This is a genomic window from Anaerolactibacter massiliensis, assembly GCF_900290205.1.
In the GTDB taxonomy this organism is placed as follows: Bacteria; Bacillota_I; Bacilli_A; order Erysipelotrichales; family Erysipelotrichaceae; genus Bulleidia; species Bulleidia intestinalis.
The window spans coordinates 2,029,711-2,086,510 of the sequence record NZ_OLMH01000002.1; the positions used below are offsets into that span (position 1 = coordinate 2,029,711).

At 48.8% G+C, this 56,800-nt stretch carries 59 protein-coding genes (1 of these 59 cut by a window edge); 11 read left to right on the top strand and 48 right to left on the bottom strand.

Annotated elements, in window-relative coordinates; genetic code table 11:
• Positions 1-271: 271 nt before the first annotated feature.
• The 9 genes from C7E00_RS13180 to C7E00_RS16550 all read right to left on the bottom strand — a co-directional run bounded on the left by C7E00_RS13180 (position 272) and on the right by C7E00_RS16550 (position 7,228).
• Positions 272-1,543: a DDE-type integrase/transposase/recombinase gene (locus C7E00_RS13180; RefSeq protein WP_105304697.1), complete on the bottom strand. Its 1,272-nt coding sequence runs from the start codon at positions 1,541-1,543 to the stop codon at positions 272-274.
• 272 nt (positions 1,544-1,815) lie between these two features.
• Positions 1,816-2,385 carry a hypothetical protein gene (locus tag C7E00_RS13185; protein ID WP_105304698.1) on the bottom strand — a complete coding sequence of 190 codons (570 nt, stop codon included), beginning with the start codon at positions 2,383-2,385 and terminating at the stop codon, positions 1,816-1,818.
• A 153-nt stretch (positions 2,386-2,538) separates the two neighbouring features.
• A complete protein-coding gene (locus tag C7E00_RS13190; protein WP_105304699.1) occupies positions 2,539-3,216 on the bottom strand; it encodes a hypothetical protein in 678 nt (225 codons plus the stop codon).
• A 167-nt stretch (positions 3,217-3,383) separates the two neighbouring features.
• On the bottom strand, positions 3,384-4,034 hold the full coding sequence (locus tag C7E00_RS13195; protein WP_105304700.1) for a hypothetical protein: 651 nt from the start codon (positions 4,032-4,034) through the stop codon (positions 3,384-3,386).
• Complete coding sequence (locus tag C7E00_RS13200; RefSeq protein WP_105304701.1) at positions 4,016-4,669, bottom strand: ABC transporter ATP-binding protein; 654 nt, start codon at positions 4,667-4,669, stop codon at positions 4,016-4,018. Before C7E00_RS13200 ends, C7E00_RS13195 begins: the two co-directional genes overlap by 19 nt.
• Positions 4,641-5,276 carry a hypothetical protein gene (locus C7E00_RS13205; RefSeq protein WP_105304702.1) on the bottom strand — a complete coding sequence of 212 codons (636 nt, stop codon included), beginning with the start codon at positions 5,274-5,276 and terminating at the stop codon, positions 4,641-4,643. Before C7E00_RS13205 ends, C7E00_RS13200 begins: the two co-directional genes overlap by 29 nt.
• On the bottom strand, positions 5,267-6,055 hold the full coding sequence (locus tag C7E00_RS13210) for a hypothetical protein (RefSeq protein ID WP_105304703.1): 789 nt from the start codon (positions 6,053-6,055) through the stop codon (positions 5,267-5,269). The genes C7E00_RS13205 and C7E00_RS13210 overlap by 10 nt, the downstream gene beginning before the upstream one ends.
• Positions 6,056-6,097: 42 nt before the next feature.
• The gene (locus C7E00_RS13215) at positions 6,098-6,493 is read right to left on the bottom strand and encodes a hypothetical protein (protein ID WP_105304704.1); all 396 of its coding nucleotides are present in this window, start codon (positions 6,491-6,493) and stop codon (positions 6,098-6,100) included.
• Positions 6,494-6,742: 249 nt separating this feature from the next.
• A complete protein-coding gene (locus tag C7E00_RS16550) occupies positions 6,743-7,228 on the bottom strand; it encodes a transposase (protein WP_235897293.1) in 486 nt (161 codons plus the stop codon).
• A 688-nt stretch (positions 7,229-7,916) separates the two neighbouring features.
• Here C7E00_RS16550 and C7E00_RS13225 point away from each other — a divergent pair.
• The 3 genes from C7E00_RS13225 (at position 7,917) to fucO (ending at position 11,359) form a co-directional block, all read left to right on the top strand.
• Positions 7,917-9,188 carry a DDE-type integrase/transposase/recombinase gene (locus tag C7E00_RS13225; protein WP_105302487.1) on the top strand — a complete coding sequence of 424 codons (1,272 nt, stop codon included), beginning with the start codon at positions 7,917-7,919 and terminating at the stop codon, positions 9,186-9,188.
• A 362-nt stretch (positions 9,189-9,550) separates the two neighbouring features.
• Complete coding sequence (locus C7E00_RS13230; protein ID WP_105304968.1) at positions 9,551-10,108, top strand: TetR/AcrR family transcriptional regulator C-terminal domain-containing protein; 558 nt, start codon at positions 9,551-9,553, stop codon at positions 10,106-10,108.
• Between the two features lie 105 nt (positions 10,109-10,213).
• Positions 10,214-11,359 (top strand): lactaldehyde reductase, encoded by a 1,146-nt coding sequence (fucO, locus tag C7E00_RS13235; RefSeq protein WP_105304705.1) that lies wholly within the window; start codon positions 10,214-10,216, stop codon positions 11,357-11,359.
• 50 nt (positions 11,360-11,409) lie between these two features.
• On the opposite strand, the gene C7E00_RS13240 is transcribed toward fucO, so the two are convergent.
• From C7E00_RS13240 to C7E00_RS13285, 10 genes are all read right to left on the bottom strand, one after another.
• Entirely contained in the window at positions 11,410-11,991 is a 582-nt protein-coding gene (locus C7E00_RS13240; protein ID WP_135358232.1) for a hypothetical protein, read from the bottom strand.
• A 62-nt stretch (positions 11,992-12,053) separates the two neighbouring features.
• The gene (gene dusB, locus C7E00_RS13245; RefSeq protein ID WP_105304707.1) at positions 12,054-13,031 is read right to left on the bottom strand and encodes a tRNA dihydrouridine synthase DusB; all 978 of its coding nucleotides are present in this window, start codon (positions 13,029-13,031) and stop codon (positions 12,054-12,056) included.
• Positions 13,010-13,903: an Hsp33 family molecular chaperone HslO gene (gene hslO, locus C7E00_RS13250; protein ID WP_239928571.1), complete on the bottom strand. Its 894-nt coding sequence runs from the start codon at positions 13,901-13,903 to the stop codon at positions 13,010-13,012. Before hslO ends, dusB begins: the two co-directional genes overlap by 22 nt.
• On the bottom strand, positions 13,900-15,624 hold the full coding sequence (locus C7E00_RS13255) for a glycoside hydrolase family 2 protein (protein WP_105304708.1): 1,725 nt from the start codon (positions 15,622-15,624) through the stop codon (positions 13,900-13,902). Before C7E00_RS13255 ends, hslO begins: the two co-directional genes overlap by 4 nt.
• Complete coding sequence (locus tag C7E00_RS13260) at positions 15,621-16,016, bottom strand: hypothetical protein (RefSeq protein WP_105304709.1); 396 nt, start codon at positions 16,014-16,016, stop codon at positions 15,621-15,623. The genes C7E00_RS13255 and C7E00_RS13260 overlap by 4 nt, the downstream gene beginning before the upstream one ends.
• The gene (locus C7E00_RS13265; protein WP_105304710.1) at positions 16,016-16,363 is read right to left on the bottom strand and encodes a hypothetical protein; all 348 of its coding nucleotides are present in this window, start codon (positions 16,361-16,363) and stop codon (positions 16,016-16,018) included. Before C7E00_RS13265 ends, C7E00_RS13260 begins: the two co-directional genes overlap by 1 nt.
• 74 nt (positions 16,364-16,437) lie before the next feature.
• Positions 16,438-18,057, bottom strand: a complete 1,620-nt coding sequence (locus C7E00_RS13270) for a CoA transferase (protein WP_105304711.1) — start codon at positions 18,055-18,057, stop codon at positions 16,438-16,440.
• A gap of 29 nt (positions 18,058-18,086) precedes the next feature.
• The gene (locus tag C7E00_RS13275) at positions 18,087-18,527 is read right to left on the bottom strand and encodes an aconitase X swivel domain-containing protein (RefSeq protein WP_105304712.1); all 441 of its coding nucleotides are present in this window, start codon (positions 18,525-18,527) and stop codon (positions 18,087-18,089) included.
• A complete protein-coding gene (locus C7E00_RS13280; RefSeq protein WP_105304713.1) occupies positions 18,524-19,801 on the bottom strand; it encodes an aconitase X in 1,278 nt (425 codons plus the stop codon). Before C7E00_RS13280 ends, C7E00_RS13275 begins: the two co-directional genes overlap by 4 nt.
• A gap of 10 nt (positions 19,802-19,811) precedes the next feature.
• A complete protein-coding gene (locus tag C7E00_RS13285; protein WP_105304714.1) occupies positions 19,812-21,866 on the bottom strand; it encodes an oxidoreductase in 2,055 nt (684 codons plus the stop codon).
• A gap of 154 nt (positions 21,867-22,020) precedes the next feature.
• Between C7E00_RS13285 and C7E00_RS13290 the strand changes: the two genes are divergently transcribed.
• The gene (locus C7E00_RS13290) at positions 22,021-22,590 is read left to right on the top strand and encodes a TetR/AcrR family transcriptional regulator (protein WP_105304715.1); all 570 of its coding nucleotides are present in this window, start codon (positions 22,021-22,023) and stop codon (positions 22,588-22,590) included.
• A 67-nt stretch (positions 22,591-22,657) separates the two neighbouring features.
• Here C7E00_RS13290 and C7E00_RS13295 read toward each other — a convergent pair whose 3' ends face one another.
• From C7E00_RS13295 to upp, 10 genes are all read right to left on the bottom strand, one after another.
• Complete coding sequence (locus C7E00_RS13295; protein ID WP_105304716.1) at positions 22,658-23,821, bottom strand: M56 family metallopeptidase; 1,164 nt, start codon at positions 23,819-23,821, stop codon at positions 22,658-22,660.
• A gap of 2 nt (positions 23,822-23,823) precedes the next feature.
• Positions 23,824-24,186 (bottom strand): BlaI/MecI/CopY family transcriptional regulator, encoded by a 363-nt coding sequence (locus C7E00_RS13300; protein ID WP_105304717.1) that lies wholly within the window; start codon positions 24,184-24,186, stop codon positions 23,824-23,826.
• Positions 24,187-24,407: 221 nt separating this feature from the next.
• A complete protein-coding gene (gene ftsH / locus C7E00_RS13305) occupies positions 24,408-26,279 on the bottom strand; it encodes an ATP-dependent zinc metalloprotease FtsH (protein WP_105304718.1) in 1,872 nt (623 codons plus the stop codon).
• A gap of 15 nt (positions 26,280-26,294) precedes the next feature.
• Positions 26,295-26,834: a hypoxanthine phosphoribosyltransferase gene (gene hpt / locus C7E00_RS13310; protein WP_105304719.1), complete on the bottom strand. Its 540-nt coding sequence runs from the start codon at positions 26,832-26,834 to the stop codon at positions 26,295-26,297.
• Positions 26,824-28,059: a tRNA lysidine(34) synthetase TilS gene (gene tilS, locus C7E00_RS13315; protein ID WP_135358233.1), complete on the bottom strand. Its 1,236-nt coding sequence runs from the start codon at positions 28,057-28,059 to the stop codon at positions 26,824-26,826. Before tilS ends, hpt begins: the two co-directional genes overlap by 11 nt.
• A gap of 37 nt (positions 28,060-28,096) precedes the next feature.
• Positions 28,097-28,663, bottom strand: coding sequence for a hypothetical protein (locus C7E00_RS13320; RefSeq protein ID WP_105304721.1), 567 nt, complete (start codon positions 28,661-28,663; stop codon positions 28,097-28,099).
• A gap of 62 nt (positions 28,664-28,725) precedes the next feature.
• Positions 28,726-29,082, bottom strand: a complete 357-nt coding sequence (locus tag C7E00_RS13325) for a hypothetical protein (protein WP_105304722.1) — start codon at positions 29,080-29,082, stop codon at positions 28,726-28,728.
• A 71-nt stretch (positions 29,083-29,153) separates the two neighbouring features.
• Positions 29,154-30,308, bottom strand: coding sequence for an MraY family glycosyltransferase (locus C7E00_RS13330; protein WP_105304723.1), 1,155 nt, complete (start codon positions 30,306-30,308; stop codon positions 29,154-29,156).
• 100 nt (positions 30,309-30,408) lie between these two features.
• Entirely contained in the window at positions 30,409-30,603 is a 195-nt protein-coding gene (locus tag C7E00_RS13335) for a DUF1146 family protein (protein WP_105304724.1), read from the bottom strand.
• Between the two features lie 3 nt (positions 30,604-30,606).
• Positions 30,607-31,227, bottom strand: a complete 621-nt coding sequence (gene upp / locus C7E00_RS13340) for a uracil phosphoribosyltransferase (protein ID WP_105304725.1) — start codon at positions 31,225-31,227, stop codon at positions 30,607-30,609.
• 194 nt (positions 31,228-31,421) lie between these two features.
• Between upp and C7E00_RS13345 the strand changes: the two genes are divergently transcribed.
• Positions 31,422-32,510, top strand: a complete 1,089-nt coding sequence (locus tag C7E00_RS13345; RefSeq protein ID WP_105304726.1) for a hypothetical protein — start codon at positions 31,422-31,424, stop codon at positions 32,508-32,510.
• On the opposite strand, the gene C7E00_RS13350 is transcribed toward C7E00_RS13345, so the two are convergent.
• The 7 genes from C7E00_RS13350 to C7E00_RS13380 form a co-directional block, all read right to left on the bottom strand.
• Entirely contained in the window at positions 32,489-33,091 is a 603-nt protein-coding gene (locus tag C7E00_RS13350; protein WP_105304727.1) for an L-threonylcarbamoyladenylate synthase, read from the bottom strand. The genes C7E00_RS13345 and C7E00_RS13350 overlap by 22 nt on opposite strands.
• A gap of 202 nt (positions 33,092-33,293) precedes the next feature.
• A complete protein-coding gene (srtB, locus tag C7E00_RS13355; RefSeq protein ID WP_105304728.1) occupies positions 33,294-34,085 on the bottom strand; it encodes a class B sortase in 792 nt (263 codons plus the stop codon).
• 4 nt (positions 34,086-34,089) lie between these two features.
• A complete protein-coding gene (gene prmC, locus C7E00_RS13360; RefSeq protein ID WP_105304729.1) occupies positions 34,090-34,947 on the bottom strand; it encodes a peptide chain release factor N(5)-glutamine methyltransferase in 858 nt (285 codons plus the stop codon).
• Positions 34,944-36,023 (bottom strand): peptide chain release factor 1, encoded by a 1,080-nt coding sequence (prfA, locus tag C7E00_RS13365; protein ID WP_420808622.1) that lies wholly within the window; start codon positions 36,021-36,023, stop codon positions 34,944-34,946. Before prfA ends, prmC begins: the two co-directional genes overlap by 4 nt.
• Before the next feature lie 84 nt (positions 36,024-36,107).
• Positions 36,108-37,268, bottom strand: coding sequence for an RNA polymerase sigma factor RpoD (gene rpoD, locus C7E00_RS13370; RefSeq protein WP_105304731.1), 1,161 nt, complete (start codon positions 37,266-37,268; stop codon positions 36,108-36,110).
• Positions 37,269-37,368: 100 nt separating this feature from the next.
• Complete coding sequence (locus C7E00_RS13375; RefSeq protein ID WP_105304732.1) at positions 37,369-37,998, bottom strand: DUF624 domain-containing protein; 630 nt, start codon at positions 37,996-37,998, stop codon at positions 37,369-37,371.
• A complete protein-coding gene (locus C7E00_RS13380) occupies positions 37,982-38,620 on the bottom strand; it encodes a hypothetical protein (RefSeq protein WP_105304733.1) in 639 nt (212 codons plus the stop codon). The genes C7E00_RS13375 and C7E00_RS13380 overlap by 17 nt, the downstream gene beginning before the upstream one ends.
• Positions 38,621-38,972: 352 nt before the next feature.
• Here C7E00_RS13380 and C7E00_RS13385 point away from each other — a divergent pair, with 352 nt between their 5' ends.
• A complete protein-coding gene (locus C7E00_RS13385; protein ID WP_105304513.1) occupies positions 38,973-40,100 on the top strand; it encodes an IS110 family RNA-guided transposase in 1,128 nt (375 codons plus the stop codon).
• Positions 40,101-41,252: 1,152 nt separating this feature from the next.
• Here the strand turns inward: C7E00_RS13385 and C7E00_RS13395 are convergent.
• Both C7E00_RS13395 and C7E00_RS13400 read right to left on the bottom strand, forming a co-directional pair.
• Positions 41,253-41,588: a Cif family virulence factor gene (locus C7E00_RS13395; protein WP_105304735.1), complete on the bottom strand. Its 336-nt coding sequence runs from the start codon at positions 41,586-41,588 to the stop codon at positions 41,253-41,255.
• A gap of 2 nt (positions 41,589-41,590) precedes the next feature.
• Positions 41,591-43,534, bottom strand: coding sequence for an NAD(P)/FAD-dependent oxidoreductase (locus C7E00_RS13400; protein WP_105304736.1), 1,944 nt, complete (start codon positions 43,532-43,534; stop codon positions 41,591-41,593).
• 145 nt (positions 43,535-43,679) lie between these two features.
• On the opposite strand from C7E00_RS13400, the gene C7E00_RS13405 reads away from it, so the two are divergent.
• Positions 43,680-44,900 (top strand): PucR family transcriptional regulator, encoded by a 1,221-nt coding sequence (locus tag C7E00_RS13405; protein ID WP_105304737.1) that lies wholly within the window; start codon positions 43,680-43,682, stop codon positions 44,898-44,900.
• A gap of 254 nt (positions 44,901-45,154) precedes the next feature.
• Positions 45,155-46,258: a Fic family protein gene (locus C7E00_RS13410; protein WP_105304738.1), complete on the top strand. Its 1,104-nt coding sequence runs from the start codon at positions 45,155-45,157 to the stop codon at positions 46,256-46,258.
• Between the two features lie 583 nt (positions 46,259-46,841).
• On the opposite strand, the gene murB is transcribed toward C7E00_RS13410, so the two are convergent.
• Positions 46,842-47,864 (bottom strand): UDP-N-acetylmuramate dehydrogenase, encoded by a 1,023-nt coding sequence (gene murB, locus C7E00_RS13420; protein WP_105304740.1) that lies wholly within the window; start codon positions 47,862-47,864, stop codon positions 46,842-46,844.
• Positions 47,865-48,117: 253 nt separating this feature from the next.
• Here murB and C7E00_RS13425 point away from each other — a divergent pair, with 253 nt between their 5' ends.
• Positions 48,118-48,675, top strand: a complete 558-nt coding sequence (locus C7E00_RS13425; RefSeq protein ID WP_105304741.1) for an NADPH-dependent FMN reductase — start codon at positions 48,118-48,120, stop codon at positions 48,673-48,675.
• A gap of 144 nt (positions 48,676-48,819) precedes the next feature.
• Positions 48,820-49,227 carry an HAD-IIB family hydrolase gene (locus tag C7E00_RS13430; protein WP_105304742.1) on the top strand — a complete coding sequence of 136 codons (408 nt, stop codon included), beginning with the start codon at positions 48,820-48,822 and terminating at the stop codon, positions 49,225-49,227.
• Positions 49,228-49,580: 353 nt separating this feature from the next.
• Here C7E00_RS13430 and C7E00_RS13435 read toward each other — a convergent pair whose 3' ends face one another.
• A complete protein-coding gene (locus C7E00_RS13435) occupies positions 49,581-49,922 on the bottom strand; it encodes a recombinase family protein (RefSeq protein ID WP_135358234.1) in 342 nt (113 codons plus the stop codon).
• A 42-nt stretch (positions 49,923-49,964) separates the two neighbouring features.
• On the opposite strand from C7E00_RS13435, the gene C7E00_RS13440 reads away from it, so the two are divergent.
• Complete coding sequence (locus tag C7E00_RS13440) at positions 49,965-50,672, top strand: transposase (protein WP_105304744.1); 708 nt, start codon at positions 49,965-49,967, stop codon at positions 50,670-50,672.
• A 274-nt stretch (positions 50,673-50,946) separates the two neighbouring features.
• On the opposite strand, the gene rpmE is transcribed toward C7E00_RS13440, so the two are convergent.
• From rpmE to ispF, 8 genes are all read right to left on the bottom strand, one after another.
• On the bottom strand, positions 50,947-51,153 hold the full coding sequence (rpmE, locus tag C7E00_RS13450) for a 50S ribosomal protein L31 (protein WP_105304746.1): 207 nt from the start codon (positions 51,151-51,153) through the stop codon (positions 50,947-50,949).
• 99 nt (positions 51,154-51,252) lie between these two features.
• Positions 51,253-52,512: a UDP-N-acetylglucosamine 1-carboxyvinyltransferase gene (locus C7E00_RS13455; protein ID WP_105304747.1), complete on the bottom strand. Its 1,260-nt coding sequence runs from the start codon at positions 52,510-52,512 to the stop codon at positions 51,253-51,255.
• Positions 52,513-53,160, bottom strand: coding sequence for an HAD family hydrolase (locus C7E00_RS13460; RefSeq protein WP_105304748.1), 648 nt, complete (start codon positions 53,158-53,160; stop codon positions 52,513-52,515).
• A 96-nt stretch (positions 53,161-53,256) separates the two neighbouring features.
• On the bottom strand, positions 53,257-54,126 hold the full coding sequence (gene fba, locus C7E00_RS13465) for a class II fructose-1,6-bisphosphate aldolase (protein WP_105304749.1): 870 nt from the start codon (positions 54,124-54,126) through the stop codon (positions 53,257-53,259).
• Positions 54,127-54,238: 112 nt separating this feature from the next.
• Positions 54,239-54,580, bottom strand: a complete 342-nt coding sequence (rpoE, locus tag C7E00_RS13470) for a DNA-directed RNA polymerase subunit delta (protein ID WP_105304750.1) — start codon at positions 54,578-54,580, stop codon at positions 54,239-54,241.
• 82 nt (positions 54,581-54,662) lie between these two features.
• Positions 54,663-55,076, bottom strand: a complete 414-nt coding sequence (locus C7E00_RS13475) for a DUF1934 family protein (protein WP_167836607.1) — start codon at positions 55,074-55,076, stop codon at positions 54,663-54,665.
• Positions 55,077-55,148: 72 nt separating this feature from the next.
• Complete coding sequence (locus tag C7E00_RS13480; RefSeq protein WP_105304752.1) at positions 55,149-56,366, bottom strand: HD domain-containing protein; 1,218 nt, start codon at positions 56,364-56,366, stop codon at positions 55,149-55,151.
• Positions 56,359-56,800 carry the 3' portion of a 2-C-methyl-D-erythritol 2,4-cyclodiphosphate synthase gene (gene ispF, locus C7E00_RS13485; RefSeq protein ID WP_105304970.1) on the bottom strand. It continues 44 nt past the right edge of the window, so only the last 442 of its 486 coding nucleotides appear in the window; its start codon lies beyond the right edge, outside the window; its stop codon occupies positions 56,359-56,361. Before ispF ends, C7E00_RS13480 begins: the two co-directional genes overlap by 8 nt.

Genomic DNA, 56,800 nt, shown 5'->3' on the forward strand with positions numbered 1-56,800 from the left:
AAAGGATTATCAACCCTTTTCCGCAATAGTTATCAGAGAATGCTGCAATGTCTTCAAAATTGAGCTGAATCATTAATGCCGGACTCAGCAGGAATGCGCAGGCTGCTGAACTATCCGTCCCGCCACTTCGGAAGATCAGCCATTACACTACACAGGCAAAACGGAGAAAGCTGCTTGCTTATGCGGCTTTCTCCGTTTTTGCTTCAAAACTTGAGTTGTTAAGATTTTTTGAAAATGTCCCATCTTGTTATAAAACTTTGATGTATCACAATCATTTAGTTTTTTCTTCCGACATCTCATTGAGAACTTTCTGAAGTTCTTTCTCGTTATTAACTGAATAGATTCTGTCGCGCTTCCGCTCCCCAACCTTCATGCATGTGTAATGCTTTCCATATCTTTCAATGTAGATCTCTTCAGTGATCGCATCTTCATAAACTGTAATACTCTGCTTCTGATTGAAGGGGACTACCTCTCCATCGCTTGTTACTGCTGTATACAGACTGTTTCCCATTGAGAATACGTTGTTCCTGATCTGCCTCGGATACTCAGCTCTGAAGATTTTCGAAGAGTTGAAGTCAGCGGGTATTGGGCGGAACAGATCGTTCGGATCCTTCACCGGATATGAGAATTTCATATTCAGATAGAGCCGATATTTCCTGTTGAACCAGTCATTCAGAAAGTCATAGTTATGAGGAATTTTCCATCGAATCAAATCATTCGGGAGCCTCATCTGCGCGGTGCCGTTGTAGCGTTCCACACGCCCCTTTGCCTGGGAAGAATTCGCAAAGATCATCGTTACTCCCAGCTTATCCATCATTCTGGCAAACTGTGTCGGTGTACCTGCCTTAACGCTGCGAAACACTGAGAATTTATCCGAATACAGCGCTTCCGGAATACCGTAATTCTCCAGAACAAGCTTCATCATACGGGCATATCCGCGTGCACATTCTTCAGGCATGAAGTATCCTGCAAGCACTCTGGTACTGGCATCATCCACAGCAAGATGCAGTACATAGTCTCTTCCGTCATTGAACCAGTCGTAAGGAGTTCCATCAATCTGGACCAGTTCTCCCATATGTGCTCTTGGAGGCCTCGTTGAATGTGTGACGCGGGAGCCATCCATTCTGATCGGTTTATCTGCAGGGGACTTCCATCCTTCTCTGACAAACAGTTCACGGAACCAGGATTTGCTGCGTTCCTTCAGTCCATACTTCACCACGTCAGCTTCCATATCCTTGTTTCTGATGACGTCTTCCAGATAGATATCCCTGAATTGTGCTATGGTGATTGACGGATACGTCTTCTTAAGTTCCTCAAGGTACCCGATCTCTTGGTCAGAGGCAGTGGTTGCCGGCTTTCTTCCGGTATTGCCGTGAGTAAGGATAGCAGACGTATCCTTTTCCTTTCTTTCGGCAGACAATCGTTCAATCTGCTTCCTGCTGTAACCGCATTGATCAGCTATCCATTGACATGTAATCTTAGGGTTTGAATCCCTCTGCTGCAGTAATTCCAGAGCCTTGACTTTGTCTTTGATCTTCTTCATCCGGATCACCTCCAGATGAATGCATTAGTTCGGAAGAGACATGAAATCAATGGGACATTTTCATTTGATCACGTGTGGGACATTTTCATTTAACTATGACACTTCAAAACTTGAGTTCCAGAAAATGTGATATCTGAAATATAGCACGTTGTTTCGATCGCATGCGATGAGTATACAAGCACGATGCAATGCAAGATTCCCTGCACTCTTGATCATAATACCAGCGAGTCTTAGATCCATTTTTTAATAACTAGATCAGAAAATATGATTTATCATTTCTGAATCTGAATCGGATAATTCTCCTTATCGAAAGAAATGGTCTTTCCGGGATGATTGATAATACCGGTAAGCTGAGTAGTATCGGTATCGTCAGCGTCATATAGTTTTACTGCTTCGCTCTGAATCTCTGTAAATGATCCGGAATCCGCAAGCGAGTGCAGATCACCATCGCCATAGTAGAACCATATTTCTGAAATTTCAGGAACTTCTTGATAAGAAGAAGTTGACCAGGCTACTTTCGGATAGCCTTTAATGATCGTGCCGGTTTTCCATGTGGAAGTAAGGTAGATTGTTTTTAATCCATCTTCTCCTATAACGCTGAACGGAGCGAAGTAAGTGGTATTGTCCAGCAGGGAATAGCAGAGAAGATTGTCATATACGGGTGAGATACAGTAATAACCTGGAATATCTGCTTTGACTACTTTATCTCCATCCACATATCCAGCTTCCATCTTCGAGAAAGAGGTATAAGAGCCTTTCGGATGAGTATTGCCGCTGCACCCGGCCAGAGTGAGAATCGATAAGCAGGTGAGCATTTTCAGACCATTGCTGAAGAATTTCATTCCAGTATCCTTCCTTTCTGTTCTACGAAGCTTGTTTTCAGTATGGAACATTCATGCATGATTGATACTCTGATGAGATGAATTCCTCACTTCAGAATAATGAATTCATTCTGATGAAGAACTTCAACTTCCTGTTTCTCTTCATCGGAAACATCAGCAGATCCCATCACGGTGGAATAGTAGCTTGTCATTGCGAATCAGCTGCCAGCCATTGCTTTCCGCAGCGACTTCTCCTCCTTTACCTGGAGCCTCTGAGGTATTGCAAAGCACATAGTTCTGAAAATCCACCCCATCAATCGAAGCAAAGTTCCAGTTGTACCAGTACAAACCATATCTGCTGTCAGATTTCTGGAGCGGGTTGGCAATTTCCTGATTGAAATTCAGCGCAAGGTAGATCCGATCTCCTTCCTCTGCCTTTTCCCCGGTTATCTGCAATTCAAGATCCGGGAGCGGTGACAGAACTCCGACTGATACAGAATCATCAGACTCTGTATCTCGGAAGGCAAACCAGGAATACCCATCTTCCGACGAAAGGTATTCTGCCTGGATCTGATCAGGAAACCTGGTAACTTCTGTTTCCGGTTCAGTATGCTGAATATAAGTCGGTAAGATCGCACTTTCATCGACAGCAGTATAGATGGTTCCAGTATCGGCATCGGTATAAGAAGTCGGTTTAGGAACAGGTGTTTCTGAAGGTTCAGAAGGAACTGCAGTGCTTTCTGGTGCAGCGTTCAGAGATGGAGATGGGCTGCTGGAAACCACTGCTGTTGAAGAACATGCAGTAAGCAATAAAGAACTGAAAACCAGTATGATACTGAAATGATTTCTCATGGCAATGCCTTCCTTCATCACCAACCTAGCAGAAAATCTGATTGGGAACAATGACTGAGTGAACATTTTTCCTTAAGCTTTTCTTAAGTTCCAAAGAAGTTCATCCTTGACCTATCTTCTGAGCACATGATCTTTCCTGGCAGACAGCTAATGATAATTATTGAGTTTCAGTTTCCCAGATAGCCTTCTGCTCTCTGCATGGAATCTTTTCTTGCCTGCCGGTATCCATCTGTTTCTGAAGCAGGGATGACTTCCGAAGCATAGTTCTCCGAAAGTACCAGAACTGTCTCGTACTGGCGATCTGTTCCAAGCGTCATATCCTCACTCAGTTCTATCGTGCTGAAGGCAGATGCAGGATAGCACCCAAGTTCGTTTGCACGGATAGAATAAAGATTCCCGGAAAGCTTGGAAAGATTCAGCAGATACTCCTGGCCAATCATCATCGGAAGATATCCGCAATAAGTGGATTCCATCTCTCCGAGCAGTGAATAGGGTTCAATGACCTGAATCTGCTTTCCCGCTTCCAGCTTTCCTGAAAACGCCTGATTGATCTGCACAGTAGTGATGATGGAACCTCCCGAACACATTCTGGATACAGGAGTTCCTATTATGATCTCTCCTTCCAGAAACGAACTTGCATATTCCTCGATATGATCTCCGTAAGAAAACACAGTTCCGAGCGGACTTACCGTTACCGGATAAACCTGTTCCAGTTGTTCTGAAGGCGTGATCGGATAGCTTCCCCGAAGAAAGAAGCCAGTTCCTGCAGAAAGCAGAGAGAATGCAATCAGTCCGCCAGCTATTTTCTGAAATCCCATGGCATGATCTCTCCTTCCTCAATCGTGATGATGGAATCACTGATCTCCTTCAGTTCATCCAGATCATGATCTACCAGCAGAATCACTTTTTCCTTTGCCCGTTCTTCCCGGATCACATCAAACAGAATCTCTCTTGACTGCAGATCCAGGCTATTCGTAACCTCATCCAGGAGAATCACATCCGGGTCTTCCATGAATGCCTGAATAAGCATCAGCTTCTGCTTCATTCCAAGCGAATAATCTCCGGCTTTCTTGTTTTTCGCTGAACCGAGACCGAATCGATCAAACCAGGAGCGGATCTGTGTATCAGAAACCACCTTCCGGAAAGACGCCAGAAATCGGATATTCGCTAATCCGCTGAGATCATTAATCAGTTCCGGCTTTTCAATCGATACACCGAATCGGAAATCAGAAATCGTATCAGAAGAAACGATCTTTCCGTTATACTTCACGGTTCCTTCTGTAGGCTCCATCAGTCCGCACATGCATTTCAGAAGGACAGACTTTCCGGATCCGTTTCTTCCCTTCAATCCCATTACAGTTCCTCCATTGATGGAGAGATTCACATTCCGGAGAATTTCCTGATTGCCGAATCGCTTGCCGACCTCAGTCAGCTTCAGTTCTCTTTTCGTCATAGTCCCACTTCCTGTTCATCAGAAACAGCAGATACCCGAAGATACCCACTCCCCATCGGATTCTTAATCCGAGAGGCGTATTCAGCACTGGCGTTCCAGCAAGGAATACCCAGTCGTTAATCACTTTCAGCACAATATGAAAAAGAAAGGCCAGAAACGCAGCAGTACTGCAATTCACCCAGCGTAACAGCAGATATCTGATCGCTCCTGCAAACAGGATCACGCACAGGCTGTCTGTCAGAAAGTCAGAAATCATCATTCCATTGAAGCTGGCAATCACAATCGGCAGAACCAGATAGAGCACGCCGAATTCTGCCAGAATCATTAGTTCCGTCAGAAACTGATCATTCTTTCTTCCAGACCGATCTCTTCTGACCTGCACAGACTGCAGATGCAGAATATGATTCGCCTCCATGCATGCAATGAAATACAGTGGAACCATTACCAGCGGAATCACATACTCCCCGCAGGCAGTCAGAAACACATCCCTGCTGTTCCAGCTATAAACGGCATACAGATATACAGAAATCACACAGAGAAGAGAAACTCCGAGGAGAATCTGAACTCTCCGGATTCTCTGAAGAAGCCGGAAACACTCTATTGCCATGGCTTCTCCTTTTCTGCAGCAGACCGGATCATAAACCGGAAGAGCACCAGATAGACCAGTGGACCAATGAAGTTGAAGAAAGACTGAACTGGTTTTGGAACAGTAGCCAGCCAGCTTTTCTGAAGCAGTGATACTGAAGTGAAGTCAAATAACGATCCGAGTCCTCCGGGAACTGCCAGCAGCACAATAGAAAGAACAATCATGACCGCAAACGGACCGATCGCAACTGCCGCCCTGTTTCTGGTAAAGCAGCTGATCAGAAAGCCAGCCATTCCGAAAGCGGCCGCATAACCAGAGATCATGATCACAAAATAGTCAAGGTACAATACCGGGCGGGCAAAATACAGGCTTGGATACATCACTCCGCTGTTCAGATTCAGAGAAACTCCGAACCGGATTTCCGGGCACGCCATTTCTGCAATAATCACATCAAAGAGAAAACAGCAGAGATAGAAAAACAGCACCAGAAGAAACGAACGAGCAGCAGACTCAGCCGCCTTCTGCAGCACGAACTTCTTCCGATCCGTTCTCGTGAAGATTGCTTTTCTGAGCGGATAATATGCATTGAACTGCTTTCCGCAGGCAAATGCCGAAATCAGAGGAATCATCCAGCAGAGGAGGTTCTCAACCAGAGAACTATTCAGCGCATTGAGCACATAAAAATCCAGAACGGAAAGATCCTGAATATTCCGCTGAGACAGAAATCGATAGCACTCTATCCCAAACGCAAATGCCATGATCACCAGCCATTTACTCGAATCAGCTTTTCTATTCTTCATCTGATTATCTGAAGGGGCCCTTTCATAGCAGCCCCTGCCTTTCTAGCAAGTCAATGTGCCGTTAATGGTATATCCACCCAGGTTATAATTTGCGCTCTTGAAATACACTTTGTGGACCGTTCTCTCAGTCCTGCCATCGGTGAAGGTTACAGTTGCTCTTCCTCCTCCCTCTGTTGCCATTCCCCAAGTAGTCAGCTGTGTTTCAGAGCTATCAACCGCCCAGAAATTTACCTTGTCAATTTTATTCCCAGTTTTCATCAGAGTGACAAAGAGATACTGACCATGGCAATATGCATCGAGATAATATTCTGCAAGCTGCTGACGTGCAGGAATATAGAAATTTACCAGATTCACATTTGTATCTCTAGCAAGAACCGGTACACTGAAGATAGAAAGCAAAAGCAATATTGCGGTGAGAACTTTTCTTATTTTCTTCATAATCGTCCCTTTCCTAATCCCAAATCAAACGTCAAAGAAATTGAGAGAATCATTACCGTCCCGGAAATATCCCGGGATTTATTGAATGCCAGGGCTTCTCATCATAACCTCCTTTCGAAATTTGCATTTCTCCAATGACACATCAGTCAATAGCGTATTATTTGGCTTGAAAGCTAAAAGTCCTTTCTGCCTTTCCTAAGAAATTGTCTAATAAGCGTAAATATCATCCCGCTATGAACAAGCTTTCGGTTAGCCTGGTGGTTTTTTCGCAGTTGCCACTTCTAATTTATTCTTTCCACGTATTCTGAGATAAAACTTCAGTATTTTGACTACATTGAAAGTTTCTATCTTGAAGTAGAAGAAGATTTTGGATCGATGAACTTTTGTGAATACTGGAATGTCATCTGCATGGTATCTTCTTTCCATCACAAACATGATTTCGTCGACAGCATTGCATTTGCGGCTGAACGTACGATCGGAAATAGGATAATCAGGAAGATCAACACTATGAAGCGCATACTGAGCACGAACATCAAAGCACACCATTTCTACGGTTTCATCATCCGTAAAGCCAAACAATTCCTTGATGATCAGAGCACCGATAATGTAATTAGCAGGCACAGCAGGACGAGAAGCGCCATTTCCACTATAAAGGACTTTAAAGGCATTACTGTCAATGGCAGGGAACACATACACGGCAAAGTCATGACCCCAGGACTTCTCCAGAATTCTCAAAGATCTTTCCGACAGCTTTCCGAAACTGCTGTCCATTAAATCTGTGTGTTCAGGTTACTCCAATGTGCCCTATCTACCTATCAAGCGTAGCTATTATCATAACTGCATGGTGTTCCGTTAACAGAGATTAATACTTTTTACGTCCAAGCCAAATTTTCATTATCAAAGGACTAATCTTCAATTTGGTCATGGTATCGTTTTAGTTCAACCTTTGAGATCAAATAACGAGATAAGACATTCCCGCAATTCGAACATTTATTAGTTTTATATGTCAATTTGTAATAAACATTATCTTGATGCCCATAATACCCATGCGTGCAGGTCTCCCATTCCCAGGCGTATTCTACAGTAGTGACCGAATTCGCCGTCATTTTTCCGCACGAAGGACAGGGAGCAGATCTGGCAAAACTGGTAATTGTTGAAGTGGAGACTGCAACAAAGAGAGCAAGTGCTGTAATTATTTTTTTCATCTGAATAGTTTCCTTTCATTTAATGGTGAGGATCATCTGTGACTCAGTATATACAATTGCACTTATCGGTTTACCCATCTTGTTTATTTGGCATGATTTTTGTCTATTTGGTAACTATGTCATAGTTAAATGAAAATGTCCCACACGTGATCAAATGAAAATGTCCCATTGATTTCATGTCTCTTCCGAACTAATGCATTCATCTGGAGGTGATCCAGATGAAGAAGATCAAAGACAAAGTCAAGGCTCTGGAATTACTGCAGCAGAGGGATTCAAACCCTAAGATTACATGCCAGTGGATAGCTGATCAATGCGGTTACAGCAGGAAGCAGATTGAACGATTGTCTGCCGAGAGAAAGGAAAAGGATACGTCCGCTATCCTAACTCACGGCAATACCGGAAGAAAGCCGGCAACCACTGCCTCCGACCAAGAGATCAGGTACCTTGAGGAACTTAAGAAGACGTATCCGTCAATCACCATAGCACAATTCAGAGATATCTATCTGGAAGACGTCATCAGAAACAAAGATATGGAAGCTGACGTGGTGAAGTATGGGCTGAAGGAACGCAGCAGATCCTGGTTCCGCGAACTGTTTGTCAGAGAAGGATGGAAGTCCCCTGCAGATAAACCGATCAGAATGGATGGCTCCCGCGTCACGCATTCAACGAGGCCTCCAAGAGCACATATGGGAGAACTGATCCAGATTGATGGAACTCCGTACGACTGGTTCAACGACGGAAGAGACTATGTACTGCATCTGGCTGTGGATGATGCCAGTACCAGAGTGCTTGCAGGATACTTCATGCCTGAAGAATGTGCACGCGGATATGCCCGTATGATGAAGCTTGTTCTGGAGAATTACGGTATTCCGGAAGCGCTGTATTCGGATAAATTCTCAGTGTTTCGCAGCGTTAAGGCAGGTACACCGACACAGTTTGCCAGAATGATGGATAAGCTGGGAGTAACGATGATCTTTGCGAATTCTTCCCAGGCAAAGGAGCGTGTGGAACGCTATAACGGCACCGCGCAGATGAGGCTTCCGAATGATTTGATTCGATGGAAGATTCCTCATAACTACGACTTTCTGAATGACTGGTTCAACAGGAAATATCGGCTCTATCTGAATATGAAATTCTCATATCCGGTGAAGGATCCGAACGATCTGTTCCGCCCAGTACCTGCTGACTTCAACTATTCGAAAATCTTCAGAGCTGAGTATCCGAGGCAGATCAGGAACAACGTATTCTCAATGGGAAACAGTCTGTATACAGCAGTTACAAGCGATGGAGAGGTAGTCCGCTTCAATCAGAAGCAGAGTATTACAGTTTATGAAGATGCGATCACAGAAGAGATCTACATTGAAAGATACGGAAAGCATTACACATGCATGAAGGTTGGGGAGCGGAAGCGCGACAGAATCTATTCAGTAAATAACGAGAAAGAACTTCAGAAAGTTCTCAATGAGATGGCGGAGGAGAAAAACAAATGATTGTGATATATAAAAGCTTTATAACAAGATGGGACATTTTAAAAAAATCTTAACACTATTTGGTAACTATATCTCAATAAGAATCAATTCATCATGCTTGCATGCAATATTATTAAGAATTTCATGCAGGGAAAGCTTTTGACAATTCAAAATGAAAGTCTCCAAAAAGTCACTCTGAGAAACAAGTGAAACGGAAGGATATGTTTCAGCATTGACCCTTGCAGAACTTGTTTATGTTATGAGAAAAGAACAGAATCAAAAAGGTGTTCACGACATTCTGAGTTTTTACGATGCTTCTGACTGGATCAGTTCCTGCAATGATCCATTTACCCAGTCATTCCTTTTCTGCTACCATTAAACCGATGAGAAATGAAGCAACGAAGAATCAGTTAATTGAAGGACTCAAGGAATGCATGCGCCATAAGCAGCTGGAAGACATCACAGTCAGGGAAATCTCTGACGCTGCCGGGGTTTCCAGGCAGACCTTCTACCGCAGCTTCCTGGACAAGTATGATCTTGCCAATCAGTACTTCGATCAGCTGCTTGCATTGTCCTTTGATCAGATGGGCAGCGGAAAGACCCTGCATGAAGGTCTCGTGAAGAAGTTCCGGTACATCCGCCAGGAACAGATCTTTTTCACCAATGCCTTCCGCACTGATACCCAGAACAACCTGAAGAATCATGACTTCGAGCGCATCACGGCATTCTACTGCAATCTGATCCGCGAAAAGACCGGACATGATCCGGATTCAGAAATCCGGGAACTGCTGGAAATGTACTGTCAGGCAAGTGTATACAAGACAAGTCAGTGGGTCCTGTCAGGTATGAAGACTTCTCCGGAAGAGCTGGCTGATCTGATGATCGATGCCATGCCGCCGAAACTGTACCGCCTGTTTACGAAACTCCATGTATTCGAATAAATTTGTGAAAGTGTTACACAAGTCATGAAGTGTAACGCTTTTCTTTTCTCTTTCCCTGCTACACTGATCATGTAACGTGAATTCGTTCACGAGAAGGAGAAAATAATGGCAAATCGTATTTCACTGAATGGCACTTCTTACCATGGCTTCGGCGCGATCAAAGAGATTGTGACTGAAGTCAAAAGCAGAGGCTTCAAAAAAGCATTCGTCGCTTCTGACCCGGATCTCGTCAAGTTCCATGTGACTGACAAAGTAACGAAACTCCTCGACGAAGCAGGTCTTCCGTATGAAGTCTATTCCGATATCAAACCGAACCCGACCATCGAGAATGTCCAGCATGGGGTTCAGGCATTCAAGGATTCCGGTGCAGATTACATTCTCGCAATCGGCGGCGGTTCTTCCATGGATACTTCCAAGGCTATCGGCATCATCATCGCAAACCCGGAGTTCGCAGATGTCCGTTCTCTGGAAGGCGTTGCTCCGACGAAGAACCCGAGCGTTCCGATCATCGCCGTTCCGACCACTGCCGGCACTGCTGCCGAAGTCACGATCAACTACGTCATCACCGATGTCGAGAAGCAGCGCAAGTTTGTCTGCGTCGATACGCATGATATGCCGATCATCGCAGTCGTCGATCCGGATATGATGTCCTCGATGCCGAAGGGACTGACCGCTTCCACCGGCATGGATGCACTGACTCATGCCATCGAAGGCTACACTACGAAGGCTGCCTGGGAGATGACTGACATGTTCCACCTTGAGGCAATCCGTCTGATCTCCGAGAATCTCAGAGCTGCAGTTGCCAATGATCCGAAGGGACGCGAAGGCATGGCCCTCGGCCAGTATATTGCCGGCATGGGATTCTCCAATGTAGGTCTCGGCATTGACCACTCCATGGCACATACGCTCAGTGCTCACTACGACACGCCGCATGGAGTTGCCTGCGCAATGTTCCTGCCGATCACGATGGAATTCAACCGCGACTATACGGGTGAAAAGTATCGTGAAATTGCCCGTGCCATGGGCGTCAAAGGCGTCGATGAGATGAGCCAGGAAGAATACAGAGACGCTGCGATCAATGCAGTCAAGCAGCTCTCCAAGGATGTAGGCATTCCGGAAAAGAACGAGAAGATCCGCGAAGAAGATCTGGATCAGCTCGCCAAAGATGCTCTCAATGATGCATGCTATCCGGGCAACCCTCGTGAAGCAACCAAGGAACAGGTCATCGAAATGTTCCGCAAGCTGATGTAACTGAACAGAAGATCAGACTCGTGACATCTCCGGATGCCGCGAGTCTTTTCTTACTCTGTCACCCGATCGATTTCCTGAATCGATCCTTCAAACCTGGAATCATTATTGAAGTTGCCTTGCAGCACCATGCCATTGCTTGCCACGCCGAAATACGCACCAGCCCGCTCTGCATCAATCACAAACTCCAGCACAGAGCCATTCAGTTCCACCCTGCACCCATCCGGCGCATCTGCCGGATCTTTTTCTTCCACTTTCACGACCGGCAGAATGATTCCGGTATCCAGCACGAAATAAAACCTGGTTCCGATGGATCCGAACGAATAGCCAAGAGCCACGCCGAGAAATCCATCCGCGTCATAAAGAAGACCGGTCTTCCGATCTATCTTCATATACTCCCGGATATAGCGGTACTGATCAGAAGTCTCATCCGTGATCGTCCGGTAGTCCATATAGGTCTTCAGAGGGCTATCCGAACATGGTGCAATCTCCTCATAGCTGAGCCTGCGCACATAGTGACTGTACTGATCCGGATCCGTCGGTGATCTCTGCACGAATATTGCCGTCAGAATCACTGCCAGAACTGCAATCATCCAGAATACCGGAGTAGGCTTTCTGATCCTTCTTCTTCTCATGTCACTCATCATAGCAGATATCAAAACTGCAGGGTTTGTTTCCCTGCAGTCTGCATGCATGATTACTCTTTCTGATTCAGCCTCAGGCGATAGGCAGATATGATCTCTCTCATCTCGGCCAGAGAATTCATGCCGGAAAGCTTTGCCTTGCACTCGGCAGAATACGGCATGCCCGCCACATACCAGGCAGCCATGCCCCGCATCATGCTGATAGCGGTATGCTCTCCTTCATACGCGCACAGCTTCTCTGCATAATCCAGGCACAGATCCAGTCTTGCTTCATACGAAGGTTCTTTGTATGGTTCTCCTCTTAATCCCCGATTCAGTTCTTCGATGAGATATGGCTTTCCGAGCAGTCCTCTTCCAATCATCACCGCATCGCATCTCGTTTCTTCCAGCATGCGCTTTGCATCGCTGACGGAACGGATATCGCCATTGCCGATCACCGGAATCGATACTGCCTCTTTCACCATGCGGATATACGAGAGATCAGCATTGCCGGAATAATACTGGCTCTTGGTGCGGCCATGCACGGCAATCGCCGAAACTCCTGCCTGCTCCAGTCTCATTGCCAGATCTGGGCAATTGATATGATTCTGATCCCAGCCAGCCCGCATCTTCACCGTCACCGGCTTCTTCGTATTGGAAACCACTGCTTTTGCAACTTCCACTGCAAGATCCGGATTTGCCATGAGCCAGCTGCCCGCATGTGCTTTCAGCACTTTCGTCACCGGGCATCCCATATTGATATCAATCACATCGCAGTCTGTGTGCTCATCCAGATACCTGGCAGCTTCTGCCATCGTCTCCGGATCTCCTCCGAATAACTGCAGACTCACCGGATGTTCTCCAGGCACCGTGCGGCACATATCAAACGTCCGCTGATTGCGGAAATGCAGAGCTTTATCGCTGATCATCTCACTGACCACCAGCCCGGCTCCATACGAATGGCAAAGCTGCCGGTAGACTGGGTTCGAAATTCCAGCAAGCGGCGCCGCAACGACCTGGCTCTCAATCTCTACGCTGCCGATTTTCCACACTGCTTCTTCTCCAGGAGCTGCTTCAGTTCTTCTTCACTGTAACGATACTGCTTCTCGCAATACGAACAGGTGATCTCTGCCCCATGATCTTCTTCCATCATGTCCTTCAGATCCTTCTCATGCAGCGTCAGCAGAAGCTCCCCATAATACTCTTTGGAACACCCGCAATGCCACTGCACCGGCTTATGTTCAAGAATCGCCGCATCCGGAAACAGAAGCCGGATCAGATCTTCGACTTCGATTCCTTCATCCATATATTCCGTCATCGGCTTCATGGTCTTTGTTACCTGTTCCACCGCTTCAATCGTCTCTTCCGACGCATCCGGAAGCAGCTGGATGATCATTCCGCCAGCCGTCTTCACCTTCGTATCCGTACCGACCAGAACTCCGACGGCAACCACCGACGGCGTCTGCTCGCTGCGCACCAGATAATATGCAAAATCATCTCCGATCTCGCCCGTCTGCAATGCCACAACGCCGGTAAACGGCTCCTTCAGCCCCATATCTCTGGAAACGGATAAGGTTCCATCGATTCCGACGGCCTTGCCGACATCAAGATGCCCATCCGCTCTGCTCAGGTATACTTCCGGATTCCCGATCATGCCGCGCACATTGCCAGCCCCATCAGCCTGCACGCTGATCTTTCCTGCCGGTCCTTTGCCGTCAATCGTCACGACCACATGTTCCTCAGGGTCTTTGAGATCACTTGCCATCAATGCCGTTACCGTCATCGTCCTGCCCAGTGCTGCCGCACTCGTCGGCCAGCAGTGATGCACTTCGGCTGCCTCTTTTACCATTGCAGTCGTTCTTGCCGCATGTATTCTCACCTGGCCATTCAAAGCCTCAGCAATCACAATTTCATCTTTCATCATTTCACACTCCTGATACACCGCTGATTCATCTTGCGCATTCTCCGCGCATCAATCTTGATCACCCTGCGGTCTGCTGTGAACAAGCCATTGCACTCCTCTTCGACATCAGCCACCTGCGTGAAGACACACCCCGACAGTCCCTTCGGAATATTCCTCAGAACATTCTTCTCATAAAGACGAAATACCGCCTCATTGAGCTTCAGCTTGTTCCGGTACTTCCGATAGAGTCCATGCAGAGAATCCACTTCACTGTGCCCGTATTCCAGATACATCAGACCTCCGAACTCACTCAGAAGCGCAATTCTCCCATCCTCTTTCGGCTCATGGAACCGATAGAAATAGCAATGCCTGCTATTGAAGTCTCCGACTCCCTGATCATGCCAGCCGCTGGCGCTGTCGATCAGCCTCGTCGAATCATAGTCGCGGATATATTCCGATGCCGCGCAGCTGTCAAACTGGCCCCAGCCCTCATTGAACGGAACCCACGCAAAGATGCAGGGGTAATTGTACAGCGTATCAAGCATCTGATCCAGTTCCAGATAATACGCCTTCCGGCTCGCTTCGTCTGCGCGGCCGAACTTCGCATACTGATTGTCATGGATCCTGCGGATTCCAAGCGTCGGCAGAATTCCCGTCAGCCAGAACGAATACGGGCTGCCTCCGCTGGGCATGTCCTGCATGACCAGAAGTCCGAGCTGATCGCACAGCGAATACCACCTGCGGCACTCCACCTTGATATGCTTGCGCACCATATTGAAGCCCATCTCTTTCAGCTTGGTGAGCTCATAGCGCATCATGTCTTCCGAAGGATATGTCATCCATCCATCCGGGGTATATCCCTGATCCAGAACTCCGCTTATAAACGCAGGCTTTCCATTCAGCAGAAACCGGATCTTTCCATGCGAATCTCTGCCGCTGCTGAATTTCCGCATTGCGAAGTAGCTCTTGATCGTCTCATCTTCCGTCTGGATAAAAAGCTGATACAGAAACGGATCCTCTGGCGACCAGGGATGGACGCTTTCCAGCGGAATCGTATAATCCTTGCCTGAGGTGATACCCCGATGCACGAGCTCCCCATCCGCAAACACCGTGATCACAGCCTGCGTGAAGGTTCCCGCCATGCGGAGATATACCCTTGAATGATCAAAATCCGGCGTGATCTTCAGATCTTCTACTGCATGTGCAGGAAGATCCTCGAGCCATACCGTCTGATAGATGCCGCTCATCGGCCGATACCAGATCCCGCCATGAACAAGTTTCTGCTTGCCATATGCATAGATTCCCTGATCACTGTCATCAGTCACCCGGACCAGGATTTCGTTCTTCTCTTTGATCATGCCGCTGATATCAAATGAAAACGGCGCATAGCCGCCTTCATGAGCACCAGCCTCTACTCCATTCACCCATACCCGGCAGCACTGATCCACCGCTTCAAAGTTCAGAATTGTCCGATCCGTCGTCGGCTGGTAGGCAAACGAATGCCGATACCACAATACCTGCCCGGGCTGAAGAATCTCCTTCGTCCCGGATAATTCCGTTCCTAACGCAAACGGAACCAGGATCTTCTTCCAGTTTTTCTCTGAAAACGGATCCTTCTCTGAAGTGATCTGATACTCCCACCAGCCATTCAGGCACGTGAAAGACCCCCTCTGCAGCATTAGTCTGGGATACTCTGCCAAAGGCATATCGGTATTCAGATGTTCTCCCCAGGGCGTTTTCATCGATAATCGCTCCGATCTCTTTCCCGGATATACAGACGGATCCCCGTCACCCCCGCCGAGCCGATATGCAAAATCAGCCCGCACGTAAGAATCATCACTCTTGCCGGGCCATTCGATGCGACCATCAGCCCGTATACAATTGCCAGTACCAGGGATACGCAGATCATCAGGTACTCTGCCACCCGCAGATGAAGCCCCCGGATTCTAAGAAAATCCAGGCACCACGGCAACATGCACCCGGCCACCATCATCACCCAGAACGAAAGCGTCCAGAGCTGATAGCCTTCGCTGCGCATCATCGCGATCAGAACAGCCCCCATCAGAATCCCTCCGGCAAGCCCGGCAAGGATACTGGAAATCATGCTGAAATCAACTGGCCGATCGTCATTCATCACTCTTTCTCCGCTTCATAAACCGCCGGATGATTCTCCAGGTCCCCATCATAATAAACCTTCACCGAATCCCCTGGGTTCAGTTCATCCGCACACGTATACGCATCTGCCTTCGTGAAAATCACTTCCATATCCTGGATTGTGATTCTCAAGGTCCTCGGCAGATCCTCTTCCACTACGCCATCGATGATTTCAAGCTGGTCCGGGACTTCCATCGAAGCAGTACTCACCGCAGAAGGAACTGCAGAAGGAGAAGCAGACACAGAACTCTCTTCGCTTGTTTCCGCAGAGCACCCCGCCAGAAGCCATGTTAATGCTGCAGCAATTGCCAGTATTCTCTTCTTCATAACTTCGTCTGCTTCTATTGTATCTCATTTATCAGAAATCCGGCCGCAAGATACAAGGTCAGAGCTTGCTGTTCTCAAAACCCGGAACACCCATCATGGAAAACCATTCTGGCAAACCGCGGATCTTTCCCGATCCGATCCGTCACCGTCGCAGGCGAAGGAAAATAAACCGTTCCTGCAGAAGTCCCCTTCACCGGATGAAACACCTGATCCCATGCTTCCGCACGAATATCCTCTCTGACCAGACTGCGATCTGCATGCAGATCCGGCCCCTCCTTTTCCCAGAGATCCGTGCATTCATGAAGCCAGCATCCGCCTCTGGTCAGAGAACCAGTTACGGTATAGCTGCCCCCTTCTTTTTTCTGCAGCATCAGTGCCTTCATGATTCCCGCAAACAGAATCATGCCCGGTATATAATCCAGCGGCACTCCATTCAGGTTCACCGGCTTTTCAATCGACCCATTTCGAATACTAAGGCCCGTGATATCTTCCGCACAAGGCGCCCAGCCAGGCCGCTCTCTCCAGACCGTATCTGAAAAGCACACCAGAGAGCCATACACCACGCCAGGATTCAAAGCGTGAATCTCCTGGATAGACAATCCGAACTGATCCAGAGACCCGCTCTGATAAGAAGAAATCACCACATCAGCTTCCTGAATCAGCTGCTTTGCCTTAGCAAGCTGAGAAGGAATATGAAAGTCCAGCTGAATGCTGTTCTTGCCAGCCCAGCCATCCAGCTCAAGCATCGCCTGTTCCTGATGCAGATAATCCTTGCGGCGAATCATCAGGACATCCGCCCCTCCCTCTGCAAGCAATCTGGTGCATGCCGGTCCGGCAATGATATGCGTCAGATCCAGCACTTTGATTCCGGAGAGCGGTCCCCGCTCAGGACGATAAGTGCCAAACGACTTCCGCGGCGCTTCCCCTTCTTTCTCAAGACGGAACAGCGGCATGGAAGTCACTGCCTTTCCGACTTCCGTATTCTCCCACTCCCTGCGCGTCCTGAGCATGCACCCGCAGGCACCATTCCGGAACGCCGCTTCCTCCAGATCCTCGGCATTCCACTTGCGGATCGCATCCGCAGTAAGCTTCCTGTCTTTGCCAAGACTCCGGAACACAAACTCTTCCGGCTTTTTGGGAATCCCAAGTGTTTCCATCATGATCTTCTTCTGGGACTCATAATACACATGCGCCGAAAAATACCGATGATCCTTGGTCTCATACTTGTAAAACGAGCCATTCAATGCGTTATCCACCCGGATCGCAGATTCATACCGGGAACGGATAAATTCCCGATTGCCTTCATACGCACACATATAAAGCCGGATTACCTGAAGTCCTGCAAACGCCACATCACAATAGACGGTGTCAGAATGCTGATCCGGATCCCGCATTTTTCTGAAGTCTTTGGTCATTGCCGCATCCAGCGCAAGAATTGCTGCAGCAGGTCCTGTCTGCAGAACCTTTTCGTCCTGAAACAGACGCCTGACTGCTTTCAGCCGCAGTGAAAGCAGCACCGGCTTCAGCACTCCGGGAAATGGATTATGCGTCCATACCGCCCGTTCAATCTCTTTTCTGCGCTTTTCATCTACGACAAACCGGACCTCCGTCCGCGGCTCAATCCCTGTTCTTTTCTTCAGATCTTCATAGCAAAGCTGCGCCTGCTTGCCTTTCGTTTCCAGAACCGAACTCATGTTTCCCCCTCAATTCCATTTCCGCAGAATTACTCCGCGATGACTTCCCCATTCTCCCGGACAGTAATCTTCATGCCCGTCTTCACATAATCCAGGAATTCACTTCCGAGACTGTCTACAATCGGCATTTTCGCATCGGTCCAGATATCCGACAGCAATGCTCCGGCCGCCCCGATGGAATCAATCGGATTTGCAAACAGTATGCATGCAGGATTCACGCCCCGGGAACAGGCAGTGAACAGAATCATTCCGCCCGTCGTGGAACCGATCGTCTGCGGAATGCATAATGCCGAACCAGCCAGATGCTTCTGATACAGATCCCGGTTGTTCTGATCCGAGCACGTTCCTTTCTTATCCCCGGTTAACATGCTGGTCTGATAGCTTGCCAGCGTATTGAATCCTTCATGACTCACCAGTGCAGCTGCTTCCGCAGTACCCGGAACTACCACTCTTCCATGGAACGTCTTCATGCCAGCTTCCCTCCTGTCACAGCCTTCAGAATCTCTTCATCCTGTCCGAACCGGCAGGTCGTATATGTGCGCAGCTTATTCGAATTCGTGATTACCGGCTTGTTATGACACAGCGGGTTATCCATATACATCAGCGGGCAGATATAGCTCACAACAATGCCCATAGACTCTGCCATGCCCCATTCCGGCAGCGCATGGAACTCTTTCAGCACACCTGGTGCTGTCGTGAAGACCGTCGGAATGGCAACCTTCTTCCGGTTGTTCTTCTTCAGCCCATCAGCGATGTCATGCGTCCACTGCTTCAGCTCCGTCAGGGTCAGATGCGGGCAGCCGATGAAGCAGAGCTTCGGTTTCGCATCCGGATTCTTCCAGACAAGCGGATAATTCTTCTCGACACGCTCCAGTTCCGCATCATCAATCACATACACCTTGGCATCCGGCTTCAGCAGGGCTTCTCCCTGTTTTTTTGCTTCTGGCGTGAGATTGGCAATGTGATACAGCCCGACAGCACCATTGGACGCACACGCTGCTCCGAAATTCTTCAGATAGGAACATACTTCCGGAGTCAGCTCCTTGCCAAGCCACTGATCCAGGCCTGTCACATAGGGCACATCTTCCATGACCTTCATGCCGATGGCACTGCCAAGCAGCTGGGCATTCGGCTTCTTCGAAGTCTTCACTTCAATCCGCCACGTCGCCTTTCTGCCTTCATCTGTCAGTAATCCGAATTCCGGCACCCAGCCGAGAATCGATCCGAACAGTTCCAGGATGCCGCTGTTGCGATTGCACCGTGCCCCGAGCACGGAATTGGCATACACGACCGCAGAACTCTCCGCCCAGCTCAGCACATCGCCTTCTTTCGGCTTATTGCCGACTTCGTCAAAATAACATGCACACGAGAACGAATCTTCACTCAGAAGACCTAGCTTCTCCAGCTGTGCTTCATACTTCTTCTGCTCGCTGTACATGAACTTATGAAACACCAGATCCTCAATCAGGTTCGAAGGCACATTCGGATCCAATGGTCTCGGATCCATCGTGAACTTCTGCTTTGAGACAATGCCGGCATCAATCAGTTCATCCATGAGCCCGTAAACCGGCTTGATGACTCCGAGTCCGAAACTTGTGACCAGGTGTCCGTACTTGCCGGTGACCGGAACCATGCGCTCTGCTTTGAAAAGCTCTCCGTATCTGACCAGAGTCTCCATGACCTTGGCCATGGTTTCTCCATTCTTTCCATCCAGTACTGCCTGCTGTTCTTCTGTCAGTTTCATAGCATCCTCCCTAGATCTCCATTGCTGTCTCGTATGCCTTCCAGATCACAGAACGCAGATTGCCGACATGATCGCAATCTCCGACCAGATGCACCTGCTTGCTTTCCTTTGCAAGCGGAGAAGGAATATAGCCCGCACTGCTGATCACGGAATCGCACGCAATCTCCTTCAGAGAACCATCTTTCTGCTTCACGAGAATTGATCCGTCTTTCACTTCCGCAAGCGTCGTCTCCAGATATACCGGAACCTTCTTCCAGGCAAAATACTCGCGGAGATAAGAACTGTTGGCCAGACAAACTCCCTTCTGTGCAATCAGATCATCCTTCATCTCAACAATGACCGGATGCTTTCCCTTCAGATACAGATCATACGCAATCTCGCAGCCGGACAGACCGCCGCCGATGATCGCCACCGTATCGCCGACTTCTTTTCCATTCAGATAGTCGCATGCTTCAATCATCTTCTCATAGCCAGGAACCGACTTCAGAACCCTCGGCTTCGCTCCGGTTGCGATGATGACCGGATCCTCTCCGAACTCCTTGATCGAATGAATCTCCGTATTCAGACGCACATCGATGTGCAGTTCTTCCATCTGCCGCCGGTACCATGCAAGCAGGTCTCTGAGCTTCCCTTTATAGCTCTCTGCGGATGCAGCGACAAACGTTCCGCCAAGATGATCACTCTTCTCATAGATCACCGGCTCATGCCCGCGAAGCTTCAGCACTCTCGCTGCTTCCATGCCGCCGATGCCGCCGCCGACAATCGCAACTTTCTTCGGATGAGAAGTTCTCGTGATATGATGCTTGTCTTTCTGCATGGTCTCCGCATTCACTGCGCATCTTGCCAGATGCAGCGAATCGCTTAGATCCTGATCATTCGGAACTCCTTTGTAATGGCACATGTTGAAGCAGCCATTATGGCACAGGATGCATGGACGGATCTCTGCTTCCTTTCCTGCCTTCATCTTCATGATCCATTCCGGATCTGCCAGGAACTGTCTTGCAAACCCGGCTCCGTCAATCTTTCCTTCCTTGATCGCTTCCGCAGCCGTACGCGGATTCAGCCTTCCTGCACATACCACCGGAATATCCACGAACTTCCGGATATGCTCCGTATCTTCGAGGTTGCAGTTCTCCGGCATATAGATCGGCGGATGTGCCCAGTACCATGCATCATATGTGCCATTGTCGCAATTCAGCATGTCATACCCGGCATCCTGCAGGAACTTCGCAGCCCGTTCGCTTTCTTCCATGTCACGGCCTGCCTCGGTATACGTCTCGCCTGGCAAGGCGCCCTGGCGGAATCCCTTGGTCTTTGAAATCACGCTGTAGCGCAGGCTGACCGGGAAATCATTTCCGCAGGCAGCCTTGATCGCCTTGACGATCTCAGCCGCAAACCGATACCGGTTCTCAAAGCTGCCCCCGTATTCATCTTCCCGATGATTGACATACTTCAGCGTGAACTGATCGAGCAGATAGCCCTCATGGACCGCATGGACCTCCACGCCATCCACTCCTGCCTGCTTCAGCAGCAGTGCGCACTTGGCAAACGCCGAGATATATTCTTCAATCTCTTTCTTTGTCAGCGCTCTGGAAGGAACTTTATCGCTCCAGCGATTCGGCGAAGGCGAAGCAGTCGCACAGATCTTATCAAAATCCATAACCGGCTTGCTGAGCGTGCGGAGAACCGGATTCACGTACAGCTTCTCCATTGCCTCGCTGATCGTGAACGATCTTCCGAATCCTGCTGTCAGCTGAACAAACAGCTTCGCACCAGTCTTATGAAATTCCGGCATCCACTTTGCAAGATCCTCATACATCTTCTTGTTGGAATACAGCCACTGTCCGAACATCGGATTGTAGACTGGCTGGCAGCCAGGAAGCACCAGCCCGGCACCATTTCTCGCCACTTCAAGAATAAAATCCGCTCCGGCTTTGTCGAAATGATTGACTTCCATCCATCCGAAAAGATCAGTTCCTCCCATCGATGTCATCACAATCCGATTGCGGATCTCACAATTTCCGATCTTCCAAGGCGTAAACAAGCTGTTCAGTTCTTCGTCCATATATTCCCCTTCCTTCTGAACATTAATAGACATATGTTCATCATTCAGGTATTATTCTACCTTGCATGCAGAAATATTTTCCGTACTAATTCTGCAGAAATATCTGTTACTATTCGCTCAGGCATTTTTTGTCTATCAGAAAAGAGGTTATCCCATGGATCGAAGACAGAGAAAAACTGAAGAAGCCATCTCCCGGGCCCTGAACCAGCTTCTTGAAGAAGGCAGAGACATCAATACCATCTCCGTCCGTGAACTGACCGCAGCCGCCGACATCACCAGAAGCACGTTCTATCTTCACTACCATGATATTCCCGATCTGATAAACAGCTATCTCTCTGAATATCTCAATAATATAGCAAGCATCATCCAGAAAGATTACAGCCAGGAACCAGGAAAAGACCGCAACCTGTATCTCCAGCTCCTGAAATTCATGGAAGACAACCGCCAGCGTACTTCCCTCGTCTTCAGCACAAGAAACTATTCTTCTTATTCCCGCTTCATCGAAGAAGGCATCGTCCCGTACCTTGAAGCCAAATATCATGCCTATCTGCCTCAGGCCGACCAGAAAAAGCTGCATACGATCTCGGTCTACACCTCCCGCGGCACCGTAGGCATCATCCTGGAATGGATTGCCGGCGGCTATCAGGAAAGCGGCAGACAGGTTGCAGAAGAGATCATTGAAGCGATTGAATTCTATACAAGATACTTCCAGGATAATTTCTGAACCGGCGGGATTCCGCCCATTCCTTGATGCTGCTCTTGACCCTGCTTCATTGCATGGTGTCATTCCATTAGTCTGAAGCTTTCGCCCTGGCAAGAGTCCGGTTGTATTCGGTCTGAACTTCTTTCAGGTTCTGTTCTACCATGCGATCACGTTCACTGAGTTCTGTCTCCTCTGCTGCCACCGTCATGGCACCATCCTCTGCAATCCATGCATCGAAACCCTCATTCTCCCTTAAGATCTTCCGCTGAAGAACCAGGAGCTCTTCCAATTCCAGCTGGTCCTCCTTTTCGAACGAAGAACGCCGGATCATATCCTGAACCTTCGGTGAAGTGATCGGGATCAGATCTTCATCTGCATTGCTCTGAGGATTCATGAGGCACCCGGTCATGCAGACAAAGCAGAGAATTGCTGCAGGAATCGGCTTCAGCTTTCCAGAATCATGGTTCAATGCATGTCTGATCCGATATTTTGCAGATCCCGCAGAGAAGCCTAAGGCTCTCAGGTCTTTCAGCCCATGAGATCGGCGTGCAAAGCGCAGCATCACTTCTGCATAGGAATCCGGCAGGATTGTTCCCTCTTCCAGAACCTGTTCATCTGCACGGATCTCGAAGTCGTTACTCATCAGGCAGAAGGCAAGCCAGCAAAGCGGATTGAACCAGTGAATGATCACCGCAATCCAGAACACGAATTTCATCAGAGGATCTTGATACCGGATATGCGCGGATTCATGGCAGATTACTGCTGCTTTCTCATCCTGTTTCAGACCAGCCGGCAGATAAATCACCGGATGGAAGACTCCGCAGATAAATGGTTCCTGAATGGTTCTGCTTTCGACGATTGCAGAACCAGATGCCGCCGGAAGCGATTTCCGGAATCTTTGATAAGACCAGTATGATCGTACAGACAGCACTGCGATTCCGCATAGCCAGATCAGAGTGAAGATAGAAACAGGCTGAACGGCAGAAGACTCAGTAATCTGTGCTGCCTTCAGAAAACCAGCAGAAGATATCTTTTCAGAAATAGCAGATGCCGTTTCAGAATGAATCCGTGAGAAGAGTGACCAGGGAATAGCAGCCGGGCACACCATTCTGAACAGTACCGGAAACCAGAGCAGGCAAGACCAGAAACGTTTTGCATGAACAAGAGCACACCTGAATAGCAGCACGATCAGAATGGATACCGACGCCTCGAGAGACATTCTCAGAATCGTGCGGAACAAGGTCTCCATCATGGTTATTTTCTCCTTTCCCGGTAAGACCGGATCAGTTCCTCCAGTTCATCTGCTTCCTGGTCTGACAGCACACGGTCTTTCATGAATGCTGTCAGGAATACCGGCAGAGAGCCGGAATAGTCCGCCTGAACAAAATCAGAAGCTTTCTGATGATAGTATTCGTCCCGGGAACAGCTCATCCTGAGACGATGATCTTCCGACAAGAGAAGTTTCTTTTCCTCCATCCGATGAATCAGCGTGAATACAGTGGATTTCTTCCATCCATATTTTGTATTGCTTGCTCTTACTGCATCCATGGAAGACATGCCTGGATCTGCCCAGACCAGCTCTGCGATTTTTTCTTCTGCTTCGCTCAATGTATTCATTCTTGATCCCTCCGAAGGTCTACGTATTGTAGTTCAATTACAATATAATGGATCCTTTCCATTGCTGCAAGAGCTGAATCAGGAAGTGGATACCCTTCATCGATGATAAGACATTCATCATTCCGGTTTATGCTTCCCCGAACTTTTCAGAACCGCCAAAAAAGCGATGCCGATTCCCGCAGGATATGCAGGATTCAGCATCGCTTTGCTTTGTATGGTGTTCAGGCAGCTGCAGGTGCCGAAGGTGCAGCACCATTGTCCTTGAAGTCATCTGCAATGGATTCGCCTTTCACGACCTTCTGGATTTCTTCCGAAGTCAGCGTCTCATACTCCATCAGATTCTCCGCAATCCGGATCAGCTCCGTCTTATGCGCAGTGATGATCTCCTTTGCCTTCTCATGGCAGGAATTCACGATCTTGCGCACTTCCTGGTCAATCTCAAAGGCAACCTGACCAGAGACATTATTCGGACTGTTGTAATCTCTGCCGAGGAAGACATTCTCACTGCCGGAGTTGTACTTGATCGGTCCGAGATCGCTCATGCCATACAGCGTGACCATATCCTTGGCAATATTCGTCGCCCGTTCAATATCATTCACTGCTCCGGTCGTGACATCATCGAAGAACATCTCTTCTGCCGTACGCCCGCCCATATAAGACGTGATCGTCGCAAGCAGATCATTCTTCGTATTCATCATCTTCTCTTCCTTCGGAGTCATCAGGTTATAACCGCCTGCCTGACCACGCGGAATGATCGTGACCTTCTGAACAACCTGAGCATTATCCAGGAACAAGCCGATGACAGCATGTCCTGCTTCGTGATACGCAACCAGCTTCTTCGTCGCTTCATCATAGGTACGGCTCTTCTTTGCCGGGCCCATCATGACACGATCGATTGCTTCATCAATCTGAGCCATATGAATCTCATTGAGATTATCCCGGACTGCCAGAATCGCAGCCTCATTCAGCACATTCTCCAGATCTGCACCGCTGAAGCCAGGCGTACGCTTCGCCAGCGCATCCAGATCCACATCCTGGGCAAAATGCTTGTTGCGTGCATGAACCCCGAGAATTGCCTTTCTACCCTTGCGATCCGGAAGTGCGACCGTGATCTGACGATCAAACCGGCCAGCTCTGAGCAATGCCGGATCAAGGACATCCGGACGGTTGGTAGCCGCAATGACGACGACACCGCTGTTATCTTCCATGCCATCCATTTCAACAAGCAGCTGATTCAGGGTCTGTTCCCGTTCATCATGGCCGCCTCCGAAACCAGCACCTCTCTGTCTGCCTACGGCATCAATTTCGTCGATGAAGATAATGCATGGTGCAGTCTGCTGCGCTTTCTTGAACATGTCACGCACACGGCTCGCACCGACACCGACAAACATCTCGACAAAGTCAGAACCGGAAATGCTGTAGAACGGTACATTTGCCTCGCCGGCAACTGCCTTGGCAAGCAGGGTCTTGCCGGTTCCCGGATGACCGCTCAGAAGCACGCCCTTCGGAATCCGGGCACCCATCTTCTTGAACTTGGCAGGATACTTGAGATAATCGATGATCTCCGCCATCTCCTGCTTCTCTTCATCGCAGCCTGCAACATCCGCAAACCGCACCTTCGACTTCGTCTCGAGCTTTGCTCTGGACTTGCCGAACTCAAATGCCTTGGCATTTGCGCTGTTCGAACCGCCCATGCGGTTCATCATCCATACGCCCATGATGATGACCAGGACCAGCGGAACTACAGAATACATGACTTCGAGGAATGCATCGCTGGCATCCGCATCCACAATGCTGATCTTGGAATCCTTCAGCTGATCCAGAAGCTCATCAATCTGTTCTGAAGTAGCCGGAGCCGTCGCACTGAAGCTGACCAGCCTGCCCTCATCATTTTCATAGGTTCCGCGGACATTCACCACATTGGAACCAATTGAGATCACCGATTCCTGGATGGTCTCATTTTTCAGCGTTTCCTGCAGCTGACTGTACGTATAGCTCTGACTAGACGAACCTGAGTTCAGTGAAAACAGACTCAGGATCGCAATCAGGACAATCACCACAGGAAGCGTGTTCAGAAATTTATTCTTCTGCATGCCTGCCTATTCTCCTCACTGATATAATTCATCCTTCAGTACGCCGATATACGGAAGACAGCGATACTTCTGATTGAAATCCATTCCGAAACCGACCACGAACAGATTATCCACGAAGAAGCCCACATAATCCGGTTCTTCCTGCTCCGTCCTGCGCGACGGCTTATTCAGCAGCGTCACAATCTTCACCGAAGACGCACCCTTATGCATCAGCATCTCCCGGACCGCGGCGACTGTCTTTCCGGTATCTACAATATCCTCAACCACCAGGATGTCACGTCCTTTGACCGAAGTATCCAGATCCTTCAGAATCTTGATATCCCCGGTGGAATTCGTTCCTTCATAACTCGTCACATCCATGAAATCATATTCAATATCCAGGTCGATATGCTTGATCAGCTCTGCCAGAAACGGCACCGACCCCCTCAGAAGTGCTACCAGAAGCGGCGCCTGCGGACGATCTCTGTAGTCTTCCGCAATCTGTTTCCCAAGTTCTTCCGAACGCTCGCGGATCTGTTCTTCTGAATAAAGAATTGTTTTGATATCAGGATTCATCTGGACGCCTCCCGTCAATAATAAAATATTTTATCACATTCACCTGCGGTTCCGCAGTATAGTGTTGCACATCGCAGCCAAGCCCGGGCACCAGGATCACGCTCCCCTCCCGGTTTACCAGCACCGGCCAGATCAGCCGTTCGCACTTCGGAATCTTCCGGTCAATGAAGAACCGATTCACTTTCTTTGTGCCGAATCTCATTCTGATCTCATCGCCTTCCTGAGCATTGCGGATCGTCACCGGAAAATCGCTCTCCTTCACGCTCACCGCATTCACCCCGGGCTCTCCGGGAAGAACCCGGAACCACTTTCCGGACAGGTTTCTCAGTTCTTCCAGACTCCTGGCAGTCTCTGCATACGGAGCCGGTTCCTCCATTGCAAAGAACCTGCCGTCCTTCTCTGCCAGCAGTCTGCTGCCTGCCTTCTGCAGGAAGTCATCGTGCTTCAGAACAACCTGATCCAGCTGCTTCAGATTGGCCAGGCTCAGCTTCTTCTCCGGATCAATCGCCATCCGGAGCAGAGTAACCCGATCCTCTTCTTCCATCTTCCGATAGGAAGACAGAGAAACCGAACGATCCTGAATCAGCGTCCCGACCCGGCATCGTCTCTCCTGCAGCACCGCATTCTTCGAGCGGATCTCCTGCAGAACCATATTCCGGGTGAACGCATCCATCGGTCCTACTTCCTTGCGGATCCGGTTGCGGGAATATTCTTCGGACTCATTCGTGGAATCGATGTAATACCGGATGCCATGTGCCTGACATAAATCCTTCAGTTCTTTCTTGGTATAGCCAAGCAGCGGCCTCTCCACCAGCATGCCCTGATACATCATCTCTGCCTTCAGACCATAGTATTCCGGCACGAGATTCCGCTCTTCCTGCATCAGATATGTCTCGATCAGATCATCCTGCTGATGCGCAATCAGCACGCCCTGATATCCATATTCCTTCACGATCCTGCAGAAGAACGAATACCGCCATTCTCTGGCAGCTGCCTCAAAGTTTCCTTCATAGACAAACGGCTCATCCCGCACATAGAACGGAATTCCATGATCCTTGCAGAAGGATCTCAGATACGCCTCTTCTTCATCTGCTTCAGGGCGATGATGATAATTCACATGCGCACAGCCCACTTCAATTCCCTGCTGCAGGCACAGGAAAAGCAGGGCCATGGAATCAGGCCCTGCCGATACTGCCGCCAGCCATCTGCCTTGTCTCAGCTTCACGAACAGAATTCTACTCCGAAACCAGCAGATCCGTAAATCACTCTACCGCGGCAGTCTGGAAAAACAGATGGATGAATCTCATCCGGATCTCCCGGAACAATTCGCTGTCCGTCGGAATATGCGCCTTCACTTCGATGACCCTGGCCGTATTGATGTATCTTGCATCATTCATGTACAGCACCGAAGGCTTATTCAGCCCTTCCGGCTTGCCGATCTGCATCAGGTGAATCTTTCCGCACGGATTGCGTACCTCATCATATGCCTCCGCATAATGCACCGGATTGCTCGTCATCGGAATGATGAATGCCTTTCTCCGGCAGATATTCATGCATAAGCCGAAGTGCTGATAGCCCATCTCATTGAGATATGCCTGGCCGAAATCCATGTAGCAGATATCACCCGGATCAATCCTCACCCCGATCTCTTCTCCCGACTGATACTGATTGCGCAGCACCCAGTTGGCTTCTGAGATCATGCTTGCCTCGCAGCAGGCAGGAAAATAAGTGCCATAGACTTCTGAGCGGCTCTGAATATAATTCTTCCAGGCCGGCGGGTTCGGGCGTCCTTCATCGAGAAGGTCCCTCACATCATGATAATTAAGCATTGTATTCTGAACTCCTTGTCTGATTCTTCTTACTCATCAGGAAGTTCATTCCCCTGCATGGTTCAGAATTTTTTTCTGATTCCGCCCGCAAGCCCCATCATCAGCAGCACAAACCCGATTCCAAACAGAACTTTCGGCAGAAAACCCGTTCCTCTTAGCAGGATCCTGAAGATCGCGGAAGCCGTCAGAAATCCGGATCCCGAGCAGGTCATCACCTTGCCCTTCACGGACAGTTCTTCCTTCATCACGCCGAAGATCAGATGCACTGCCGCAAACAGCAGAAGACTCAGCCAAGCCACATTCACGAGTTCAGAACCCGCATGAAGGCGGAACACCATCCATCTGGAAAGAAGAAAGCAGATTCCTGCCTGAATCAGGCACTGTGATACGATATCCTCGTTATGTATCTCACGCTCCATACGCCATCTCCATCTGCAGTAATCATAGGAGCAGAATCTGAACATTCCGTGAACACTAGACAAAAAGATGCTCAGTTTGATTCCGCTGAGCAATCTTTCTTCTCTTTCTCTTTTTCTTCTTCCATAAGAATCACCGTATCCACCGGATCCTCTCCCTCTGCCATCTTCGGCCATCCGAACAGCTTATTCCAAACTGACAGGATCGGATGCCACTTCGGATTGATCATGCCCGTATATTCGATGAAGATATCCGAAATCAGCAGCAGAATCAGAATCATGATCATGCCCGCCTTCGGATTGAAATACGTCAGGATCGCCGAGCTTGCAAACAGAGCCGTGACAATATAGAGCACTATGACCGTCCGCTTATGCCCGAGCTTCATCTTGAACATCAGCACATGATGCAGATGGCCGCGGTCCGCTTCCATGATCTTCTGTCCCTTCAGCTTTCTGCGGAGAATGGCAATCAGCGTATCGCTGATCGGAATGAACAGCACGAGAATCGGCAGACCAAGCGTGATCAGTGCCGTCGTCTTGAAGCCTAGCAGCGACAATGCCGCAATCGTGAAGCCCATGAACTGCGCTCCGCAATCCCCGACAAAGATCGAAGCGGGATGGAAATTATACGGCAGGAAACCAAGAATCGAACCGACCAGGCACAGTGAGATCACGCAGATATCACGCCGTCCCATGAAGAAGCCGAGCAATCCGATCGTTGCCGTCACAATCGAGCAGATTCCGGAAGACAGTCCATCCAGACCATCAATCAGATTGATCGCATTCGTGACCCCGATCAGCCACAGGAACGAAATTCCCTTCACGATAACCGGATTATCAATCTCCAAAGAAAAGATATGAATATTATCAAGTCCTAAATTTCCTGCTACCAGTGCCGTCACTGCTCCGGCAACCTGAAACAGCAGCTTGATCTTCGGCGGCAGGTCGTAGATATCATCCAGGAATCCCCCGAGAAAGACAATCGCTCCTCCGATCAGGATTCCGTTCAGCTTGTCATCTGCCTTCCAGAGAATCGAAAGAGACAGCAGAAAAGCCATATAGATCGCAACACCGCCCATCCGGACAATGCGTCCATGATGAACCGTTCGTTTATTTTCAACCGCATAGATTCCGAGCCTGAATCCCACCCGCTTGCATACAGGAACAAGCACCAGAGAGATCAGGAACGGAATCATGAAGTATGGAAGTGCACCTCTTACAAGATTCATAGATCCGCCTAATTGAATATCAGCCTGTTTATTATACCATGCACATCCAGAGAAAAAGAGCCCGGGAGAATATCGCCTCCCGAAGCCCCTCTCTTCTGTTTCAGAAATACAGGAACGCCATCACGAACTGCGCCGCAAGCGTGGCTAATGCAAGAACCAGAAGCCAGTAGAGAATCTGCGCTTCTCTGACATGCCCCTTCTTCAGAAACCGTTCAAAGTCCACTGCACTCATTCCGGTGAAGCTCAGAATGAAGCAGATCAGATAGATCAGAACCCGGACAATGAACTCAGCCATGCATTACTTCGTGCCGAAGATACGGTCGCCCGCATCTCCGAGACCCGGCACGATATAGCCATTCTCATTCAGCTTCTCATCCATCGCAGCCAGATAGATATCCACATCCGGATGAGCCTTCTGAACTGCCCTGACACCTTCCGGAACACCGACCAGGCATACAAGCTTGATATTATTCGCACCGCGCTTCTTCACTGCGTCAATTGCCGCAACCGCACTGCCGCCGGTTGCCAGCATCGGGTCAACGATCATGACCACAGACTTATCAAGATCCTTCGGGAACTTGGCAAAATACTCATGCGGTTCCAGAGTCTTCTCATCCCGGTACATGCCGATGAAGCCGACCTTCGCTGTCGGCACCAGTCTGCGGATGCCATCCAGCAATCCGATTCCTGCTCTCAGAATCGGAACAATCACAACTTCCTTGCTCAGTTCATAACCTACACACGGACCGATCGGAGTTTCCACATCTACCGGCTGTGTCGGCAGATCGCGGCATACCTCATACGCCATCAGTTCTGCGATTTCATCAAGATTCTCGCGGAAATCCTTGGTTCCGGTATCCTTGGAACGCATCTGAGTAAGCTTATGGGTAATCAGAGGATGATTCAGTACTTCCAGCATTGAGAAGCCCTCCTTCTTTTTTCCAATTTCACATGATAAAAGAAACCAGCAATCTCTGCAACCTCCAATTGCAGAGATCCATCGCTGCATCCGCATCCTTTCCCCGGATTCTGAAGGAAACCATATTCTGAACAGTACTTCAGACTGCCGATGATCCCTGTCAGAGAATGAGGAAAATGCTATATACTTGAGGCATGAACATTCTGATTGCTCCGGCAGTTTTCACACACGAATACAGCTCCATGGCATTGCTTTCCAGGCAGCTGATCCCGGCATTGAAGCAGGCCGGCCACCAGGTTTCTGTCTGTGCACCGATGCCGCTTTCAGAAGAAGCTTCTTTCTTTCCTTCCCCATACTGCCGAGAACCATTTCATCTGTTTACCCTGGACTATGGCCGCAGTGCAGAAGAATACCTCTATGCAGCAGGCATGCTCAGGAAAGGGTTCCTGCGCGAAGACCTGAAATATCTCGAGCAGGCTCTGCAGAAAACAGAACCTGACCTGGTGCTGAACCTCGGAAGACCTGCTATGCAGATTCTGGCAGAAAAAAACCAGATCCCGGTCTGGTCTGCCGTGCATTCCTCACTCTACCGCACCCGTCCGTTTCCGCGTGAATGCCTTGATGATCTGAATGTCATTCTGAAAGATCTGAAGCTGGATCAGATCCTGCATCTCTCTGACCTCTATGCCCACTCCCTCAAACGGATTGCGTTTGGTCCCGTGCAGATGCAGCCATTCAGCGATGACAGCAATCTGATCCGCTGCGGTGCAGTTCTTCCTGCCCAGGAATCCGTCCAGTTTTCAAAGAAGCTCTGCATCTATTTCACCGAAACCCATACCTCTGCGCATAAGCTCCATCGCATCATCCGCGAAGCATTCCTCGGCGCTCCGTATGAAGTCTATGTCTGGTATCCGGGATGCCGTCCTTCCAAAGAAGAGAACCTGCATATGCTTTCCGAACTGCGCCAGCAGAATCTTGCCGGCTCTTTCGTTCTGATTCACGACGGCACTTCTTTCCTGTTTAATACTGCGATGGCCCTCGGCATTCCGCAGGCCATCATCAGCGACGGCAGCTATGAACGCAGCTGGAACGCAGCTGCCGGACACCGGTACGGCTTTGCCCAGGTGCTGCAGGAAGATGAACTTGCCATCGGAACCCTCTATGAAACGTACCGCATTGTCTGCAGCGATGACCGCTACAGAGAAAAAGCCGCCGATGCCGCAGAACCCATGCATGCACTAAACGGCCTTAACCCATTGCTTCAGGCAGTCAATACCCTCTGAATCTGTTCCATCGTAACCGGTCCCTGTCTCAGGATGACCGGTTCTTCTTTCGTGCAGTCGATGATCGTCGAAGCTTCTCCAAAATGAGGCTCTCCTTCCATCATGCCATCGAGATCCGGACATGCATGTTCAATCTCATCCAGACTCGTGCATACCGGCTGGCCCGACTGATTGGCCGATGTCATGAACAGCGGACATCCGACTGCTTCAATCAGCTTCTTCACCGGCTCACTGGTCGCCATGCGTACCGCCAGCGTCTCCATATTTCCATTGACATAGGCAGGAACCTCTGCCTTTTTCTTCAGGATCAGCGTCACCGGTCCCGGCATGAATGCCCGGATCATCTTCTCGCCAAGCGGCGTCACCTCAGCAATCGTCTTAATCTGCGCTTCATCGCTGCACATGATCGGAAATGCCTTGGTCAATGGCCGATGCTTCACATCGCGCAGATGTTCCTGAGCCGCCTCGGAATCCATGCGTGCGCAGACACCGAACACCGTATCCGTAGGGACGGAAATCACGCCGTCATGATTCAGGATCTCTGCTAATTCTTCTGTTTCCTCTTCCCGGAATCTTCTCATTCTGCTTTTCCTCTAGCGGAACATAGACAGGACCATGCTGAAAATGACAATGACTACCATCACCAGCATGAAGTTCCGCATCGCTTTCTTCTTTCTGTTCATCGGGGTCCTCTCAGAGATGCGGTATTATTCTAGCATCTTCCGCCAGAACGTCTATCTCCCTCCGAAAAAGCGACGGGAATCACTCCCGCCGCTGAATACTTCATGCAATCTTCGTAAGCTTGCAGAATAATGCATACCTGCCGTTATACGCATCATAGCGGCATGTCGAGAGCGTGACGATCTGATCTTCAGAATATACCGTCACAGCCGATGTGAAGGTGGACTGATCGATCTTGTCCTGCACATAGGCATTGAATGCTTCATCACTTTCGAAGCTGATCTGAACATAGCCAGCCGCCCCATCCGTTAGAATGCCTGCAAACGGCTCCAGCTGGTAGATCGCATCCGGGGTCTGCAGATACAGCACTTTGTGGCCGTCATACCAGTCCTGTTCCCGGTACTTCTCGACATCCGCAAACATCGAGCCATTGCGCATATGGTGCGCGTACATCACCGTATTGCGATCCGTGAATCCAGGCGAATTCGTATAGTCGATGAAGATGCAGCCGGAATGATTCACCGTTCCATCAAACAGATGCTCCAGGTAATACTCATTATCCGTTCCCTGCACGATCGGATAGTCAATCTCCGAATCCGGCAGCGTCAGCCATCCGGCAACGTCCGGATTGATCTCGGCAAGCTTCGTGAAGTCTGCTCTGGTCACTCCATCCGGAAGCGGATCCTCAGCAGCTGCCGAAGCCTCCGGTACTGTCTCTACCGCAGCGGCAAGTTCTGCATAGGCATTCTGGCTGTCCCGGTATTCCTTGATGCCCGCAAACAGCTGATAGCCCGAATATCCGGCCACACACAATGCTGCAATCAGAATGATCTGAAAGAACCTTCTGCCAGCCTTCGTCAGCTTCTTTCCGGATTTCTTCTCTCCTTTTGCCATGGTGTTACTCCTCAAGTCCGAAATAGACCATTAACATCCGGTCTTTTCCATTCATGTCTTTCAGGATCTCGAAGCGAGCCTCCGGCAGATATTCCTTCAGCAATGCACTCATATGCTCGCGCTGATCCCAGCCCATCTCAAACGCCATGAACGAACGCGGCTTCAGCACTTTCTGACAGTCGCGGAAAATCTCCCGGTAGAAGAACAAGCCATCCTCGCCGCCAAACAAGGCCACATGCGGCTCAAAGTCCACCACCGACTTCTCCATCTTTTCATGGGCAGGAATATACGGCGGATTCGAAATCAGCACATCCAGCTTCACGCCCTGCTCAATCAATGGCTTCAGCATATCACCGGCCGTGAACTCGATCTCTGCTTCATTCAGTTCGGCATTCTTCTTTGCCGTCTTCAGTGCTTCTTCCGAGATATCGGTTGCCCGCATATGCACTCGCGGCTCTTCTTTCGAAACGGCAATCGCGATGGCCCCGCTGCCCGTTCCGACATCGGCACACTCCACGGTTCCTTCCGGAAAATACCGATCAATCCGCGACAGGATATGCGCACAGAGCTCTTCCGTCTCCGGGCGAGGAATGAGCACATCCTCATTGACAATCATCTTGTAGCCATAGAACCATGAATACCCGAGCACATGACTCATCGGCTCCTGCTTCAGAATCCGCTCCATGCCGGCATCAAATGCCTTCTCGAGATCTTCCGGCATTTCTTCTTCATAATGCAGATACAGGTTGTAGCGCTCTTTCTGGCTCAGCTCCACGAGAAATGCCATGACGGTTTCCGAAGGAACATCATTCTGCTCGCAGAGCTTCTCATAATGGCGGACTGCTTTTGAAAAAGTCGTCATGCGTTTTCTTCCTGCTCCAGTTTCTGCTTGTCATCTGCCGCCTGCAATGCCGCAATGATGTCATCCAGCTTTCCTTCCATGACCCGATCCAGCTGCGTGATCGTGAACCCGATGCGATGATCCGTCACCCGGTTCTGCGGATAGTTGTACGTTCTGATCTTCTCGGACCGATCGCCAGTCCCGATCTTCGCCCGGCGGATCTTTCCTTCTGCTTCTTCTTTTTCTTTTTTCAGCTCTTCATAGACCCTTGCCCGGATCAGCCGCATCGCTGTCTCGCGATTCTCGATCTGCGATCTGCCCTCCTGGCAGTTCACGGTGATTCCGGTCGGCACATGCACAATCCGCACTGCCGAATCCGTCTTGTTGATATGCTGACCGCCAGCTCCGGAAGCACGATGCGTCTCAATCGTCAGATCCTTCGGATCAATCTCGATATCTGCATCCTCTGCCTCCGGCTGCGCCAGTACCGTAGCAGTACTCGTCTGAATTCTGCCCTGGGATTCGGTCTTCGGCACTCTCTGAACCCGATGTGCACCAGACTCATACTTCAGGAACTTATACACATTGCTGCCCTTGATCTCAAAGATGATCTGGCTGAAGCCCCCGGCTTCACTCGGCGAAGCCTCCATGACTTCGACCTTCCATCCCTTGGATTCCGCATATTTCGTATACATGCGGTACAAGTCTCCGGCAAAGATATTGCCCTCATCGCCGCCTGCGCCGCCGCGGATCTCCATAATCACATCATGATCATCATCCGGATCCTCCGGAATCAGAAGATGCCGGATATGTTCGAGCAGGGCTTCCCGCTTGGGAACACATTCTTCCAGCTCTTCTGATGCCATCTCTTTCAGCTCTGCGTCGCTCTCCTTCTGCATCTCTCCGGCCTGCTCGATTCTCGCATCGAGATCCTGAAGTTCATGCCACGCTTCCACTCTGGACTCCAGTCTTGCCTGTTCCTTGGAGAGCTTTGTCATCTCTCTCGGATTCTGGAGTACTTCTTCTGAAACCAGAAGATCGCCGATCTCCTGGCTGCGTTTCTCAATCGCTGCTAATTTTGTATGAACTGCTTCGATATTCATCGTCCTTTTTCTCCTTTACGCAAAAAAACAATCCCAGAAGAGAAAAACGCTACCGATGAAATGCCTCTTGAATTCGCATCAGTTTCTCCAATCCCGGAAATCTGACTTCATTGCATAATTCCGGTTCAGCTTGCGCAGCGCCTTGGACTCGATCTGACGGATTCTCTCCCGCGTCACATCGCACTCCTTGCCAACCTCTTCCAGCGTCTTAGGTCTTCCATCATCCAGACCGAACCGCATTCTCAGAATCTTCTGTTCCCGATCACTCAGCGTCGACAAGATCTTATCCATCGCCTCCTTCAGGAACTGATTATTCGCATACTCCTGCGGATTGATCGAAGTCTTGTCCTCAATGAAATCTGAAAGCGTCGAATTCTCTTCCTCACCAGCCGGTGTTTCCAGAGACACCGGCTCCTGGGAGATCTTCATGACCTCTTCCACTTTCTTCGGCGTCATGTCTTCCAGCTTCGCCGCAATCTCTTCATAAGAAGGCTCCCGGCCAAGCTCCTGCACCAGCTGCTTCTCGACCCTTCTGACTTTCATGATCTGCTCGCCCATATGCACCGGCAGGCGGATATCTCTGGACTGATCCGCAATTGCCCGGATCATCGACTGCTGAATCCACCACGTCGCATACGTGCTGAAACGGAATCCCTTCGTATAGTCAAACTTATCCACTGCGCGCATCAGACCCATATTGCCTTCCTGGATCAGATCCTGGAACGAAAGACCGCGCTTCACATAACGCTTGGCAATCGATACCACAAGTCTGAGATTGCTCGAGATCAGCTTCTGTCTCGCTTCCTCATCGCCCTCTTTGGCACGCTTGGCAACCGTTACTTCTTCCTCTGGCGTTAACAGCGGAATCGAACCGATCTCCTGCAGATAAAGCTTCACGGAATCCGAAGTATGCGAACGCCGGGACGTCTCGATATAAGGATCCGGACTGTCCGGCTCCTCTTCCTTTTCTTCTTCGTCCTCATCGTCTTCTTCTTCCTCAGCCTCTTCTTCTGCCTCTTCGCTTTCTTCCTTCAGTTCTTCCGGAATCTGCCCGACCAGAATATCATGTTCGCTGCACCAGTCAAACAATTCATCCAGATCTTCTTCCGAAAGCTTCAGTTTCTGCGCTTTCTCCTGGATCTGTCCCTGGTCGATCTCTTCTCCTGCCTCACTCCTATGGAGCAGTTCCTTTTTCAGCTCCTCCAGAGAACCGATTTCAATCTTCTCTTTCACTGCCATGCAAACTCCTCCAGCTCATGTATTCAAAACAGAAGCACTTGTCTCTATTTTAACATAAGAACCAAGGAAGCTATTTTCCCCCGAGAACAGGGTACCCCCCCTATTGTTCCGAAGGAATCCGCTTCGCGAAAATCCTCAGATACCAGCCCGAGCACACATACGCAATCAACGCAAACCCGATCACAAACCAGAACAGCGTCGAACCCGAAAGACTGCCTCCGGCAGCCCCGATCAGGATCAGCGGCAGCACCCGCAGCACCACGCAAAGCAATGTAATCGGCAGCTCTGCCAGCGCCAGCCGCCATGCATTATCCAGATGCTTCGCAAACGGATTCTCGTATCTTGCAAACAGGACGACCAGCCACGAATACACGCTGATCACTGCCACATCAATCAGAAACAGAACCGAAAGTACCGAATTCCCGTATCCATCCTTTACAGCAGAATACGCAGCTGCCTGAATCGCTGCCGCAATCGCAAGCGCAATCTCCACCGGCAGACTCTTCACGAAATTCTTTGCGAAGAACGAAAAATACTCTGAGATCGTCCGATCATCTTTTCCTTCATGAAGATGGTACATCATGTGATACATGGTCGCCGTCGCATCCGCAATCGTCACAACCGGAATACACGTCAGCAGAAACAGTATATTCACGAGAATCAGATCCGTGATCTTCGCCAGCACGCCATTGACTTTCCGATTGGTTAGAAGATTACTGTCCTTTTCCATATTCCTCTCCTGCAAGCTGAGCCAGAACCTCAGGGATCACTTCCGGTTTCTTCGTCTCCGCAAAGAACCCGGCCACCGGATCCTCTATTCCGCTCTCCTCTGCAAATGCAGTATCCTTCAGCGAATACCCGCATGGCGCATTCTCTCCTTTTCCCGGATCCGTATCGCCATTAGCCAGAACAAGAGGACCAGGGTAAGTCTTCACGCGCTCATCCTGCACTTCATCCCTGAGATCCAGAAAATACCCGTATCCCGCCAGCACTTCAAACGCATCTTCCGGCGCAATCAGGATATCCAGCGTACCAGCCGAGCTCAGCGTGCTGAGGGCCAGCAGATCCTGCTCGCTTTCCACCTGATACCCGCTGGTCACCGATACCTTCCCATCTGTCTGCAGGGCTTCCTGCAGAGCCTGTTCCAGAACTGCCGTCTCTTCTTCCGTCAGCGCTGCATTGCATACCGCAGCCGAATACACATTCCTCGATGGATGGCGGACGGAATAGACCACATAGAACGCAAAGAGAATACAGCCGGCAATCACTGCTGTCTTCAGAAGATAGTAGTCTTTGAACTGCTGCAGCTTCTGCTGCAGATTCAGATTCTCATGATTCTCTGAAGAAGACATATCACCATTTTATGACAGACCGCGTATGGATTCAAACACCCGGAACCATCAAAAAAGTGCGCAGTCTATTTTGGACTACGCACGTCGAAGAGCCCTTCAAAGCTGATTGAAGTACAAGTTTCTGTGGAGCGCAGAACTAAGAGTCCTGTGGAGACTGGCGTCCCTGCAACAGCGAGCAGCTATTGCCTGCTGGAGCAAACGCTCATCCAAGAAGCAGGAAGCCCAGGTGCTTTAGACAATATGTAAAAGCCCTCCATTAACTTGTGTGTTCGAGGATCATCCCGCATACTTGTTATTGGCTTAATTAAAAAGATGGGGGAAGTTGCCTCATCCAAGAAAGGAAGGCCTTTACATGATAGCATACGTTGGAATTGATGCACACACTACAAACTACACTCTCTCAACTTATCTTGAAGGATCAGCAGCACCTGTGAACACCAACGCCTATTCTCCTTCTGTTTCCAACATCGTAAACTACTGCAAGGGGATCAGGAAAAAGATTGGAAATGATACAGAGATCATTGTCGGATATGAAGCGGGCTGCCTCGGGTTTAAACTGAAGCGTGATCTTGAGGAGAAGGGTCTTACCGTAAAGATCCTTGCCCCTGCTTCGATTACCGGAACAGAAATCAACAGACGGCGCAGGAAGAAAACAGACAAGCGGGATGCTGAAGCGATTGCCAGATCGCTGAAGAATCATGAATACAGCGAAGTCTATACCCCCGATGAAGAAGATGAATCAGTACGTGATTTCATCCGTATGCAGCAGGATCACAAGAAGCAGCTCAGAGTGATCAAACAGCAGATCTGTGCGTTTACCACCAGGCATGGATACAAATTTACGGATGGCAGGAATTACTGGACAAAGAAACATCTGAAATGGCTTAAGGAGCTTCCTCTGGAGGGGATCAATAAGGAAACACTGGATTCTTACCTGCTGTCATATGAAACAGTTTCTGATCGAATTGAGCAAATGAACAAACGCATTGAAGAAATTGCTGAAACGGATAAATACCGGGAAGCAGTTCACAAGCTGATCTGCTTTAAGTCAGTGAAAGTACTTACCGCTCTGGCTGTGATTGTGGAAATCGGAGATTTCACCAGATTCGTTAAAGCAAAGAACTTTGCGGCATTTCTGGGCCTGGTTGCAGGAGAACTCAGCAGCAGCGATGATCAGAATCAGACGGGAATAACAAAACAGGGAAACACCTTTTTGAGAAAACTACTTGTCGAATGTGCACAATCTTTCTCAAGGGCATCATCTGGCAAAAGTGAAGCACTGAAGAAGCGGCAGGAAGGCAACGCTCCTGAAGTCATTGCATATGCGGACAGAGCGAATGAACGCCTCCGGAAGAGATACATGCGTCTTGTGCTTCACAATCGAAAGAACCATAACAAAGCAACGGTAGCCATAGCACGTGAGCTGGCATGCTTTATATGGGGAATGATGACAGGCAATATTCATACTGTTCTTGCTTAAAATGATTCTATCGATTATCAGGCAGTCAAGACTTGCGTTGAGCACTTCAGATCAGGAAATCATTGAATGACCTAAAAACAAAGAGGAGGATAAGAATTAGATTGAAGGCATCAGGAAGGAGCAGCCCGGATTTGAACTGGATGGTTCAGCTATCTGCGGCGGGGCTATGATGGCACCTTTCCATGGTGATCCACGATTTTAGACAGCAGAGCTGGCGGCGAAACCATTGGCCTGTGGGGTGGGAGAGCAGTTGTCCCTGATACACGTATAACAGAATGGCTAAATACCGCGAACTGTTGAAAATCCGAGACTCTTTCCTCATGCCTTCAACAGCAAAGGAAAAATATTGAATCAATCTGAAACTAACACTTGACATTGGCTTTTACATAACAGCCCTGGGTAGCTCACATCGAAATAATGCTTTGTATAAGACAGATGGCACCAAGGTCATCAGCGATGGTGAACTGACTGCAATGACATTGATGATTGCAGAATCTGTTCCCAAAGAAAAAGAAATTATGACAACTATGGTGATGAACTTCCTGACTATATAATTTCTTGAAAAACTACAGGGCTGCAGGATTAACAAGAGCAGATTGTTTAGTAATGAGCTCCAGAATACTCTGCTTTTCTTTGCCTGAAAATGGTAAAGACAAGGTCCTTCTGATGGGAGATCAGAGCAACAGCACTTCTTGCTATTCTGTGCTGGCAAAATCTGCTTGGCGGTTCACCCTCGTTTTCGGGAATCAGCGTGGTGACTCCCTATTGTCGTTATAAACACTGTTAAAAAGTCTTGCCGTGGAGAGGCTTCAGCTTGCAGCATACTTCAAAGACAAGACCTATTTCTCCGCCTACGTCAATACCCAAGCAGGCGTTCCTTGAAGCCATGGCATTTTATTGACGGGTAGTTTGCGCATTCTGGATGCTGTTTCGCGATTTTATGGTGAATAGAATACCTCTCTGAGCCTCAAAAGAGATATGAATTTTGCCACTATACAATATCCTGCGTTTTCAGAAGATCAATTCTAGATTGAACATTTGTGTTCTCTGAGTCAGAAAAACAACCCAGGAAATTGCAGTCCTTGGGTTGTTTAGATAGTGATTCCAGAGAGTCAGCATGATCTGCCGGCTTCTGAAATAAAGGGTAACCTCTTATCTCGGCCTCACGATGTATTCCGTGATGAGTCCGTCTTCATTGCAGGTTGCAGCACCGATGCAGGGGATGTGCAGCCCGGCAAGCTCAACATCATATTCCATGAAATTCGGATTCAGCTTTACGATCTTTGCTTCTACGGAGTAAGTTTTAAAGACACCTTCAAATGCATTCTTCACGCCTTCCCGTCCGCTTGCCACAACATCCGGGAACTTCAGCAAGCGTGCGCCGCCGTCAACGAAGGAGCATTCCTCTGCAAAGAGGGAAGCAACCTGATCAGCTTTGCCGGAATTCAGTCCGGCAACATAATTCTCAAGAACTTTGCTGACGTCCATGCTCAGATCTCCATTGCAGTGCGGTAAGCCTTGTAAATCGCCCACTTTGCATCCTTGACTGCTTCGGCATCACCGATCACGCAGACTTTCGGTGCAAGTCCATTTGCATCAAACGGCACATACGGCTTCGATCCAAGAGCGAGCACGACGGTGTCGTATCCCTCAAGCCGGACTTCTTTTCCATCCTTTTCCGCAATGACGCCGCCAGGGATGAATTCCTTGACCTTTGTCTCAGTGCTGATTTCCACTTCCTCATCTTTCAGACGCTTTATGAGTGCATTGCGAACTGTGAGATACAGAGTCGGAGCAACCGCCGGGAGCATGTCAATGATGGTCACTCTGGTGCAGTAGTCGGTTGCAAATTCTGCAGTCTCAACGCCGACTTCCCCGCCTCCGACGATGAGCACGGACTGCTTGAGAACTGGATCACCCTGCAGGACATTGTTTGCAAGCACCACTCCGGTCTCTTTCAGACCAGGGATATTCGGCACAAGCGGTTTTGCTCCGGTTGCCATAATGAGAACGTCAGGCTTCAGTTCTTTGATCATTTCCTCATCAACTTCCGTGTTCCATCTGATCTCGACTCCATTGACCTTGCACTGATGCAGCATGTAGCGGATCTCTCTGGTGAGCGGCTGCTTGAATGGCGGGAACGCACCGATTCTGAGCTGTCCGCCTGCCTTGAGCGCATCGTTCTTCTCAAGCAGGGTTACATGATGTCCGCGGTATGCCGACATCCACGCAGCAGTAAGTCCGGCAGGTCCTGCACCGACGACCACCACATTCTTCGGACTGTCGGTCTTTGTGAGCATGCGGTCTGCGCGGTGGCTGGACTGCGGATTGTACATGCAGCCGACACCCCAGTCGCCCGGCATCAGATTCTCCGGATAATTGAACTCCATGCAGCGCTGCGTGCAGCCGATGCACGGAATGATGTCTTCGATTGCTCCTCCGACGACTTTGTTCGGGAAATCAGGATCCGCAATGGACTGACGGCCGAGGGATACGGCATCGCAGTCTCCGCGGCGAAGAGCGGTCTCAATGGTGAACGGATCATGGAACAGACCGACTGAGAACACCGGGATGCTGACTGCTTCCTTGATTCTCCGCGAGCTGGAGAGGTTCCATCCGGACTGCCATGCGGTAGGCGGGACGATTGTCTCCCAGGTTTCATAGGTTCCTGCGGAAATGTGCAGCGCATCATAGCCGTATTCTTCGAGCATGGAAGCAAACACAACGGTTTCCTCCATCTCAAGACCGCCGATCCGGTTCTCCTTGGAGCTGAGACGCGCTGTCACGACAAAGTCTTCACCGCATGCCTTCTTGATGCCTTCGACAACCAGCTTCATGAAGTAGGCTCTTCCATCCAGACCGCCGCCGAATTCATCGACGCGTTTGTTGGAACGTGGGGAAAGAAACTGGCCGCCCATGTAGCCATGGGAAGCGTGAATCTCAACGCCGTCGAATCCGGCTTTCTTCATCCGGACGGAAGCATCGACATAATGCTGAATCAGGTCATACACTTCCTGCGTGGTGAATTCATGCGGCTGCTCACGGTTGGTAGGGCATGGAACAGAGGAGGGTGCTGCGATCTTCTCTCCGGCCAGCGCCGAAACGGTCTCACGGCCGGCGTGATGCAGCTGAACGAGCGTCTTTGCACCATGCTGATGGATTGCGGAAGCAAGTTTCGTCATGCCAGGGATGCAGTCATCTGTCCAGACCGCCGGTTCGTGAGGCATGCCGACACCGCGTTTTTCGACTGCCGCAATCTCAATGATGATTAGACCGAATCCGCCGGCAGCACGTGCGCCGTAGTAGTCAATGGTGTTCTGATTGACGAATCCCTGCGGGTCAAAGACACCGGAATCCATTGCCGGCATGATCAGACGGTTCTTGACGTCCAGACTGCCGATTCTATAAGGACTGAAAGTAGTAGAAAAACGCATAATAAAAACTCCTCCTTCACCTGCATTTTGTGCAGATTTTCAGAATGTGATTGTGATCACAACCTCTTCTAGGTAAAATATTAAAAGGTTTTCAAATGATTTGATAGAGACGGAATAACCAAATTCACAGGAGGAATTCGTCAGAATGACGAAATGGAAAGAAACCAGAAATCACGTCCGTGAGATAGATGCCTATAAGCTTTTCTTCAATGAACTGATCTACAGTTCGCCAGTTCATCTGGTCAAAGCCGCAGCTCAGTTTTTCGGGATGCCGGTGCTGCTCACGGATGAGGAGTATCAGCTGATCTCCCTGTATCCAGAGGAGAAAATCGGAAATGATATCTATGATGCACTGCTCGAGAACGGTGTTCTTCCGACTCCTCTGATCCAGGAGTATCAGGAAGAATACCTGAATGCTTCCGATCGTGTGTATGATCCGTTTTATGCCGACACCGGTGCTGTTGCGGAATGTCCGCGGATCTTCAGCGAAGTATACAGCGAAAACAGAATCTACGGTCATTTTGCAATCATGATGTTCCAGAATCTGCTTGAAGCCGAAGATCTTGCATGTGCAGTGGTCTTTCAGAAGGCACTTCAGATCGTCATGGCAAGGATGGCGGACCGCAAGCCGTTTGAAAATGATCGGTTGCTGCTGGATCTGCTCGATGAGACTTCCTCCACCTCAGTTAAGGATTTCGCCCGTGAGAAAATCGAAGCGGTCATTCATCCGATTTATGCTCTGCTGGTTTTCCCGCTTGGAGAAGGTGCTTCCTCGCATGCATTTGCAGCAATGCAGAAAAACAGACTCCCAAGCAGGTTCTACGACGCAATCGGGGTGATCTTTGATGACGCTCTGATCGTGCTGTTCGGATCTCTTCATGATCCCGGAGGATTCACCAGTCAGGAAATCACATTCTTCGCAAAAGCCGCAGGGACTCTTTCCCCGGCAGGAAGATGCGGAGTATCCCGTCCATTCTCCAGTCTTGCCGCAATCCGCGATCATTATATTGAAGCAAAGCTTGCATCAGATGTGGAAGGGGAACAGCCTGTGTATTTCAGCAAGCACATGATGGATGCACTTGCTTTTGCAATCCGTCCGGACATTCCTCATTCCATTTTCATTTCTCCGGTTCTTGGAGAAATACAGGCATGGGATAAGAAAAACCATACCGACTTTCTTCATACGCTGAAAACCTACCTGTTCAACCTTAGGGACAAGGATCTTACAGCTTCTCAGCTGGACATTCACCGGAACTCTCTGTTTTACAGACTCGGAAGGATTCAGGAACTCTTCCATCTGGATCTGGATGATACCGAAACTGTTTGCCAGCTGATGCTGGGATTCACCCTGAGTGAGCATGACTGAGCTTCTGACTTCCATACCGTTTCCGATTCTCCGCACCATTGTCCTTTGCAGCATGGATCTCTGGCATGAATTTCAGATTCATTGAGAAAATAAAAAAATTATAGTTTGGATTATTTTCTTACATTCCCCAGGCATGATCCTAAGTGTACTAATGAGTAATAGTGAAATTATAGTGCAAAAATAGTGTAATTTTAGTGGGCTTTTAATGGACTTTTCTGATCTTCTCTGGGATAATCAGTCTGAGGTAAACGCACATGATTAAAGCAGTTCTGACGAATGATTCGCTGAGATATATTACGGAGATTGAGAAAAACAGATATAAAGTTTCGGAAATCAATCTGCCCAGATCTGCTGCCAGCAGACTGCGCAAGAATTCGAAAAAGAAAAGTTCGTATGCATCAAACAGAATTGAGGGCAATCCGCTTTCTGAAGAGCAGGTTGATGAAGTGATCGATAGAGATGAACACAAACATTTTCTGAAACCTGAGCAGGAGGTAAGGAACTATTTCCTTGCGCTGAACTACCTGGAGAAGCAGGCTGAGAAGAAAGAAAAGTTCTCTGAGAAACTGATTCTGGATGTACAGAAACTGGTAGAAAAAGGGGCATCAAAGGAAAAGATCGGTCTTCGCGGGCCGATGCCTCCTGGCGTGCTTTTTGCTGTATATGATTCACAGACAGGCAATCCGGATTACATTCCGCCAGAATATTCTGATGTTCCCAAGCTGCTTGATGAGCTCGTTCAGTATGTGAATACGACGGATGATCATCCGGTGATTGTTGCAGCGATCGTCCATTATCAGCTGGTGACAATTCATCCGTTTGAGGATGGAAACGGGAGAACTGCCCGCCTTCTTTCCGGATATATTCTTGATATTAACGGATATGGATTTAACGGAATCGGCTCACTGGAAGAATATTTTGCGTATGATGTGAATGAATACTATGAATCTATCCAGATGGGATTGCCGGCACTTTACTATTCCGGCAGAGATAATCCGCCTCATCCGGAAATCTGGATCAACTATTTTCTCAGAATGGTTCAGCTATATTCCGATAAGGTCTGCGAGCTTTCAGAAGGATCAAGCAATGAAGCAGTTACAAGCAGTCTTTCTTATCTGAAAGAGAAAGAAAAAGGGCTTCTCCTGTTTCTGCTGACGCACTACAGAAGAGAATTCACTCCGATTGAGGTCAGCAGAGAATTCGGCGTAACAAATAAAACGATCATCAATAGATTATCCACCTTGGTAAAGAATGGGTTTGCAGAACCTGTTCTGGCGAAAGAACGAATCAGATCGTATACGCTCAGCAGTTTTTCGACGGAGCATGAAAAAGAATTAATAGCTGCTCTCAAGAAATAGGGGAGTCCATAGTAGATTGCTGAGACATCAGTTGTTCATTAGCAGGAAAATCGCCAAAGCTATCTGATACATATTTTAGAAAATTGTGATCAGAGAAGATAGAAATTGTATTCTGTAGAGCAATACGAAAGTTGCTATACAAATATATTGGGGATATAGTTCGGTTCAGAAGTTTCTTCCGATTATTAAATTCGAATAGCGGTAGTACGATTGGCTCCCTGCAAGTATTGCATCTGCAACGTTTGCGGGATTGTTTCAAGTATCTGTTTCTATTCCCCAAAATAGAAAAAATTCAAATTTGGGGAAGAGAAAAGTATGGTAAAATCGCTTTCTTGTTGCTCATAAAGCGAAAGAATTGCCTGAACCAACTTACCAGCAAAGTTGGCAACTTGATCATCCTCTTCTTAATTTGATCACTTCTTCAGCAATGATCAAATTGGAGGAATGAAATATGCATAAATTCTCCTGCCAAAATAATTCGGGGGAGTAAACGAAATTGCTTAGCCGCAAGAGCCGACGGCATATCGGCCATGTCGCCGCATATGACGAGAACATCTATCATTTCTTGTTTGCAGAGGAATTATTATTCGATTTCTAGAACCTCTTGGACAATTGTTATACCAAAGATATCTTCAACTTTCTTCATAATGTCTTCTCTTGCTTGTGCAAGTGATTCATAAGAGTACGCTGAAATATTTGTTAAAACAAGTGCGTTTCTGTCATAGACTTGCATTCCATGCATTAAAACGCCTTTTAAGCCTGCTTGCTCGATAAGCCACCCCGTGGAGATTTTGTATTTTCCATTTCCCATGTAAAATGCTTTTAAATGAGGATAACTTGAACGCAATTCTTCTAATTTATTTTGATCGATCATTGCATTTTTAAAAAAGGAACCTGAATTTGGAATAAGGTTTGGATCAGGCAGCTTCCACTTGCGAATATCCATAACAGCATCACGAATCATTTGCGGTGTATATTGGGTAAGTCCCCGTTCTCTCAGAACTTCTTCAACCGGTTTATAAAATGGAGGTCTGGGATTTCCTTTTCTGAGGCGAAGCGTTACGCTGCAGATAATGTAACGGCGCCATGCCTTTCCTCTGAAAATAGACATTCGATAAGAAAACTCACAGTCGTTCTTATCTAATGTTACAAAACAATTTTCAATTGTGTCATATGCCTCAAGTTCAACAAACGTCTGTGAGATATCTTGACCATAAGCCCCAACATTCTGTACAGGAGCAGCGCCAATCGTTCCAGGAATCATTGACATGGCTTCAATTCCTGAAAGGTTATGGCGACAGCTTTCAGCAACAATTTCATCCAGAATATTACCCGCGCCAAACTGAATTGTTACGCTTTCATAATCTTCATTGATTAGCTTAAAGCCTTTAATTTTCATATGAAGGATAATGCCTTCAAAGCCATCATCATTTGCCAGCGTATTGCTTCCTTCTCCCAGGACAAAGGTTTTAAGCTGATGTTCTCTGGCAAAATTCATTACATCAGCGATTTCGCTTTTTTGATTAATTTCGGCAACAAAGGAGGCACTGCCGCCTAATCGCATTGTTAAATAATTCCTCAGTTTTTCGTTTCTTAGTAGTTTCATGGGTCATACGTAGTAAAAATCTGAGAACCATATTATCACGTATGCTCGCATTCAATGAATCAAATGATTCTGATGATTCTTTCTGGAATATATTGTGATTTTCGCAAGGCTTTCCAAAAAATTCCATTATGTTTTTCACAATCTGACGGCGTGATTTTGATCTTTACATTCCGGGCATATGAATTTTATTGCCACTCAAAACCAGTTATGCTGTTAACAGATCTTAAATATGTAAACATATAAGGAGAACCATATGACAAAAATTGTATTTATCACTGGATCGATGCGCAAAAATTCCTTCAACCGCCAGCTTGCCAATGAAATTGCCGGGATGATTGGTTCCCGGGCAGATGTTTCCTTCCTGGACTATGGGGATATTCCGTGGATGAATCAGGATATTGAATTTCCGGCGCCTTCTTCGATCAGCAGGGTTCGCTCCATTCTGCAGGAGGCAGATGGCATCTGGATCTGTTCGCCTGAATACAACGGCACCATTCCGGGTGTCCTGAAGAATCTTCTGGACTGGGTATCCCGGTCGCTTGATCCAAATGATCCGGCAGGACTTTCCGCCGTGGCTGGCAAGAAAGTCACCATCAGCGGTGCCGGAGGCAGAGCAAAAACCGGCTCAGTTCGCAGCCATCTCGCTGATTTGTTAACTTTCATGCGCATGGAAGTCATTGGTAAGGATGGAACTGGTATTGCTGTCGGTGGTGTTGGCTGGAAAACAGATGTTCTCAGCCTGGATAAAGAACAAAAGGCAGAACTAAATGCTCAAGTTGATACCTTTCTGAAAGTCATCAGCGAAAAGTAAATTAAAATCGCAGAAAATGAAGCCGGAGGAGAATGAAGCTTCTTCAGGTCATTTTTGAATTCAGGAATCCATTTTTCCGCCTTATATTAAGTGAAAGAAAAGTATCATCCCGAATCATAAAGCAGTCTTTCAGGAGAAAAATACATGAAATTGATATTCATTGACGTTGACGGGACGCTTCTCGACTATGAAAGCAACCTGCCGGATTCTGCTAGCCAGGCAATCAGAGAGACACAAAAAAAAGGAAATCTGGTTTACATCTGCACCGGAAGATCAGAAGCAGAAGTCTATGATTATATCTGGGAAATCGGCCTAGATGGAATGATCGGTGGGAATGGCTCCTATGTCAAAGATGGAGACGAAGTGCTTCTTGATCAGCATATTTCAGCTGAAGATGAGAGGAAAATTGTAGATTGGCTCCAGGCAAGAAACCTGGAATTCTACCTGGAATCCAATAACGGTCTCTTTGCCTCAGAACACTTTGACGATGAAAACGGGAATCGTGTCATCCGGGAATACGCTTTAAAAAAGGTCCCCTTCGGTGACCACTAGAAACACATTGTGCAGGAGCTGAAATTCCTGCACGTTTTATAATGTAGTTATGCTGGACGAAAAGCTTTATTCTGATTATCCCTTCTATGTCGTATCCAGTTTTTCAGCAAGCCGAATCCGAAAAAACAGCAAGCTCAATCCGATGAGACCGGCATGAGTCCTAGACCGCTTCAGATTGATCTGATTTCTGAACAGGAGGCAGTTTGGTGTTCAGAAATAGATTGGGATCAGAGTGCTTCTGGAAGTATCTTTTGTAAGTTCTGATAGAGATTACGCTTTCTCTCAGGAAGGCTTCCATCAGCGACGCTTCATGACGATAGCTTTTTAGCATAGCGATAGTCTCGGATCTTGCCTCACGCACGATGAGGTTTTTTTTTAACGCTGTCGGCGCTTCCGGAATCAGAGCTTCTTTCTTTTGTTCCGGAGGGCATGCCACCCGGGTTGTCAAAATAGTTCTGAATGATTCTCTGAATAAGCAGCTTCTGATCTGCAGGCGGCTCCAAGTTCAGCCTCAGAAGATCAGTATCGAGATAGCTTGTATCAAAGAACTTCAGCTCAATGCCCTTCTTCAGAAAGGAAAAGTACAGCGTGCAGGCATCCTCCGCATTGTCTTCAAGATCTGACAGCTTACATACCCATAACTGATCTCCGGTATTCATCATGGCAAGAAGCCGGGATACACATGATAGACGCATGGAACGCTCCATACCTTCCATTGGGGCAACCCGGGAATTGGCATGTCCTTTCCGGATCAGCTCCATCCTTTCGGCAGTCAGTTCAAGCCCCTGAAAAACCTCGCCTATCGGAAAAATACGGATGGCTTTTATGTATATGCCAAGGATCGCGATCCTGATGAAGAAGGACAGAGAGAACGCGATCATTCAAAAGACGTTCAGGGCTGTGTCAGTTATATGATGCGATATGCTTCACGGCCGGCAATGGCAGAAAGCCGTATTATCTCCTATAACAAAGAAACCGATGAAGTGGTATGGTTCTATGATGACCACAAGACCGGCAAGAGAATCACCGTTCACGAAACCGGTCTCGATCTTCTCAAGAAGATGATCATCCATATCCAGGATGAAAACTTCAGGACCGTACGATACTATGGCTTTTACAGCCCCAGATCAAAGGACCATCTGGAAAAAATCTATACATGGATCAATCAGAAACGAAATGATGCCAGGACTAAGGAATATCGGAAAAAGCAGCTGACCTCCCGTCTTCATAAGCTTCGTTTCCGTACGATGTGCCTTGATTCTTATAATCGAGATGTTCTCCGCTGCAGATGCGGCGAGATCATGTTATATGCGGAAACTTATAATCCGCTGGAAGGAATATCCAATGACAGACAATACCGAGAAAACTGTATTGATGAAATGCGAGAGATGCGGTTACGAAGAAGAAGTACCGCAGAAAGATCTCGATCTCCTTCGTTCAGTTGATAAAGACCCTGAGCATTGTGAAGACCATCTTCTATGCCCTTTCTGCTTAAGCGACATGTACCGCAAAGATTCTTATCATTTCAGAAATCACAATCACAGCTGACAAAGACAGATCAATCCTGAAGATGTTTTTGTCGTGCCATCTCATTTTATATGACCTTGCGGTCATCTTATTCGTTTTATCAAACCGAATTGAAATTCTTATAAGATAAGATAAGAAAAGGCTGCAGCCCGTTCCATCTGAGGAAACATGCCGCAGCCGCTTTCCGATCTGTTACTTTCCGAGTCCGTACTTCTTGTTGAACTTCTCGACACGGCCCTGAGCCTGTGCGAATCTCTGACGTCCGGTGTAGAACGGATGGCAGTTGGAGCAGGTATCAACCTTGATTTCCTTCAGGGTGGATCCTGTTTCAAATTCAGAACCGCAGCTCGTGCAGATAACCTTGCACTTGTAGTACTTCGGATGGATGTCCTTCTTCATGTTCGTCTTCTCCCTTCATGCCTTAAGCCTCTATGCGTGCTTAAAGAAAGTGCCTTCATAATATAACATACGCAAATCGCCCTCGCAAGGCCGATTTTCCTATTCCGCCATTGCCCGGCAGATCACGCCGCCTAATGCCTTCAGCTTGCCATCGATATTATCGTAGCCCCGGTCAATGTGATACACATCATGAATCTCCGTGACCCCTTCGGCCAGAAGTCCCGCAATCACCAGCGAAGCCCCGCAGCGCAGATCCGTTGCCGTGACCTTGTCTCCGTATAATTTCGAAGGCCCGTGAATCACTGCCATGCCATTGCCGATCTCGATATCAGCACCCATCCGCTGCAGCTCCAGGCAATGCTTGAAGCGCTCCGTATAGATGGTATCCGTCACCTGGCTGACCCCTTCAGCCTGGGTCAGAAGCGGTGTCAATGGCTGCTGCAGATCAGTCGCAAAGCCCGGATACGGCTTCGTCGTCACATCGATGCCATGCAGATGATCCGCATGCCGTACCAGGATGCTGTCGACCCCGATCTCCATATCAACGCCCATTTCCTGAAGCTTCGATGTCAATGCCTCGATATGCTTCGGAATCACATTGCGGATCAGCATCCGATCTGCACACGCAGCCGCCATGATCACAAACGTTCCAGCCTCGATCCGATCCGGAATGATCTCATGGAAACAGCCCCCTAAGGACTTCACGCCATCAATCGTGATGACCCCGGTACCTGCCCCGCGCACATTCGCACCCATCTTGTTGAGCAGCGTTGCCACATCGATGATCTCCGGCTCCTTGGCCGCATTCTCGATGACGGTTCTTCCTTCGGCGTAGACTGCCGCCATCATGATATTGATGGTTGCACCAACCGACGAGATATCCAGGAAGATCTTCGCCCCATGCAGATGATCCGCCCGAATCGTATAGCACCCGCGGTCATACTCCACCGAAGCCCCCAGTGCCTCGAATCCCTTGATATGCAGATCAATCGGCCGCGGCCCCAGGTAGCATCCGCCTGGCATCTTCATGCGCACATAGCCATACTTTCCGAGCAACGCACCCATAAAATAATAAGAAGCCCTGAGTCTGGTCACGACATCCGCATCCAGATCTGTATTCCTCATATGAGAGGGATCGATGATCAGATGATCCTCCTTCTCAATCACATCCACATTCAGAATCCTCAGAATCTCCGAAAGAGACTCCACATCTGCGATCCCCGGCACCCCGACAATCGTTACCGGCCCCTCAGCCAGAACTGCAGCCGGAATCAGCGCCACCGTCGCATTCTTCGATCCTGATACGGTGACTTCACCCTTCAGCCGTCTGCCGCCTTCTATTCTGATAACTTCCTGCATTCAATCCTCCCTGCGGATGATCTCCACCATCTGCCAGGCATCCTCAGCCAATTCATCTGCCTGGCTCTGATCCATCCGGAATCCTGTTTCCCGGCGTGCAATCACCCGCATTCCGGCCCTTTTTCCTGCTTCGATGCCGACCGGACTGTCTTCATACACTGCACATTCCTCCGGCGGTATCCCAAGTGCCTCCGCCGCTTTCAGGTACATTTCCGGGTCAGGCTTGGGATGAACCACATCCTCAGCGCTGATCACCTGGTCAAAGAAATCCCGGATCTCCATCTCCCTAAGAGCCCGGTCCACGGAACTCTTCGGAGAAGAAGAGCAGCAGGCAAGCCTGATTCCGGAATGATGAAGGGCTTCAAACGCCTCCTTCACGCCTGGAAAGCGGATCTTGCGATAATTCACCGGATGAGCCAGGTAATACGCATCCGCAAACTGCCTCAGCTCTGACTCAGTAACCTTTCCTTCCAGCAATTCCGTCATGATCCGATACGTTTCCCGCATCGAAGTGCCGATCACCGCATGCAACGCAGTGTCCGGTCCATGATATCCAAGCTGGCGCATGATTGCAATCGTCTGCTTCATATAAGCCCGCTCGCTGTCGCATAATACGCCATCCATGTCAGAAAGAACTGCCCTGATCATATCGTTACCCGAGGTTTATTCTACTTGATTGAAAAGCACAAAGAAAGCCCCGGCATATCCCGGAGCCTTCAGAAACACCAATGATTTCAGAACTGATTACTCAGCCTTGCCGTCAGAACCGTAAGCCTTGATCAGCTCTTCAGCCTGCTTGATGATTGCCTCGCAGCCCGGCTTCAGCAGCTTACGAGGATCATAGCCCTTGCCCTCATGATCCTTGCCAGCTTCGATATACTCGCGGGTAGCCTTTGCGAACACCAGCTGCAGCTCCGTGTTGATGTTGACCTTGGAAACACCAAGCGTGACAGCCTTGTGAACCTGATCAAACGGAATGCCGGAACCGCCATGGAGAACCAGCGGCTTGCCATTGACAGCCTTGTTGATCTCATCCAGACGCTCGAAGTTCAGACCAGCCCAGTTAGCCGGATAGACACCATGAATATTGCCGATGCCAGCAGCCAGGAAGTCAACACCCAGATCAGCAACCATCTTGCACTCAGCCGGATCAGCCAGCTCGCCGGAAGAAGTAACACCATCTTCAGTTCCGCCGATACCGCCGACTTCGCACTCTACGGAGATTCCCTTGGAATGAGCCAGGGCAATGATTTCCTTGGACTTCTCGATGTTCTCTTCGATGCCGTACTTGGAACCATCGAACATGACAGAAGTGAAGCCTACTTCGATGCACTTCTTAGCGCCTTCATAGGTACCATGATCCAGGTGCAGCGCAACCGGAACCGTGATGCCCATTGCATCGTGCAGGTCCTTGACCAGATCAGCGACGACCTTGAAGCCGCCCATGTACTTGCCGGCACCCTCGGAGCACTGAATGATAACCGGAGACTTCATCTCCTGTGCAGCAGTCAGAATGCACTTCGTCCATTCCAGATTGTTGGTGTTGAAAGCCGGGATCGCATAATGCCCTTCATGAGCCTTATTGATCATTTCTGTTGCAGATACCATTACCATATTGCAATAAACTCCTCCTGTAATTGCATCCATATTCTAGTCTATTTTCGCATGCTTGAAAAGCATTTCAATTCACCCTCGAACACAGAAAAGAGGCTGAACCATCAGCCTCTCAGTATGATTCGAACCCATTCGGGATATCGAGCGTCTCATCCTCTGCATTCTCTTCAGCTTCATCATCGGAATCATCTTCCAGATCAGCCGTGTCAGAATTGACTTCCTCGAACTTCCGGCGGCTTCTCAGATCCCATTTGTTCCCTTTCAGAGCCGCAAACCGCCGATCCTCGATCAGCTCATTGTAAAACTGCCGCTTCTTCCTGGTCAGCTGCTCTTCCGGAATATGCATCACTTCCGCAACCTCAGCCCAGAGACGTGCAAACTCCACTTCCGTCTTGCGCTGCGACATGCATCTGTATGCCGCATCAGTCATTGTTTCCTTTCCTGCTGTAGTCATACCTGAATTTTCTCCTGTTTATGATATTGTCCCTCTCCGGGATCTTTGATGAGACCTATTTATAGCACGGTTTCCCGGCTTGTCAATCCATGTTCTGCTTTCCTGCATGCAAGTCGTCTTCTGAAGGAGAAATCTCCCAGACCAGCCGCTGATATACCACCGGCTCTCCATCCGACAGAATCCGGTACACCGCTTCCCAGACTTCTTCGCTGCAGCTGGAACGCTCCAGGGAAGTTTCCAGATACATCTCCCCATACGGACTCGTGACTTTTGCCATGCCCGGCTTTCCTTCCAGCAGTTCCGTCTCGCTTGAGACATCCGCCATCCGCTTCAGCACGATTCTTCCTTCTTCAAACAGAATTTCATTCTTCGCAGAAGGATTCTCTTTCTCCAGATACATCAGCCGGCTTCCGGACAGAATTCCATTGCCATCTGCGATCACCGAAGACCGGTTCTCCAGCAGATCATACTGCGTGAACTTCACATGCACTCTCATCTCAGCCATCATTATAGACAGAAGAAAAGAACCCGGAACATTCATTTCCAGGTTTCTGCATACCATGTTTCATCAGAATCCGAGTTCTTTCGGAAAATAGATCCGATCATCGCTTCTCTGCGGACCATGCACGAGACTATAGACAATGTTCGAAGCTCTTGAAAGCTCAAGAATCTCGCCGCCATGCATGCGTACCCAGATCGCATTGCCCGCATCGCCGGCATAAGGCACATACGGGCGCTGTCCTACTTCATCCTTGCAGAGATAGTACCGCGGATCATAGCCAAGTGCTTTCTCCTTTGCGCGTACCTTGCGGATATTGGAAGGAGAAGCCTCCATGAAGTCAAACAGACCGCGGTTCAATAACCGCTTTGACAGATCTGACAGAATCGGATCTCTTGCCTTCGTCAGCTTCTCAAACGCATACGCACACGAATACTCATCCAGGGAAAAATATTCTTCCAGCGAAAGCTTCTTCCCGCTGATCAGCGTATCAAGCTGCGGAATCGTCTTCGGCATCTTGCCTTGGGCATGAAGGTCTCTCATCCTGCGGAACAAGCTGTCCAGCATATTCTCATAGCTCCTTGCTGTCGGATGATAATAAACCTGCCAGTACATGTGATAGCGGGCCATGATGTAATTCTCTACCGCATACGTTCCGCTTTCCTTCACGACAATGCGGTCATCTGCTACTCGCAGAATCCGCAGCAGCCGTTCCAGATCAAACTCGCCATACTTTGTGCCCGTGAAATACGCATCTCTCAATAGATAATCCATGCGGTCCGCATCCAGCTGCGCACTCACCATCTGCGGCAGCAGCGGATTGGAAGACTGATGCCGGATCACATCCGCAACATCCTTTGACAGTCCTGCCGCCGCATGTTCCAGGATTCCCGAGATTTCCGGATCTTCTTCTACAACCCGGCACGAATACAATTCATGATTCTCTCCGGAAATCCGTTCAAATGCATGCGAATACGGTCCATGCCCGATATCATGCAGCAATCCTGCAAGCATGACCGTGACTTTCTCACGCTCATTCAGCGCCTTTGAGATATCCGGAACCTCCGTGACCATGCGCCGCACCAGCTCATACACGCCAAGCGAATGCCCGAAGCGGGTATGATCTGCAGTATGGTAGACCATAAACGCCCCGCCAAGCTGCCGGATTCTGCGCATCCGCTGGAACCAGGCAGAATTGATGCACTGCCATACCACCTGATAATCCACATGAATATAGCCATGGATCGGATCTCTCAGCACCTTGACTTCATCTGTCTTCTCAAACATGCTGATCCTCTTCCAGCAGCACCACCGCCTGCGCACAGACCCCTTCGCCTCTGCCCACGAAGCCGAGTCCTTCTCCGCGCGTTGCCTTCACGCTGATCTGATCGATCGGGCAGTCCAGTGCCAGGGCAAAATTCTCTCTCATCTTCTGAATATGCGGAGCCATCTTCGGCTTCTCAATCAGAACCAGGCAATCCGCATTGCCCATATGGTACCCTTTCTCCTTCATCATCCTCGCTACTTCTTTCAGAATGATCTGGGAATTCACACCCTCCCACTTCGGGTCGGTATCCGGAAACCACTTTCCTAAATCTCCCAATGCCAGTGCTCCGAGAATCGCTTCTGCCAATGCATGGGTCAGCGCATCTGCATCACTATGCCCTACCAGTCCTTTCTCATATGGAATTTCCACCCCGCCAAGCACCAGCTTCCTGCCT

What these genes read in the sequence shown, in the direction of transcription:
- C7E00_RS13375 (WP_105304732.1), bottom strand. Translation starts at nt 37,998, where the DNA reads ATGGAAAAGGACAGTAATCTTCTAACCAATCGGAAAGTCAATGGCGTG.
- C7E00_RS13350 (WP_105304727.1), bottom strand. Translation starts at nt 33,091, where the DNA reads ATGAGAAGATTCCGGGAAGAGGAAACAGAAGAATTAGCAGAGATCCTG.
- C7E00_RS13190 (WP_105304699.1), bottom strand. Translation starts at nt 3,216, where the DNA reads ATGAGAAATCATTTCAGTATCATACTGGTTTTCAGTTCTTTATTGCTT.
- C7E00_RS13395 (WP_105304735.1), bottom strand. Translation starts at nt 41,588, where the DNA reads ATGGACGTCAGCAAAGTTCTTGAGAATTATGTTGCCGGACTGAATTCC.
- C7E00_RS13455 (WP_105304747.1), bottom strand. Translation starts at nt 52,512, where the DNA reads ATGCAGGAAGTTATCAGAATAGAAGGCGGCAGACGGCTGAAGGGTGAA.
- hpt (WP_105304719.1), bottom strand. Translation starts at nt 26,834, where the DNA reads ATGAATCCTGATATCAAAACAATTCTTTATTCAGAAGAACAGATCCGC.
- fba (WP_105304749.1), bottom strand. Translation starts at nt 54,126, where the DNA reads ATGGTAATGGTATCTGCAACAGAAATGATCAATAAGGCTCATGAAGGG.
- C7E00_RS13225 (WP_105302487.1), top strand. Translation starts at nt 7,917, where the DNA reads ATGAAGAAGATCAAAGACAAAGTCAAGGCTCTGGAATTACTGCAGCAG.
- C7E00_RS13230 (WP_105304968.1), top strand. Translation starts at nt 9,551, where the DNA reads ATGAGAAATGAAGCAACGAAGAATCAGTTAATTGAAGGACTCAAGGAA.
- C7E00_RS13385 (WP_105304513.1), top strand. Translation starts at nt 38,973, where the DNA reads ATGATAGCATACGTTGGAATTGATGCACACACTACAAACTACACTCTC.
- C7E00_RS13330 (WP_105304723.1), bottom strand. Translation starts at nt 30,308, where the DNA reads ATGAATCTTGTAAGAGGTGCACTTCCATACTTCATGATTCCGTTCCTG.
- C7E00_RS13180 (WP_105304697.1), bottom strand. Translation starts at nt 1,543, where the DNA reads ATGAAGAAGATCAAAGACAAAGTCAAGGCTCTGGAATTACTGCAGCAG.
- C7E00_RS13335 (WP_105304724.1), bottom strand. Translation starts at nt 30,603, where the DNA reads ATGGCTGAGTTCATTGTCCGGGTTCTGATCTATCTGATCTGCTTCATT.
- C7E00_RS13200 (WP_105304701.1), bottom strand. Translation starts at nt 4,669, where the DNA reads ATGACGAAAAGAGAACTGAAGCTGACTGAGGTCGGCAAGCGATTCGGC.
- C7E00_RS13280 (WP_105304713.1), bottom strand. Translation starts at nt 19,801, where the DNA reads ATGAAACTGACAGAAGAACAGCAGGCAGTACTGGATGGAAAGAATGGA.
- C7E00_RS13270 (WP_105304711.1), bottom strand. Translation starts at nt 18,057, where the DNA reads ATGAGTTCGGTTCTGGAAACGAAAGGCAAGCAGGCGCAGCTTTGCTAT.
- C7E00_RS13295 (WP_105304716.1), bottom strand. Translation starts at nt 23,821, where the DNA reads ATGATGGAGACCTTGTTCCGCACGATTCTGAGAATGTCTCTCGAGGCG.
- C7E00_RS13400 (WP_105304736.1), bottom strand. Translation starts at nt 43,534, where the DNA reads ATGCGTTTTTCTACTACTTTCAGTCCTTATAGAATCGGCAGTCTGGAC.
- C7E00_RS13185 (WP_105304698.1), bottom strand. Translation starts at nt 2,385, where the DNA reads ATGAAATTCTTCAGCAATGGTCTGAAAATGCTCACCTGCTTATCGATT.
- C7E00_RS13345 (WP_105304726.1), top strand. Translation starts at nt 31,422, where the DNA reads ATGAACATTCTGATTGCTCCGGCAGTTTTCACACACGAATACAGCTCC.
- C7E00_RS13380 (WP_105304733.1), bottom strand. Translation starts at nt 38,620, where the DNA reads ATGTCTTCTTCAGAGAATCATGAGAATCTGAATCTGCAGCAGAAGCTG.
- C7E00_RS13405 (WP_105304737.1), top strand. Translation starts at nt 43,680, where the DNA reads ATGACGAAATGGAAAGAAACCAGAAATCACGTCCGTGAGATAGATGCC.
- murB (WP_105304740.1), bottom strand. Translation starts at nt 47,864, where the DNA reads ATGAAACTACTAAGAAACGAAAAACTGAGGAATTATTTAACAATGCGA.
- C7E00_RS13205 (WP_105304702.1), bottom strand. Translation starts at nt 5,276, where the DNA reads ATGGCAATAGAGTGTTTCCGGCTTCTTCAGAGAATCCGGAGAGTTCAG.
- prmC (WP_105304729.1), bottom strand. Translation starts at nt 34,947, where the DNA reads ATGACGACTTTTTCAAAAGCAGTCCGCCATTATGAGAAGCTCTGCGAG.
- C7E00_RS13265 (WP_105304710.1), bottom strand. Translation starts at nt 16,363, where the DNA reads ATGAAGAAGAGAATACTGGCAATTGCTGCAGCATTAACATGGCTTCTG.
- C7E00_RS13480 (WP_105304752.1), bottom strand. Translation starts at nt 56,366, where the DNA reads ATGTTTGAGAAGACAGATGAAGTCAAGGTGCTGAGAGATCCGATCCAT.
- upp (WP_105304725.1), bottom strand. Translation starts at nt 31,227, where the DNA reads ATGCTGGAAGTACTGAATCATCCTCTGATTACCCATAAGCTTACTCAG.
- C7E00_RS13410 (WP_105304738.1), top strand. Translation starts at nt 45,155, where the DNA reads ATGATTAAAGCAGTTCTGACGAATGATTCGCTGAGATATATTACGGAG.
- C7E00_RS13325 (WP_105304722.1), bottom strand. Translation starts at nt 29,082, where the DNA reads ATGGAGCGTGAGATACATAACGAGGATATCGTATCACAGTGCCTGATT.
- C7E00_RS13320 (WP_105304721.1), bottom strand. Translation starts at nt 28,663, where the DNA reads ATGCTTAATTATCATGATGTGAGGGACCTTCTCGATGAAGGACGCCCG.
- C7E00_RS13260 (WP_105304709.1), bottom strand. Translation starts at nt 16,016, where the DNA reads ATGAATGACGATCGGCCAGTTGATTTCAGCATGATTTCCAGTATCCTT.
- C7E00_RS13425 (WP_105304741.1), top strand. Translation starts at nt 48,118, where the DNA reads ATGACAAAAATTGTATTTATCACTGGATCGATGCGCAAAAATTCCTTC.
- rpoE (WP_105304750.1), bottom strand. Translation starts at nt 54,580, where the DNA reads ATGACTACAGCAGGAAAGGAAACAATGACTGATGCGGCATACAGATGC.
- C7E00_RS13435 (WP_135358234.1), bottom strand. Translation starts at nt 49,922, where the DNA reads ATGCGTCTATCATGTGTATCCCGGCTTCTTGCCATGATGAATACCGGA.
- srtB (WP_105304728.1), bottom strand. Translation starts at nt 34,085, where the DNA reads ATGGCAAAAGGAGAGAAGAAATCCGGAAAGAAGCTGACGAAGGCTGGC.
- fucO (WP_105304705.1), top strand. Translation starts at nt 10,214, where the DNA reads ATGGCAAATCGTATTTCACTGAATGGCACTTCTTACCATGGCTTCGGC.
- C7E00_RS13300 (WP_105304717.1), bottom strand. Translation starts at nt 24,186, where the DNA reads ATGAATACATTGAGCGAAGCAGAAGAAAAAATCGCAGAGCTGGTCTGG.
- hslO (WP_239928571.1), bottom strand. Translation starts at nt 13,903, where the DNA reads ATGATGAAAGATGAAATTGTGATTGCTGAGGCTTTGAATGGCCAGGTG.
- rpmE (WP_105304746.1), bottom strand. Translation starts at nt 51,153, where the DNA reads ATGAAGAAGGACATCCATCCGAAGTACTACAAGTGCAAGGTTATCTGC.
- C7E00_RS13430 (WP_105304742.1), top strand. Translation starts at nt 48,820, where the DNA reads ATGAAATTGATATTCATTGACGTTGACGGGACGCTTCTCGACTATGAA.
- C7E00_RS13215 (WP_105304704.1), bottom strand. Translation starts at nt 6,493, where the DNA reads ATGAAGAAAATAAGAAAAGTTCTCACCGCAATATTGCTTTTGCTTTCT.
- C7E00_RS13440 (WP_105304744.1), top strand. Translation starts at nt 49,965, where the DNA reads ATGTCCTTTCCGGATCAGCTCCATCCTTTCGGCAGTCAGTTCAAGCCC.
- C7E00_RS13290 (WP_105304715.1), top strand. Translation starts at nt 22,021, where the DNA reads ATGGATCGAAGACAGAGAAAAACTGAAGAAGCCATCTCCCGGGCCCTG.
- C7E00_RS13275 (WP_105304712.1), bottom strand. Translation starts at nt 18,527, where the DNA reads ATGAAGACGTTCCATGGAAGAGTGGTAGTTCCGGGTACTGCGGAAGCA.
- C7E00_RS13195 (WP_105304700.1), bottom strand. Translation starts at nt 4,034, where the DNA reads ATGGGATTTCAGAAAATAGCTGGCGGACTGATTGCATTCTCTCTGCTT.
- ftsH (WP_105304718.1), bottom strand. Translation starts at nt 26,279, where the DNA reads ATGCAGAAGAATAAATTTCTGAACACGCTTCCTGTGGTGATTGTCCTG.
- C7E00_RS13285 (WP_105304714.1), bottom strand. Translation starts at nt 21,866, where the DNA reads ATGGACGAAGAACTGAACAGCTTGTTTACGCCTTGGAAGATCGGAAAT.
- C7E00_RS13210 (WP_105304703.1), bottom strand. Translation starts at nt 6,055, where the DNA reads ATGAAGAATAGAAAAGCTGATTCGAGTAAATGGCTGGTGATCATGGCA.
- rpoD (WP_105304731.1), bottom strand. Translation starts at nt 37,268, where the DNA reads ATGGCAGTGAAAGAGAAGATTGAAATCGGTTCTCTGGAGGAGCTGAAA.
- C7E00_RS13460 (WP_105304748.1), bottom strand. Translation starts at nt 53,160, where the DNA reads ATGATCAGGGCAGTTCTTTCTGACATGGATGGCGTATTATGCGACAGC.
- C7E00_RS13255 (WP_105304708.1), bottom strand. Translation starts at nt 15,624, where the DNA reads ATGAAAACGCCCTGGGGAGAACATCTGAATACCGATATGCCTTTGGCA.
- C7E00_RS13475 (WP_167836607.1), bottom strand. Translation starts at nt 55,076, where the DNA reads ATGAGAGTGCATGTGAAGTTCACGCAGTATGATCTGCTGGAGAACCGG.
- C7E00_RS13240 (WP_135358232.1), bottom strand. Translation starts at nt 11,991, where the DNA reads ATGAGAAGAAGAAGGATCAGAAAGCCTACTCCGGTATTCTGGATGATT.